Annotated in this window: 47 protein-coding genes, 14 pseudogenes, 1 riboswitch and 1 other annotated feature (2 of these 63 running past the window's edge); of the genes and pseudogenes, 16 read left to right on the top strand and 45 right to left on the bottom strand. The window is 37.1% G+C overall.

What is annotated here, in order from left to right:
• The 4 genes and pseudogenes from motS to JCM19034_RS04650 all read right to left on the bottom strand — a co-directional run.
• A pseudogene (gene motS / locus JCM19034_RS04665) lies at positions 1–159 on the bottom strand (flagellar motor protein MotS) (it extends 622 nt beyond the left edge of the window).
• Positions 146–945, bottom strand: a pseudogene (gene motP / locus JCM19034_RS04660) (flagellar motor protein MotP). Before motP ends, motS begins: the two co-directional pseudogenes overlap by 14 nt.
• A gap of 37 nt (positions 946–982) precedes the next feature.
• Entirely contained in the window at positions 983–1984 is a 1002-nt protein-coding gene (gene ccpA / locus JCM19034_RS04655) for a catabolite control protein A (protein WP_062047700.1), read from the bottom strand.
• A 323-nt stretch (positions 1985–2307) separates the two neighbouring features.
• Positions 2308–3338: pseudogene (locus JCM19034_RS04650) on the bottom strand (bifunctional 3-deoxy-7-phosphoheptulonate synthase/chorismate mutase).
• Positions 3339–3645: 307 nt separating this feature from the next.
• On the opposite strand from JCM19034_RS04650, the gene JCM19034_RS04645 reads away from it, so the two are divergent.
• Both JCM19034_RS04645 and JCM19034_RS24630 read left to right on the top strand, forming a co-directional pair.
• A complete protein-coding gene (locus JCM19034_RS04645; protein WP_370621815.1) occupies positions 3646–5472 on the top strand; it encodes a cell division protein FtsA in 1827 nt (608 codons plus the stop codon).
• Positions 5427–5729 carry a hypothetical protein gene (locus JCM19034_RS24630; protein ID WP_370621814.1) on the top strand — a complete coding sequence of 101 codons (303 nt, stop codon included), beginning with the start codon at positions 5427–5429 and terminating at the stop codon, positions 5727–5729. Before JCM19034_RS04645 ends, JCM19034_RS24630 begins: the two co-directional genes overlap by 46 nt.
• 229 nt (positions 5730–5958) lie before the next feature.
• On the opposite strand, the gene JCM19034_RS04640 is transcribed toward JCM19034_RS24630, so the two are convergent.
• Both JCM19034_RS04640 and JCM19034_RS04635 read right to left on the bottom strand, forming a co-directional pair.
• Positions 5959–6366: a YtxH domain-containing protein gene (locus JCM19034_RS04640; RefSeq protein WP_062047698.1), complete on the bottom strand. Its 408-nt coding sequence runs from the start codon at positions 6364–6366 to the stop codon at positions 5959–5961.
• Positions 6367–6370: 4 nt separating this feature from the next.
• The gene (locus JCM19034_RS04635) at positions 6371–6805 is read right to left on the bottom strand and encodes a DUF948 domain-containing protein (protein WP_062047695.1); all 435 of its coding nucleotides are present in this window, start codon (positions 6803–6805) and stop codon (positions 6371–6373) included.
• Between the two features lie 242 nt (positions 6806–7047).
• Between JCM19034_RS04635 and JCM19034_RS04630 the strand changes: the two genes are divergently transcribed.
• Positions 7048–8163, top strand: coding sequence for an aminopeptidase (locus JCM19034_RS04630; RefSeq protein ID WP_062047693.1), 1116 nt, complete (start codon positions 7048–7050; stop codon positions 8161–8163).
• Between the two features lie 7 nt (positions 8164–8170).
• Here JCM19034_RS04630 and murC read toward each other — a convergent pair whose 3' ends face one another.
• The 10 genes and pseudogenes from murC to JCM19034_RS04585 all read right to left on the bottom strand — a co-directional run bounded on the left by murC (position 8171) and on the right by JCM19034_RS04585 (position 17765).
• On the bottom strand, positions 8171–9472 hold the full coding sequence (gene murC / locus JCM19034_RS04625; RefSeq protein ID WP_062048116.1) for a UDP-N-acetylmuramate--L-alanine ligase: 1302 nt from the start codon (positions 9470–9472) through the stop codon (positions 8171–8173).
• Positions 9473–9620: 148 nt separating this feature from the next.
• Positions 9621–10718: a nicotinate phosphoribosyltransferase gene (locus JCM19034_RS04620; protein ID WP_062047691.1), complete on the bottom strand. Its 1098-nt coding sequence runs from the start codon at positions 10716–10718 to the stop codon at positions 9621–9623.
• Positions 10719–10805: 87 nt separating this feature from the next.
• A pseudogene (locus JCM19034_RS04615) lies at positions 10806–12316 on the bottom strand (DNA translocase FtsK); the annotation flags it as partial.
• A 755-nt stretch (positions 12317–13071) separates the two neighbouring features.
• Positions 13072–13865, bottom strand: a pseudogene (locus JCM19034_RS04610) (DUF1444 domain-containing protein).
• A 231-nt stretch (positions 13866–14096) separates the two neighbouring features.
• Positions 14097–14423, bottom strand: coding sequence for a thioredoxin family protein (locus JCM19034_RS04605; RefSeq protein ID WP_062047689.1), 327 nt, complete (start codon positions 14421–14423; stop codon positions 14097–14099).
• 12 nt (positions 14424–14435) lie between these two features.
• Positions 14436–15454 (bottom strand): annotated as a pseudogene (locus JCM19034_RS04600) (PTS transporter subunit IIC).
• An 11-nt stretch (positions 15455–15465) separates the two neighbouring features.
• Positions 15466–15981, bottom strand: a complete 516-nt coding sequence (locus JCM19034_RS04595) for a hypothetical protein (RefSeq protein ID WP_062047687.1) — start codon at positions 15979–15981, stop codon at positions 15466–15468.
• A gap of 177 nt (positions 15982–16158) precedes the next feature.
• Positions 16159–16431 carry a DUF84 family protein gene (locus tag JCM19034_RS24625; protein ID WP_370621813.1) on the bottom strand — a complete coding sequence of 91 codons (273 nt, stop codon included), beginning with the start codon at positions 16429–16431 and terminating at the stop codon, positions 16159–16161.
• Positions 16421–16672: a DUF84 family protein gene (locus JCM19034_RS24620; RefSeq protein WP_370621812.1), complete on the bottom strand. Its 252-nt coding sequence runs from the start codon at positions 16670–16672 to the stop codon at positions 16421–16423. Before JCM19034_RS24620 ends, JCM19034_RS24625 begins: the two co-directional genes overlap by 11 nt.
• Before the next feature lie 20 nt (positions 16673–16692).
• Positions 16693–17765, bottom strand: a pseudogene (locus JCM19034_RS04585) (M42 family metallopeptidase).
• Between the two features lie 388 nt (positions 17766–18153).
• On the opposite strand from JCM19034_RS04585, the gene JCM19034_RS22850 reads away from it, so the two are divergent.
• Positions 18154–18339, top strand: coding sequence for a PepSY domain-containing protein (locus JCM19034_RS22850; RefSeq protein ID WP_231686807.1), 186 nt, complete (start codon positions 18154–18156; stop codon positions 18337–18339).
• Positions 18340–18403: 64 nt separating this feature from the next.
• Here JCM19034_RS22850 and trmB read toward each other — a convergent pair whose 3' ends face one another.
• Positions 18404–19051, bottom strand: coding sequence for a tRNA (guanosine(46)-N7)-methyltransferase TrmB (gene trmB, locus JCM19034_RS04575; RefSeq protein ID WP_062047685.1), 648 nt, complete (start codon positions 19049–19051; stop codon positions 18404–18406).
• Between the two features lie 95 nt (positions 19052–19146).
• On the opposite strand from trmB, the gene JCM19034_RS04570 reads away from it, so the two are divergent.
• The gene (locus JCM19034_RS04570) at positions 19147–19422 is read left to right on the top strand and encodes a YtzH-like family protein (protein WP_062047683.1); all 276 of its coding nucleotides are present in this window, start codon (positions 19147–19149) and stop codon (positions 19420–19422) included.
• 62 nt (positions 19423–19484) lie between these two features.
• On the opposite strand, the gene JCM19034_RS04565 is transcribed toward JCM19034_RS04570, so the two are convergent.
• Entirely contained in the window at positions 19485–20282 is a 798-nt protein-coding gene (locus tag JCM19034_RS04565) for a phosphotransferase family protein (RefSeq protein WP_062048114.1), read from the bottom strand.
• Positions 20283–20757: 475 nt separating this feature from the next.
• Between JCM19034_RS04565 and purU the strand changes: the two genes are divergently transcribed.
• Positions 20758–21606, top strand: a complete 849-nt coding sequence (gene purU / locus JCM19034_RS04560; RefSeq protein WP_062047681.1) for a formyltetrahydrofolate deformylase — start codon at positions 20758–20760, stop codon at positions 21604–21606.
• A gap of 134 nt (positions 21607–21740) precedes the next feature.
• Here the strand turns inward: purU and JCM19034_RS04555 are convergent, their stop codons facing one another.
• The 4 genes and pseudogenes from JCM19034_RS04555 to JCM19034_RS04540 form a co-directional block, all read right to left on the bottom strand.
• Positions 21741–22034, bottom strand: coding sequence for a hypothetical protein (locus JCM19034_RS04555; protein WP_062047679.1), 294 nt, complete (start codon positions 22032–22034; stop codon positions 21741–21743).
• A 12-nt stretch (positions 22035–22046) separates the two neighbouring features.
• Complete coding sequence (locus tag JCM19034_RS04550; protein ID WP_062047676.1) at positions 22047–22928, bottom strand: nuclease-related domain-containing protein; 882 nt, start codon at positions 22926–22928, stop codon at positions 22047–22049.
• A 37-nt stretch (positions 22929–22965) separates the two neighbouring features.
• A pseudogene (locus JCM19034_RS04545) lies at positions 22966–23654 on the bottom strand (LrgB family protein).
• Positions 23651–24019, bottom strand: a complete 369-nt coding sequence (locus JCM19034_RS04540) for a CidA/LrgA family protein (protein ID WP_062047674.1) — start codon at positions 24017–24019, stop codon at positions 23651–23653. The pseudogene JCM19034_RS04545 and the gene JCM19034_RS04540 overlap by 4 nt, the downstream one beginning before the upstream one ends.
• A gap of 98 nt (positions 24020–24117) precedes the next feature.
• Between JCM19034_RS04540 and cysK the strand changes: the two genes are divergently transcribed.
• Complete coding sequence (gene cysK, locus JCM19034_RS04535; RefSeq protein WP_062047672.1) at positions 24118–25053, top strand: cysteine synthase A; 936 nt, start codon at positions 24118–24120, stop codon at positions 25051–25053.
• Positions 25054–25191: 138 nt separating this feature from the next.
• On the opposite strand, the pseudogene pepV reads toward cysK, so the two are convergent.
• Positions 25192–26608: pseudogene (gene pepV / locus JCM19034_RS04530) on the bottom strand (dipeptidase PepV).
• Between the two features lie 260 nt (positions 26609–26868).
• On the opposite strand from pepV, the gene JCM19034_RS04525 reads away from it, so the two are divergent.
• A complete protein-coding gene (locus JCM19034_RS04525) occupies positions 26869–27087 on the top strand; it encodes a DeoR family transcriptional regulator (protein WP_062047670.1) in 219 nt (72 codons plus the stop codon).
• Between the two features lie 43 nt (positions 27088–27130).
• On the opposite strand, the gene JCM19034_RS04520 is transcribed toward JCM19034_RS04525, so the two are convergent.
• The 5 genes from JCM19034_RS04520 to JCM19034_RS04500 form a co-directional block, all read right to left on the bottom strand.
• Positions 27131–27841, bottom strand: a complete 711-nt coding sequence (locus tag JCM19034_RS04520; RefSeq protein WP_062047668.1) for a pseudouridine synthase — start codon at positions 27839–27841, stop codon at positions 27131–27133.
• Positions 27838–28518, bottom strand: a complete 681-nt coding sequence (locus tag JCM19034_RS04515) for an NAD(P)-binding domain-containing protein (protein WP_062047666.1) — start codon at positions 28516–28518, stop codon at positions 27838–27840. The genes JCM19034_RS04520 and JCM19034_RS04515 overlap by 4 nt, the downstream gene beginning before the upstream one ends.
• Positions 28519–28618: 100 nt before the next feature.
• On the bottom strand, positions 28619–29806 hold the full coding sequence (rodA, locus tag JCM19034_RS04510) for a rod shape-determining protein RodA (protein WP_062047664.1): 1188 nt from the start codon (positions 29804–29806) through the stop codon (positions 28619–28621).
• Positions 29807–29837: 31 nt separating this feature from the next.
• Entirely contained in the window at positions 29838–30992 is a 1155-nt protein-coding gene (gene ftsW, locus JCM19034_RS04505; RefSeq protein WP_062047662.1) for a putative lipid II flippase FtsW, read from the bottom strand.
• Positions 30993–31120: 128 nt separating this feature from the next.
• Positions 31121–32758 carry a polysaccharide biosynthesis protein gene (locus JCM19034_RS04500; protein ID WP_062047660.1) on the bottom strand — a complete coding sequence of 546 codons (1638 nt, stop codon included), beginning with the start codon at positions 32756–32758 and terminating at the stop codon, positions 31121–31123.
• Positions 32759–33097: 339 nt separating this feature from the next.
• Between JCM19034_RS04500 and JCM19034_RS04495 the strand changes: the two genes are divergently transcribed.
• Positions 33098–34363, top strand: coding sequence for an NAD(P)/FAD-dependent oxidoreductase (locus JCM19034_RS04495; protein ID WP_062047658.1), 1266 nt, complete (start codon positions 33098–33100; stop codon positions 34361–34363).
• 58 nt (positions 34364–34421) lie between these two features.
• Here JCM19034_RS04495 and leuS read toward each other — a convergent pair.
• Positions 34422–36845, bottom strand: a pseudogene (gene leuS, locus JCM19034_RS04490) (leucine--tRNA ligase).
• Positions 36846–36921: 76 nt separating this feature from the next.
• Positions 36922–37144, bottom strand: a binding site (T-box leader).
• 180 nt (positions 37145–37324) lie between these two features.
• Here leuS and JCM19034_RS04485 point away from each other — a divergent pair.
• The 3 genes from JCM19034_RS04485 (at position 37325) to JCM19034_RS04475 (ending at position 39480) form a co-directional block, all read left to right on the top strand.
• Complete coding sequence (locus tag JCM19034_RS04485) at positions 37325–38275, top strand: TIGR01212 family radical SAM protein (RefSeq protein ID WP_062047656.1); 951 nt, start codon at positions 37325–37327, stop codon at positions 38273–38275.
• Entirely contained in the window at positions 38272–38841 is a 570-nt protein-coding gene (locus JCM19034_RS04480; RefSeq protein ID WP_062047654.1) for a class I SAM-dependent methyltransferase, read from the top strand. The genes JCM19034_RS04485 and JCM19034_RS04480 overlap by 4 nt, the downstream gene beginning before the upstream one ends.
• Positions 38842–38916: 75 nt before the next feature.
• Positions 38917–39480, top strand: a complete 564-nt coding sequence (locus JCM19034_RS04475; protein ID WP_062047652.1) for a carbonic anhydrase — start codon at positions 38917–38919, stop codon at positions 39478–39480.
• Positions 39481–39588: 108 nt separating this feature from the next.
• Here the strand turns inward: JCM19034_RS04475 and JCM19034_RS04470 are convergent, their stop codons facing one another.
• Together JCM19034_RS04470 and JCM19034_RS04465 are read right to left on the bottom strand one after the other, a co-directional pair.
• On the bottom strand, positions 39589–40578 hold the full coding sequence (locus JCM19034_RS04470) for a tetraprenyl-beta-curcumene synthase family protein (RefSeq protein WP_370621811.1): 990 nt from the start codon (positions 40576–40578) through the stop codon (positions 39589–39591).
• A gap of 95 nt (positions 40579–40673) precedes the next feature.
• Positions 40674–41453, bottom strand: coding sequence for an alpha/beta hydrolase (locus JCM19034_RS04465; protein ID WP_156323877.1), 780 nt, complete (start codon positions 41451–41453; stop codon positions 40674–40676).
• Positions 41454–41560: 107 nt separating this feature from the next.
• Here JCM19034_RS04465 and JCM19034_RS04460 point away from each other — a divergent pair.
• From JCM19034_RS04460 to JCM19034_RS04450, 3 genes and pseudogenes are all read left to right on the top strand, one after another.
• Positions 41561–42081: pseudogene (locus JCM19034_RS04460) on the top strand (gamma carbonic anhydrase family protein).
• Positions 42082–42282: 201 nt separating this feature from the next.
• Positions 42283–42810 (top strand): phosphatase PAP2 family protein, encoded by a 528-nt coding sequence (locus tag JCM19034_RS04455; RefSeq protein ID WP_231686805.1) that lies wholly within the window; start codon positions 42283–42285, stop codon positions 42808–42810.
• A 20-nt stretch (positions 42811–42830) separates the two neighbouring features.
• On the top strand, positions 42831–43964 hold the full coding sequence (locus JCM19034_RS04450) for a glycosyltransferase family 1 protein (protein ID WP_062047648.1): 1134 nt from the start codon (positions 42831–42833) through the stop codon (positions 43962–43964).
• A 117-nt stretch (positions 43965–44081) separates the two neighbouring features.
• On the opposite strand, the gene JCM19034_RS20845 is transcribed toward JCM19034_RS04450, so the two are convergent.
• From JCM19034_RS20845 to JCM19034_RS04415, 10 genes and pseudogenes are all read right to left on the bottom strand, one after another.
• Complete coding sequence (locus tag JCM19034_RS20845) at positions 44082–44231, bottom strand: DUF1540 domain-containing protein (RefSeq protein ID WP_082393743.1); 150 nt, start codon at positions 44229–44231, stop codon at positions 44082–44084.
• Between the two features lie 114 nt (positions 44232–44345).
• Positions 44346–45550: pseudogene (metK, locus tag JCM19034_RS04445) on the bottom strand (methionine adenosyltransferase).
• Positions 45551–45801: 251 nt separating this feature from the next.
• Positions 45802–45913: riboswitch (SAM riboswitch) on the bottom strand.
• A gap of 97 nt (positions 45914–46010) precedes the next feature.
• A complete protein-coding gene (locus JCM19034_RS04440) occupies positions 46011–46781 on the bottom strand; it encodes a S9 family peptidase (protein ID WP_062047646.1) in 771 nt (256 codons plus the stop codon).
• Positions 46782–47252 carry an RNA deprotection pyrophosphohydrolase gene (gene ytkD, locus JCM19034_RS04435; RefSeq protein WP_062047644.1) on the bottom strand — a complete coding sequence of 157 codons (471 nt, stop codon included), beginning with the start codon at positions 47250–47252 and terminating at the stop codon, positions 46782–46784.
• Positions 47253–47491: 239 nt separating this feature from the next.
• A pseudogene (locus tag JCM19034_RS04430) lies at positions 47492–48630 on the bottom strand (MFS transporter).
• 281 nt (positions 48631–48911) lie between these two features.
• Positions 48912–49385 (bottom strand): annotated as a pseudogene (locus JCM19034_RS04425) (YwpF family protein); the annotation flags it as partial.
• Between the two features lie 100 nt (positions 49386–49485).
• The gene (locus JCM19034_RS21555) at positions 49486–49632 is read right to left on the bottom strand and encodes a hypothetical protein (protein WP_156323876.1); all 147 of its coding nucleotides are present in this window, start codon (positions 49630–49632) and stop codon (positions 49486–49488) included.
• 150 nt (positions 49633–49782) lie between these two features.
• Complete coding sequence (locus tag JCM19034_RS04420; protein ID WP_062047640.1) at positions 49783–50955, bottom strand: MalY/PatB family protein; 1173 nt, start codon at positions 50953–50955, stop codon at positions 49783–49785.
• A gap of 263 nt (positions 50956–51218) precedes the next feature.
• Positions 51219–51386, bottom strand: a complete 168-nt coding sequence (locus JCM19034_RS21550; RefSeq protein ID WP_156323875.1) for a hypothetical protein — start codon at positions 51384–51386, stop codon at positions 51219–51221.
• Between the two features lie 83 nt (positions 51387–51469).
• Positions 51470–51841, bottom strand: a complete 372-nt coding sequence (locus JCM19034_RS04415) for a restriction endonuclease (RefSeq protein ID WP_062047637.1) — start codon at positions 51839–51841, stop codon at positions 51470–51472.
• Between the two features lie 52 nt (positions 51842–51893).
• Here JCM19034_RS04415 and JCM19034_RS20840 point away from each other — a divergent pair, with 52 nt between their 5' ends.
• On the top strand, positions 51894–52478 hold the full coding sequence (locus JCM19034_RS20840) for a restriction endonuclease (protein ID WP_082393736.1): 585 nt from the start codon (positions 51894–51896) through the stop codon (positions 52476–52478).
• Between the two features lie 96 nt (positions 52479–52574).
• On the opposite strand, the gene JCM19034_RS04405 is transcribed toward JCM19034_RS20840, so the two are convergent.
• The 4 genes from JCM19034_RS04405 to JCM19034_RS04390 form a co-directional block, all read right to left on the bottom strand.
• Positions 52575–53228 (bottom strand): methyl-accepting chemotaxis protein, encoded by a 654-nt coding sequence (locus JCM19034_RS04405; RefSeq protein WP_370621825.1) that lies wholly within the window; start codon positions 53226–53228, stop codon positions 52575–52577.
• A gap of 223 nt (positions 53229–53451) precedes the next feature.
• Entirely contained in the window at positions 53452–54393 is a 942-nt protein-coding gene (locus JCM19034_RS04400) for a sensor histidine kinase (RefSeq protein ID WP_062047631.1), read from the bottom strand.
• Positions 54394–55144: 751 nt separating this feature from the next.
• A complete protein-coding gene (locus JCM19034_RS04395) occupies positions 55145–56110 on the bottom strand; it encodes a glycosyl hydrolase family 53 (RefSeq protein ID WP_197276341.1) in 966 nt (321 codons plus the stop codon).
• 19 nt (positions 56111–56129) lie between these two features.
• Positions 56130–57671: the 3' portion of an alpha-galactosidase gene (locus JCM19034_RS04390; protein ID WP_062047629.1), read on the bottom strand. 648 nt of this gene lie beyond the right edge of the window; only the last 1542 of its 2190 coding nucleotides appear in the window; the start codon falls outside the window, past its right edge; it ends in the stop codon at positions 56130–56132.

Genomic DNA, 57671 nt, shown 5'->3' with positions numbered 1-57671 from the left:
TTGAAACGATTCAGCAATTGCCCTAAACTTCTGTGCATCAACGACAGACATTGAAAATAACAGTATAAAAAAGACGAGAATCAACGTCATCAAATCAGAAAAAGTCACCATCCACTTCGGAGCACCTTTTTCTTCCTTCTTCCGTCTATGATTCAACATTTTCTTCTCCTACATCTTCTTTTTTATCTTTCTCACTAATAAATGCACTTAACTTTTCTTTTAAAATTTTTGGATTTTGCCCTGATTGTACACCAATGACACCTTCAATAATAATTTGTTTTACAAATACTTCTTCATCCGTTTTATTATTTAATTTATTTGCTAGAGGAATAAAGATTAAATTAGCTAAAACAATCCCGTATAACGTCGTTAATAAAGCGATTGCCATATTAGGCCCTAATGTAGCAGGGTCATCTAAGTTTTGCAACATTAGAACAAGACCTATAACCGTTCCAATCATTCCCCATGTTGGAGCAAATTCCCCTGCCTTCTCAAACAGAGCTCGTCCTTTCTATGACGTTCTTCCATAGCAACGACTTCTGCCATCATAATGTCTTTAATAACTTCTGGTTCAATTCCATCAACTGCGAGCAAAACACCTTTACGAATAAAAGGGTCCTCCACTTCATCAGCACTTGCTTCTAACGATAACAATCCCTCTCTCCTTGCCTTTCCAGAAAGGTCAATAAACGTGTCTATTAAATCATTTAAATCTTGTTTTTGTAATTGAAATGACTCCCTCAACACCTTCGGGATTGACTTTACCTCTTGAAATGAAAATGAAATGATGACTGCTGATATTGTTCCCCCACCAACAATTAGAATGGACGCAATTTGAATGAAGAAAACAATTCCTCCAGCACCTGCATTATTAAAAATGGCTAATAATAGGACCGTAATTCCTAGGAATATGCCTATTACCGGCATTAAATCAAATTTCTTCATATTCCTCTCCCTGTCTCTTTTTACGTACGTATCTGTATTATGATTTAGTCGATTGTCTTAATTCAATACGATGAGGTAATACGACTGTTTGATCACTCACTTCTTCTTTATTCATATACTTCGTTAATAATCGCATTGATACAGCACCAATATCATAAATTGGCTGAACGACCGTTGAAAGTGTAGGTCTAATCATTGTCGCTAATCTCGTATTATCAAAACCAATAATCTCAACATCTTCTGGAATCTTTAGTCCACGGTCTTGAGCACCGTGAATAACACCTAAAGCCATTTCATCGGTTGCAACAAAAATAGCGGTCGGCTTCTGATCCGTGTCTAGGAAATGATTCATTGCCTCAATGCCAGAATCGTACGTATAATCTCCAATTTTCACTAAATTTTCGTTAAATGGTAATCCTGCTTCTTCAATAGCTTTGCGATAACCCATAAACTTTTGATAGCCATTAACTGGGTCTTCTAACGCTCCAGAAACCATGCCAATTTCCTTATGACCATTATCAATTAAATGAGTAATCGCGTCATATGCAGCTTGTTGATAATCAACATTAACTGACGGAATCTCTTTGCCTTGATCAAATGTTGCCGCTAATACAATTGGGACTGGTGAACGTTTAAACTCTGTCACATGCTCATCTGTTATTTGGCTACCCATAAATACAATTCCATCCACTTGTTTTTCAAGTAACGTATTAATTAGATGAATTTCCTTTTCTTTGTTCTGATCTGAATTACATAAAATAATATTGTACTTATACATTGTCGCAATATCCTCAATGCCGCGTGCTAGCTCGGCAAAGAAAATGCTTGAAATATCAGGGATAATAACCCCTACAGTGGTTGTCTTCTTACTAGCAAGACCCCGTGCAACAGCATTAGGGCGATAACCTAATCTTTCAATTGCTTCTAATACCTTTTTTCTTGTTGTTGGTTTTACATTCGGATTACCATTAACAACACGTGATACGGTTGCCATTGATACTCCTGCTTCTCTTGCTACGTCATAAATAGTCGTGTTCACTGTTATCCTCCTTATTTTACAATCCTAATTATAGTTATCATACGACACTAAGTAGACGTTCGCAATGTCTTATACTACTTATATCGACAAAGAATGAAAATATTTTCATGTTATTTTCATTTTTTTCAATAGTATATCTTTCCATACGAGTAACCCACTTATTTTTCCTATAAACTTAGGCGTATGATTAAGCATCCTAAAAATTGAAAGCGACCAGCCTTTTGAAATATGTAATCCATTACAACGAATTCACAATTGGATATGCTCAATTCAAAAAAGCCAAAAAGGACATTTCATCCCTTTTGGCATTATACTTTTAATTATTATCTTTTGTACAATCCTGAAGCTTGCAATTCATCAATAAATGCATTGAATTGATCGATATCCATTTGCTGTGCTGAATCAGAAAGAGCTACAGCTGGATCTGGGTGCACTTCTGCCATAACAGCATCAGCACCAATTGCTAGTGCTGCTTTTGCACATGGTAACAATAAATCGCGGCGTCCAGTAGAATGCGTCACATCTACTAAAACCGGTAAATGTGTTTCTTGCTTTAAAATCGGTACTGCCGAAATATCAAGTGTATTACGTGTCGCAGTTTCATACGTTCTAATACCACGTTCACAAAGCATCACTTGTCCGTTTCCTTTTGAAACAACATATTCAGCTGCATGAATAAATTCTGAAATTGTTCCTGAAAGTCCTCTCTTAAGCAATACTGGCTTATCAACAGTACCAACAGCATTTAACAATTCAAAGTTTTGTGAATTTCGTGCACCTACCTGGATGACATCAACATAATCTAACGCCATTTCAACATGAGCAGGATTAATAATTTCGCTAATTACAACCATCCCTAACTCATCAGCTACTTTTCTTAGAATTTGTAGCCCTTCCTCTCCAAGACCTTGAAAATCATAAGGTGATGTACGAGGTTTGAAGCTCCTCCACGTAATAAGGTAATTCCACGCTCTTTTAACGCCTTTGCAACTGTATAAACTTGCTCGTAGCTTTCAACCGCACAAGGACCCATAATTAAACGTTGCTCTCCATCACCAATTTGTTCACCTTTAAGATTAACAATTGTATTCTCCGGATGTTTTTTACGAGATACAAGCAACGCTTTACTATTATCTTCTTCTTGTAGTTCAAGACTAGCTTTAAAGATTTGTTTGAAAATATGTTGCAAAGTTGACGTCTCAAATGGTCCATTATTATTTGCAGCAATATGATCAAGCATACTGCGTTCTCTCACAGGATCAAATCGATTAACACCTTGTGTTCCCTTTACTTTACCAATTTCTTGTACAAGGCTTGCGCGTTCATTAATTAAATCAAGAAGCTTCAGATTCACCTCATCTAATTCTGCCCTTAACAAATCGACTTTATTGTTACTCACTTTCTCCACTCTCCCTTTATCTTTGGCTTCTTTTAAGAATTTAACGTAATTATATAGGAAATTATCAAGAATGTCACGACTTTTTTCTTTATTAATTAAACGCTTTTAAGCACTAAAGTGTTATTGCAATCTTTTTTCTTACTTTTTTCCCTAAACTCTAGTAAAATATAAGCATAAAGGAGCATTTACTATCAGCGTTTACTAATCACGTTACGCTCCTCTTATGAAATAATGATAAATTCAATTGAAGGTGTGGATCTTCATGACAACGACTCAATTAGCAACTCCTCTCTTTGCTCTAGACATTGGAACGCGATCTGTCGTAGGTTTATTGCTTCAGCAAGAAGGGGAGTATTTTTCTTTATTAGACTCTTATACAAAAGAACATGATGAACGTGCGATGCTTGATGGACAAATTCATGATGTTCCATCTGTAGCAAAGGTTATAGAAGAAATTAAGCAAGCATTAGAAGAAAAACACGGTCCTTTAAAAAAAGTATGTGTGGCAGCTGCTGGACGTTCACTAAAAACGATTAGATCAAAAGTGACTATTGATATTGATACAAAACCGATGCTTACTCGAGATGATGTATTGCACCTTGAATTAAGTGCTGTTCAACAAGCTCAATACAAAATCGCCAATGAACGCACTGATTCAAGCGCTGATTATTATTGTGTTGGCTATTCTGTTCTTAATTATTTACTTGATGATGAACCAATTGGAAGTTTAGTCGATCAAATTGGTAAACAGGCATCAGTCGAGGTAATAGCAACATTTTTACCTAAGGTAGTCGTTGAATCGTTACTCGCAGCTTTAGCACGTACGAATTTAGAACTTGAAGCGTTAACGCTTGAACCGATAGCAGCTATAAACGTCCTAATTCCCCCATCAATGAGAAGACTGAATGTTGCTCTTGTTGATATCGGTGCTGGTACGTCTGATATTGCGATAACAGAAGAAAATACCGTAACCGCATACGGAATGGTTCCCGTAGCAGGTGATGAAATTACCGAAGCCATCAGTGACCATTTCCTCCTTGACTTCCCTGATGCAGAGAAGGTCAAACGTCAATTATTGACAGAAGAATCGATTACAATAACAGACATTCTCGGGATGGAGACTACTTATAGTAAAGCTGACATCATTGAACCGATTGAAGAAGCCATTCAACAATTAGCACACTCGATTAGTGATGAAATCCTTCGCCTTAATGGCCGTTCTCCAAAGGCAGTCATGTTAGTAGGTGGCGGGAGTTTAACGCCTAAACTTCCTGAGTATGTTGCCACTATTCTTCAATTACCAACTAACAGAGTGGCCATACGTGGAGCTGATGCGATTAAACAATTACAAAAAGAAGAACAAAAGCTGTACGGTCCGGAATTGGTAACACCAATAGGAATCGCGATTGCAGCAAAAGAAAATCCAATTGAATACATAAGTGTCACAGTTAACGATCGTACACTACGACTATTTGATGTAAAAACGTTAACAGTCGGTGATGGATTACTTGCTGCTGGTGTAGACTTTGTAAAACTATACGGGAAACCTGGATTAGCGAAAATGATTACCGTACAAGGACGATTGATCTCAATTCCAGGAGAGCACGGTACACCTCCCCTTATCTTAAAGAACGGTCAACCAACTAGCTTGGACGATCCTTTAAAACCAAAAGATTGTTTAACTGTTGAAAAAGGACAAGATGGACAGGAAGCTACGATTACTATTAAAGAATTAATTGAAGATGAGCCTATCATGACTGTATACGTAAATGAAAAGCCTGTATCATTAAAGGCTACTATTAAACGAAATGGCCAAATGGCGTCCTTGTCTGAAAACGTAGAAGATAGAGATTATATTACAATTGAACAAATTGCTACTATGAAGGATCTTCTTCAGCATTGTGGATACTCGCTTGCTATGTTTGAGTCTTTTACACTAAAAGTAAATAATAAGCACATAAGCTTGAATCAACATATTCCACACATTACGGTCAATGGAATAAAGCTAGCTTACAAACAGCCATTAAACAAGATGATCACATCATGCTCGAAATTCCAAATGTATCACAGGATGATTACACCATCATAGATGTCATAAAAATTCATCAACTTGAAGCGATGCAACAAATAACAGTAACATTTAATCAAAACCCTGTTCAATTATCAAAGCCAATATTATCGTTTACACGTGAGGGTAAGAAAGTATCATTAGATGAAAAGCTTAAAAACGGTGACCACCTTCATACAATAACGCATCAATCTGAACCGTTTATTTTGCAAGATATCTTTTCAATCATTGATATCGATGTATCATCCTTATCCGGAAAAACGTTTCTATTTTACTAAATAACGAAAAAGCAACATTTACAAGTGAATTAAAACATGGCGATCAAATTCAGATCAAATAAGAAAAAGTGGGAGTGTTTTTAGTTATTAGTGGCGTGCGATGCTATTGCTATGCGGACGCTCTCCCTTTAATTAACCCATAGCTCCTGTAATTTCTTTTATTTGACTCCTGTAAATATATATAAAAGGATGTACGTTTAAACGTACATCCTTTCTATATTTCATCATTCTAAGCCTTTGCTTCATTACTTTGTTCAACATCTTGTTGAACTTGATCTTGCACTTCTGAATGAGCTGTTTCCACAGTTTCTTTCAATTCCTCTGCTAATTCTTCCCCGGTCGTTTGAGCTTGATTCGCTACTTCTTTTACTTTTCCAACAATTTGGTTTGATTGTTCAGATACAGCTTTAGCAATTGTAGACGATTTATCTTTTGCGTATGTAGCCCATTCACTACCTTTTTCATATGCAGTCGATGTAAACTTGCTTGTCTTTTCCTTTGCTAGCTGTGCCTGTTCCGTTAGGTCATTACGTAACTCTTTCCCCGATTTTGGAGCAAGAAATAGTGCAACCGAGGCTCCCACAATTCCACCAACCAACGTTCCAATTAAAAAGTCTTTCGTGTTCATATCACTCATAATATTAATCCTCCTCTGTTTTAGTTGCATTTTTCTTTTCTTTGTATTTTGAATAAAGATCTAAAGCTGCACTACCCCATTGTACGACTTGAGCAACTTGATCTGATTTCCTGTTAGCTTGACTCGCTATCGTTGTAGACATATGACGAATTGAATGAGTAATTTGGTTAATAGAATCTCCAAGTTCTTTTGCAGAAGCAAAAATTGAATTCATAGATTGCGATTTCTCCTGAATATCCTCAGCTAACTCATTCGTTCGATGAAGTAGTTTTTCTGTCTCATTCGAAATTCCATTGATTTGAACCTTCATCGCTGCCATCGTTTCCTCTAGATGTTTTAACGTGCGGTCTGCTGATTTTGCAGTCTTCACTATATATATTGTCAGTACTGTAAAAGCCACTGCAAAAATTAAAGCACTTATGTACAAAATTATTTCCACTATCGATCACCTCCTCGTTATATTCTTTCATAACCTTAATTGTAACATTCTAAACATTTATTATACTAATTAATTCGTGAAATACCGTAAAACTCCTGTAAATAATTATCCTTTTTTAAAAGTGTACCCTATTTAACTATTTCGAACGTGCTATTAGATCTTCTACTAAAGATTTTGATACAATAGCTAAGATACAATATGATCGATCACATTTTGCAAATAAAATAATAAAGGAGATAATTATGAAAGATCCACGTATTAAACAATTAGCTCATAACTTAGTTACTTATTCAGTGAATGTTCAAAAAGGAGAGCGAATTCTTATTGAAAATTTCGGTCTCCAACGTGAACTTGTCACTGCCCTTGTGAATGAAATTTATGAAGTAGGAGGGCAACCATTCGTATTACTTAAAGATCATCAGGTAGACCGCTCTCTATTGATGAAAGCCTCTGAAGATCAACTTTCATTACAAGCTCAATTCGAAGCGAATGTCATGAGCCACATGGACGGCTATATCGGCATACGAGCTGGAGATAACATCTCGGAACATACTGATGTGCCAAATGAACAAATGTCCTTATACAGTCAAACAGTAGGCACGAAAGTCCATCGTGAAATTCGTGTTCCAAAAACGAAATGGTGTGTCCTGCGCTACCCTAATGCATCAATGGCACAGCTTGCCAATATGAGTACTGAAGCGTTTGAGGATTTTTATTTTAATGTATGTAACTTAGATTATCGAAAAATGAGTCAAGCGATGGATTCACTTGTTCATCTGATGAATCAAACAAAAAATGTTCATATAACTGGCCCAGGCACTGACTTACATTTTTCCATTGAAGGAATTCCTGCGATTAAATGTGCGGGGACGTTTAATATTCCAGATGGGGAAGTTTATACAGCACCAGTCCGTCATTCCGTTAATGGAACGATTTCGTACAACACTGCATCACCTTACCAAGGTTACACATATGAAAATATTTCATTCACTTTTAAAGACGGGAAAATTATCCATGCAGAAGCAAATGATAGTGAGCGGATTAATCAACTACTAGATACAGATGAAGGGGCCAGATATATCGGGGAATTTGCCATCGGTGTAAACCCATATATTCAACATCCAATGAAAGATATCCTTTTTGATGAAAAGATCGATGGAAGCTTGCATTTCACCCCAGGGCAATGCTATGAAGAAGCATCGAATGGAAATCAATCGGCAATTCACTGGGATATTGTCATGATTCAACGTCCAGACTATGGTGGCGGTGAGATTTATTTTGACGGCAATCTCATTCGGAAGGATGGGCGATTTATCCCTCAATCGCTTCAGGCGTTAAATCCTGAAAACTTAAAATAAGGTGGGGTTAGACCCCACCTTTTGTTTCTTCATATGCTTTTTGAAACTTCTGTACATCTCCTGCTCCCATAAACAGTACTACGCTGTTCTCATGCTTGAGCAATACTTCAATTGTCTTGACTGAAAGTAATTGTGCACCAGGGATTAATTGCTGTAAATCCTCAATCGTTAACGTTTGATTCTGTTCTCGTGCTGAGCCAAATATATCACAAAGGTAAACATAATCAGCAGCTTTCAACGAATCAGCAAATTCTTGTAAAAACATCTCTGTCCTTGAAAAAGTGTGCGGTTGGAAAACGGCAACTAATTCTTTGTTAGGGTATTTTTGTCGTGCTGATTCAATCGTTGCTGCAATTTCAGTAGGATGATGAGCATAGTCATCAATCAATACTTGTGTACCGACTTCCTTTTCACTAAAGCGCCTTTTCACACCTTGAAACGTCAAAATATGTTCTGCTATCACTTCTGCTGGAACACCTTCATAATGACAAAGGGCAATAACAGCAAGTGAATTTAATATATGATGGTTTCCGAAGCGGTGAATTGAAAATTTCCCATAAAAGTGGTTACGTATATATACGTCAAAATGAGTTCCTTCTCTATTCGTTTCAATATTTCTTGCTTGGAAATCATTTTCTTCTCCTAAACCATAATACACTACTGGTACATTTGCTTGTATACCTTGCAAATGCCGATCATCGCCACAAGCAACGATCGCCTTTTTTACTTGTTTGGCCATCTCTTCAAAGGCAGAAAATACATCATCTACATCTCGAAAATAATCAGGATGATCAAAGTCAACATTTGTCATAATACAATAATCAGGATGATAATTTAAAAAATGTCTTCTGTATTCACAAGCTTCAAAGACGAAGTACCGTGAATCCTCTTCACCTTTTCCGGTACCATCACCGATTAGAAAAGAAGTTGGATGAGCATTTCCTAACACATGAGATAGTAAGCCCGTTGTCGAAGTTTTCCCGTGCGAACCCGTTACAGCAACACTTATAAAATGCTGAATAAAGTTCCCTAAAAACTCTGGGTATTTTTTTATACTTAGACCAAGCTCTCGGGCTTTTTTCACTTCTTCATGGTCCTCACCATATGCCGCCGAAGCGACAACCTCTTGACCCTCTTGTATATTATTTTCATTAAATGGCAGTAATTCAATCCCTTTCTGCTCTAACGGTCTTTGTGTGAAAAACGTCTTTTCAACATCAGACCCTTGTACATGATATTTCATATCATGAAGCACTTGGGCAAGTGCACTCATCCCTGAACCTTTTATTCCAATAAAATGATATGTCATAGTTGGACCTCCGTCACTCACATGGTAATGTTGCGCCATGGACGCACTACCTTCTTCCGTTCATTCTTTACATCTCTTTCATTTCTTGTACTCATCCATTAGTATATGTGCCAACAGGAAGAAAAGACCCATTTCATCTTGTCTAGTCTTAATCAACTAAAGTAAGCCGTGGATTATCACGAAATCTCCTACCCGCTTTTGCTTCATGTCTCCCATCGATAAGTACGTTATCTCCAGTAAATCCAATAGTGATTTTCAATAAGCTTCCTCCAACTCCGTAAATATCAACAGGCACTCCTGCTTCTTCATACTGACGAATCCGTTCGGCATTGAACCCACCTGTTGCAATAATTTTCACATGCTGAAAGCCTTCTTTATCTAATGCCTCGCGTAAAGCAAATAGTAGTGTTGGATTAGCACCTCTTGGATCAAATGTCCCCATTATTTCCGGGTTACGGCAGAAAAATTGATCGACCATCATTGCCGATGTATCAACACGCACACCTTTTAAATCTTCACCAAATTCTCGTGCGACTTTTAATGAATCAGTAATAACATCATTATTATAATCGACAAGTGCCATTAGATCGTCTTCTGGGTACGTTTCTTTATATGCTCTTGTTGCTTCGACAATATCCCCTTCAAAAAGCTGAATGAGGGCATGAGGCATCGTTCCCATTCCTTTTTTCCCCCACCATTCATTCATCGCATGTGTCGCTTGTGCTTTTGAACCGCCTATGAAGGCAGCATAGCCATCTCCAGCCTGTTGTGTAAAATGGTCGTCCCGATCGCCCATGAAAATAATCGGTTTTTGAACCCCAGATTTCCGAGCCGCTTTCACGACATTATAAACATTTGTTGCAACAGATGTCCTTCTTGCAAAAATGCCATCAATGATACCTTCTAAATAGCCGAAATCCTCGTATTTACCAGTAATCGTAAATATTGTTTCGTAAGGCTTGATTTTATCTCCATCCTCTAACGATCGGAGTTCAAGCTGATCAGGATTATTTGCAAAGGTTTTGATCAAAGCAATCACTTCATCTGTACCACAAAGAACCGCATGTTCTTTTTGAAAAAACTGCATTGTTACTGTACGGCCAGGACGATACTTTTTTACAATATCACGTGTTTTTAAAAAATAAACAGCTGAGAACCAACCATCTTTGACACGCTCGTCAAACTTAAACGTTTCATTTGTTAGTCGTTTAATATCTCCGTTCAACTTTAATGTGATTTCTTTCATAAGACTGAGCTCCTTGTTCATACTCAACTATTCTTCATATCTTTATATCATATAGAACCTTTAACCTGAAAACAAGATTAAAATTAGTTAAACATTGGAGTGATGCAACAATTCTTCTAATTGGATAATATCCACAAGGATATGTCTTGGCTTACTTCCCATAGCTTCTGACACGATCCCAGCATCCTCCATCATATCAATTAGCCTTGCAGCACGATTATAGCCAATACGAAATTTACGTTGCAAACTTGATGCAGAAGCACCTCCTTGTTCAACAACATAATAACAAGCTTCCTCAAATAAATCGTCATCAATTACATCTGCTTTTGCTACTTTTACTAATTGTTCTGTTTCTAATAAATACTCTGGTTCACGCTGCTTCTTCACGAAGGCAACAACTTCTTCAATTTCTTCGTCTGAAACAAACGTGCCTTGTACTCGAACCGATTTAGTCGAACCATTTTCATAAAAGAGCATATCTCCTCGCCCTAACAGCCGTTCTGCTCCACCCGTATCTAATATTGTTCGTGAATCAGTTTGACTAGAGACAGAAAAAGCAATTCGCGTTGGAATATTCGCCTTTATCAAACCAGTAATAACATCAACTGAAGGTCTTTGCGTCGCTAATAATAAATGAATTCCACAAGCTCTAGCCTTTTGTGCGATTCGACAAATGGAATCTTCTACTTCTTGGGGGACACCATCATTAAATCAGCAAGCTCGTCAATAACGACTAACATAAATGGAAGTGCAGGCTTATCGGTAGACTCAGAGTATAAATCGTTATATCTCATAACATCTCGAACACCATATTCACTAAATAGTTCATATCTTCGTTCCATCTCTTCCACAACCCATTTTAATGCAGCTGTTGCTTGCTTTGCATCCGTAATAACAGGTGTAACAAGATGTGGTAAACCATTATAAGGTGCCAACTCAACCATTTTAGGATCAATTAACATTAATTTCACTTCATCTGGAGTAGCTTTATATAATAAACTGATGAGCATCGAATTAATACAAACACTCTTTCCCGATCCTGTTGCTCCAGCTACTAATCCATGAGGCATTTTTTGCAAATCTGTTATGATTGGCTGCCCGGAAATATCTAATCCTAGTGCAACAGTTAAGGGCGAGTATTCACGAATAAATAAATCCCTTCTTAATAATTCTCGCAAGTAAACCGGTGAAGATTGCCGATTTGGAACCTCGATCCCAATTGTGTTCTTACCTGGAATCGGTGCCTCAATACGTATATCTTTTGCAGAAAGGGCTAATTTCATATCATCATTTAAGCCAGTAATTTTCGTAACTTTAACTCCTTTACCCGGCTGAATTTCAAAACGAGTTACAGAAGGCCCTTGTGTTACATGGACAACGCTTGCTTCGACATTAAAACTATGCAACGTTTCCTCGAGAATAGACGCCTGTTGACGTAACCACTCTTGATCATTGGTTTGCTTTTTCTCAGGAAAACGAAGAAGTTGAATTGATGGAAACTCATAAGAAGAATTTGATCTTTTATCATTTAGCCCCTTTTCCTGTTTTAGATGCGTCTTCTTATCTTCAGGTAACATTAACACGTTAAAAGGAATGCGTTGTTTATTTTCACTTTTTTGATTATTCAATTGTGGACGTTTTCTCTCTTTGCGGTTTGATACAAGTTCTTTTTTTTCTTGTTTCTCATGTTGATATAATTGACGATCTTCGTTTTCTATTTTTTGCTGCTTTTTCTCTTCCTCCTCCATTCCCTTCTTTTCTATAGTGTTATGTAATTGTCTATCTTCCACCAGTTTCCTTTCTACTACAGGACGTTCGGTTTCACTTGAAACACGTGGATTTTCTTCTTCAACTAGCTTTTCTTGTTTTCGATAACCGTAAACAGGAGAAGGTGTGATGGTCCATTTGTAATCATTCTTAATACGTTCATTACGTTCTTTTTCAGTTGGTCGTGGTTGCTCTAGTTTATGTTTAGGAACTTCCTCTTCTATATTCGTTTTTTGATCCTCGATTAATGGGAAGCGGAATCTCCCTTTATTAGGATAGTTATAGACAACTCTTGCAGAAGTGTCTGTTGGCTCCGAGGTATACCTCTGTATTTCTCGCTCCTTCGTAACCTGATGTGAAGACGAATGCTGTTCATCGTCAAATAACATTTTTATTTTATCTAACAACTGACGTAACAAGTCCAATTTTGTTCACCACTTTCTTTCAATACGTATAAGAAGAGTTGTTCTTTATTATGAGAACAACTCCGCTTCTTATAGGTTGTCACTTAATTGCATAGATGAGTTTCGTTCATTTTCATTATAGCATGCATCCCCTAAATTGTTGCTCAAATATGGCAAAATCGTTACTTAGGCTTACGATGAGCTAAAATAAACGTTGGTTCTAATTCACCATCTTCGTACATAAAAGGAAGGGCTGTTACGGGGACTCTTCCTTCACCAAAAAATTGCAGAGCAATTTGAGCCAAAACATCATAACCTCTTTCGTTAACTAAATCAGCAAAAATAAGGACATCTTGATGGGGAATAGCTATACCTAGTTGCCCTGTTGCCTGTTTGTTCATTTTATCTAACAATGATTGATCTAATATCCGACTAGCATCATAACCATCCTTCGCCCTTAAAAAGTAAAACTTATTTCCAGCAACCTCATCCTCTTTTAAAGGCTGAGGAAGAGAACGTAGGTTAAAGCTAGCCAATTCTTTAATCCTCGCTTTTGTCCAAGAGCTATTATTAAGTAAGTCCTCATAAATTAAGGTGTATGATTCTCCTAAGTCAATAACATAATAAACTCTCGTCTCAGCTGTATGCTCATCGTATAGCAACGTTTGCCCTTCCTTCGTTTCAGTCGGAAAAGAGGTAGCACGTATAATCGGAAATATATTCCTTTCATTGCCATCTAACACCGGCTTTTTCTCATAGATTCAAGTCCAACTTCAACGTATCGAACAACTTCATCTATTGAGTCAAATTCGTTTCGTTCCCATTTAGCTAGTAAAGGCTTTAAAGACAATGTAACTCCTTTTTTAATTTCTTCATCCTCTATTCGTAACGAAGCTTCTTTATGATCATAAAGAAGCTTCCAACCTTCTCTTTTTATTCTTTGTTCAATCTCTTTACGGAACTCCCTCATTTCCAATGGGATCACTCCTTACCTTTTTGGTAGTCTCTAGAACCCTATTCAACCACTTTTTTCATCAAATCGCAATGAATCTGCTAAGAAATGAGGCTGTTTGATTGAATTCTTTTAATCAAACGTGTAACGAGCGGTACCGACACCTCAATGAATCAGCTTCCATCTACTGCGAGTATTTAGTCCCTATTTCTTCTTAAAAAGAAGGTCACCTCCACCGAGAGTGACCTTCTAAACTTAACCAATATGTGATTCAGCTTTTGTTAAAAATTCAGTAATTTCTTCCTCTGTTTTACGATCTTTACTGACAAAACGCTCGACCTCTTTACCATCAACATATGCTAGAAAACTTGGGATCCCCAATACATCTAATTCCTGACATAAATCAATGTGCTCATCACGATCCACATAATAAAAGGTGAAACTTGGGAAATCGGCCTCGATTCTAGGTAAAATCGGTTCAATTACCTTACAATCAGGACACCAATCAGCTGAAAATACAAACACAGCAGACTCATTTTTAGTAATTTCCTTAAACTCGTTCGTTGATTTTATTGCTTCCATTACTTCCACTCCTTATTGTTCGATTTTCATATCTCCAAAACGTATGAGCTTTTTTTCTCATCCATTCTGATACGAGTAAACTAATAATAGCTGGTCCGACGAAATGAAGCAAACCAATTGCAATTAAAACATTGGTGGACAATCCCATATCAGATATTGTTAATATCGGGCCAACTAAACCACTTGTCCCCATTCCAGCTCCAGCCGGACTATTCGTCATTTGAAATAGTACAGTTCCTATTGGGGCCAAGATAATGCCAGCAACGATGGGAGGAATTAATATAAGTGGTTTTTTAATAATATTTGGGACTTGTAACATTGATGTTCCAATGCCTAGTGCTATAAATCCTGACCAACGATTTTCACGGTAGCTACTTACAGCAAATCCGATCATTTGTGCAGCACAACCTATCGTCGCTGCACCTGCAGCAATTCCATCTAGTTCAAGCATAATTGCCAATGCGGCACTTGAAATCGGTGCAGTTAACGCTAATCCCATTAATGTTGCTACAATCATCCCGAGTAAAATCGGTTGTTGTTCCGTCCCCCATTTAATAAGTTCCCCAAACTGTTAATCCTAATTGAATCCATGGTCCAATAAAAGAAGCAACAAGAAACCCTGATACAATGGTAACAAATGGAGTAACAATAATATCAACTTTTGTTTCCTGCGACACAAGTTTCCCCATTTCAACAGATAAAACTGCAGCTACAAAACTTCCTGCTGGGCCAGCAAGCTCAGCACCTGCTGCTCCGGTAATAACAGCAGCAAATATAACTAACCTCGGTGCTTTTAATCCATAGGCAACAGCAACTCCGATTGCCGGTCCCATTAAGCCCATGGCCAATACACCCATGTCCACTAATAATGAGAAAGCAGGAACATATGGTTCAATTATTTCCCCAGTGGTTTTCATAATGAGTCCGATAATGAGAGAAGCAAATAAGCCTAAAGCCATATAACTAAGTCCGGTAAGTAAATACGTACGCCACGAACATTCAATTCCTTTTCTCTTTAAGAACGCCCTCACCTATGTTCCTCCTACGATGATTCAACCGTGTCGACTACTTGATACGATTGAATTATTCCTGTCATTCGCTCAATATTTTCTACTAAGTCATCATATGTCGTTAATGTCGAAAGCTTAGCTCCTCCAATAACTACTAAAACAAATAATTGTGATTCACCTGATTGTTCCAAACTGTTATCTGATCCATCTTCTTCATCTTCTACATCATATTCATTCACAACTAATAACGAGAGAAAATCATCTTCTTCCACCACTTCAAATATTAGTGCATCCTGTTCTAGTTCTGCATCTCGATTCAAATGAAATTTCGCCGTCTTCGGTTGTGAAGGTTCATGATTTAATAAGTAGACTTGCTCATCTTGATCATCAACAATTAACATATTAAATGGCGAGCTTTCAGAAATAGATAACGTGTCGGGTAAATATAGGGCAACACCTTGTTCCTCGACATTAGGCTCATCTGGTTCTTGTCCTAAAACATCTAAGTATGCTTCATACCCTAGATCGAGCACTTCTTCTTCTGACAATGAACACCCTACTAAAAAAAGTACTAAAAACGATTAAAAGAAAGATTGCAATTCGAGTTAGCCAACCATGTAAATTCAAATAAAGACACTCCTTTAATAAAACGTAAAGATTCCTCCTTTATCATACCTATTTCCTATAAGACTGACAAGGTTTCTTTACAGTTAACATGTCAGCTGTTAGTGTTTTTCACTATATTGATATTGACCGTAAAGAAGCTTAACGATATGTGAAAACATTTCTTTTCTATTAACAAGCCCATGGCTGAACACACCGACAGCCCCTTGCTTACTACGAATATCGGTGTCGCCAACATACTCAGCCATAACGTCACCAAGTTCCTTCCCAGAGCGGAGCTCCTGTGCTATTGTGTCTGGTAAGAGGATCCTTGCTCCACCGGCAACCCACTCTCTACCATCCTCGTGAATTAGCACACCCCAATTACAAATCATTAGCAATTGATGTCTCCACCACTCCACCTTCTAAGCCAAAAGCTAAGTTTAAAGAATTCAATTTTTTAAAGCTATTAAGTGCTCTATTTCTAGCCCCTAAAATTGTCTCCTCATCGGAAAATGGTTGAGATGACACATTAGACTCTGCAGAAACTGTAACAAATTGTAATCTTTCATGAATAAGAGTCGTTTGAACAGCATGCACTTTAGCTGGATTTTTTGAACCAATCGCAACAATCATTTGTCTCCACCTTTCAATTGTTAGCTATTAGATTGAATCGTTTTTAACGTTGTTAAATCTGAAGCCTTTACGAGTTTGATAAGTAGTTCTTTAGCTGCTGCATAATCATCAATATGTATGATTGAAGCCGAAGTATGAATATATCTCGCACATATTCCAATTACAGCCGATGGAACCCCCTCGCCCGTTATATGTACACGACCAGCATCTGTTCCACCTTGAGAAATGAAATATTGATAAGGGATGTTATGAGTTTCTGCTGTATCTAAAATAAATTCTCTCATGCCATAATGTGTCACCATAGAACGGTCAAAAATGCGCAATAGTGCCCCCTTGCCTAATTGTCCAAAAGCATCTTTACCTCCTGTTGCATCGTTAGCCGGACTTGCATCTAATGCATAAAACAAATCTGGTTTAATCATATTCGCTGCCGTCGCCGCTCCCCTTAAGCCAACTTCCTCTTGCACAGTTGCACCAGAATATAATACATTTGGTAGCGAATCGCTTTTTAATTCTTTTAACAATTCGATTGCCAAACCAACACCATAGCGATTATCCCATGCTTTTGCGAGGATTTTTTTTGAATTAGCCATCTGCGTAAATGGGCATACAGGAACAATTTGTTGCCCAGCTTTACACCAATACTTAGTGCATCTTCTTTATCATCTGCACCAATATCGATATACATATTTTTCATAGCCATTGGTTTTTTTCTTTGCGATTCTTCTAATAAATGCGGGGGAGTTGAACCAATTACTCCAATAACAGGACCAGATTCAGTCATAATTTGTACACGTTGGGCAAGTAATACTTGGCTCCACCATCCACCTAACGTCTGAAAACGTACAAGCCCATTTTTACTTATCGATGTCACCATGAAGCCTACTTCATCCATATGACCGGCAACCATAACGCGTGGGCCTTGATTATCTCCGCGCATCACACCAAAAACACTCCCTAATCGGTCTTGAATCACTTCATCAGTATATTTTTCTAATTGTTCACGTACAAATTTCCTAACATCATGTTCAAAGCCAGGAGCACCTTGTAATTCTGTTAAAGTCTTAAATAGTAATAACGTTTCTGCGTTCATCATCATAACTCCTTTCTAAATTATCTATAAGATAAACCTACGAGGCCTTTCTTATCTGACAGTTGTTACATAAAAGTTGGATGAAAATGGATGTAATAAACAGAGAACAGAATTTACCTCCATAACAAAATTGAAAATCTCCGTCCTCTCATTTTAGCTAATTTTTCTATTTCATGCTACTTTGTTCTAAAACTTGGTCATCATTGCTTTTTTTTGTATACTACAACTGAACAACTGCTATTCAAAAATAGAAAGGACGATTCACGATGAGTATAAAACGTTTTCTCGTTGGGGTAAGTATTGGGATTTCAATTGGTTTATGGCTACAAGCTAAAAACAGCCCAAAAAGCGTTACTCCTGAGGTGCATTAAAAAAAGTAAAGGATACAATGGCTGACAGCTATCACATTACAGGTTCTTGGATCCACATGGTTCCTGAATCCATTGAGCGTCAATCAATTAACTATGATGTGTACCGAGGTGGAATTTCAACAAATACGGACGATGGTACAGTTCAGTATGAGTTTTTAGTTGAGAAAGAAAGTGGAGCAATTTTAGAGTTAAATCCATTATAATAACTCGTAAGGCTCTAAAAAAGTGTCAAAGAGGATACGATTAGCCTCTTTGACACCTCCATTATCACTTTTCCTTTTTGAAACAAGCCTCACAACGATAAATTCGCATACCCTTCTTGGAGAACTTCTCCTCATATTCAGTCATTATATTTCCTTCAAACCCACTTTTGTGTAAATCAAGGCTAACATTTTTAATCGTTAAACCAAATCTCGAGAAGCTTTCTAATGAATATTCAAAAAGTCCTTGATTATCAGTTTTCAAATGAATTTCTCCCTCTGAATGAAGAATCGTCTCATATAACGATAAATAATCTTTATATGTTAATCGCCTTTTCTCATGTCGATTTTTCGGCCAAGGATCCGTAAAGTTAATGAACACACGACTAATTTCATTTACCTCAAAAAAGTGCAATAGTTCCATAACATCTTCATTTAAAAATTTTAAATTAGGTAATTCTACGTTTTTAACTCGTTCTAAAGCTGTTAACAAAACAGAATCGTACTTTTCAATCCCGATAAAATTAATGTTTGGGTTCTTTTCAGCCATACCTGTTAGAAACTTCCCTTTTCCTGTTCCTACTTCAATATAAATTGGATTATTATTATCAAAAAGCTCTTGCCACTTTCCTTTATGCAGATTAGGTTCTTGTACGATAATATGAGGAAAGCTTGCCAATTCATCTTTAGCCCAAGGCTTATGACGCAATCTCACATTTAACACCCCTTCAATAGTTCTTATCTATTATAGAATATATTTTCCTTGATCGGATACGCTAAGATTAATTCAATTTGAAAGGAGCCTACAGTATGCCAATTACTTCTCAAACTAAGCTTCAGCTCTTAAAAGATCTCCTGCAAAATCAAGCTAATGAGCATTATATGACAACTCATGAGGCCGCTCAAATTGAACGTTTAGTGACAAGCCTGGCAAACGATTCTTCTTTACAACCAGAATTAAGGGCTACACTTTCTTCAATTCGCCAACTGCACACATTAGATCACCAACATTTCCTAACGAAGAAATTAGTCAATGGATCAATAACCTTAACGCTGATTAATATTGATTCATTCCCATGGAAATAAAAAACAAGCCATTAATTAGAGGGTGCATCAAACAGTTTACGACCATTTGCGGCACCCTCTAATTAAGACGGTAATAAACTATTTAAATAGCCTTTTAATTGCTCTACTTCATCGAACTGTTTACGTTCAAGATGCCAAATTAAAACAGATATCGATTGTGAAACAACATACCAATGCATTCTTTCTCGTAACGAGTGGTCTAATTCAACACCATATTGAGCTAACCAATCCTCCCACTCAGCTTCAGTAATATAGGAATAAAGCAATAAACCTAAGTCAATTGCTGGATCTGCTACTTTAGCACCGTCCCAATCGACTAGAAATAACTGGTCTTCTTCATCAAGCATCCAATTATTATGGTTAATGTCACAATGACAAACAACATAATGATGAAAACGGACCACATCTAACTTATTGACTAAATACTTCATCGCTTTTTCAATAACAAGATCATTAACGACATGATGTGTTTGTAGTTGTAACTTAAGATTCTCAACAATACGATAAGGCGTTAAAGGCTCATTTCCGATCCGTTTAAACATGGCAAGCAATTCACTAGAATTATGAATTTTGGCTAAAAGCGAAGCTACTCGATCTTGTTTCATTTCATACGCCTTTAGCTCACGCCCTTTCAGCAAACGTTGAGCCGTAACGACGTCTCCATTTTCAAGCCTTCTTGTCCATAGTAATTTCGGAACGATCCCTTCAGCCGAAAGAACAGCTAGAAACGGAGATGAGTTCCGTTTTAAGAAAACGGTTTGCTCACCTTGTTGAGCAATATATGCTTCTCCTGTTACCCCTCCAGCTGGCAATACCTTCCAGCCATCACCTAAAAATTGTTCCACTCGATTCACCCTCATTTTCATTCACTGTCTTTCCTTTTAAGAAATCGAAGCCGAACACAAAACGCTCATACCTTACCGTAAAATAAGTTTTTACTCAGAAAAGCATAAGTTCACCTTCATTTGCCACCAAATATCGCCTATAATTTCCATGTGATTTATTTACATTATTTATATTATCGTTCTAGTATAAAAACAGAGAAAGCAGAGCTGCAACCGCCCGGCTCTGCTCAGGAACATACGACACCTAATATAATTTATCCTATCAGAGATGACTATGACCCGTCAATCTTATTGTTACTATTATTTCATTTTACAAATATACTATTCACATATATGAGACAATCATTTAACATACATTGACAAAGTCATGTATGATTTGCTTCAATATGTAAGTTCCCTTTTACTTAAATCCTGTATTTTCGTATAATAAATTAAAGTTGCTTTTATCAATATTTATCAAAAATCAATCGCACAAAGTGGAGGATCAATAATGTCAGAAATTCGTTTATTAATATCTTGTCAAGATAAACCCGGTATCGTAGCAGCAGTTTCAACATTTTTACAAAATAAGGATGCCAATATCATTCAATCGGATCAATATTCTACAGATCCATCTGGTGGAATGTTCTTCATGCGTGTAGAATTTGACTTATATGGTTCTTATCAACTAGATGATCTAAGGCAATCTTTCAAAGAAATAGCTAATCAATTTTCAATGGATTGGCGGATGGAACTCGCAGAAAGAAAAAAGAAAATGGCTATCTTTGTTTCAAAAGAAGATCATTGTCTTTTAGAATTACTTTGGAAATGGAAAGCTGGGGAATTACAAGCTGATATTCCATTAATTATTAGCAACCATAAAGATTTGCAAAAAGAAGTAGAGTCGTATGGAATATCATTTTTCCATATTCCAGTAACGAAGGAAACAAAGGCAGCAGCGGAACAACAAGCTATAGAACTTTTGAAAAAATACGAAGTTGATTTCATCGTCTTAGCACGGTACATGCAAATTTTATCACCAACTTTTGTCGCAGCATTTCCTAAACGGATCATAAATATTCACCATTCATTTCTGCCAGCTTTTATTGGGGCAAATCCTTATGCTAAAGCATTTGAACGAGGTGTTAAATTAATCGGTGCAACAGCACATTATGTTACCGATGATTTAGACGAAGGACCAATTATCGAGCAGGATGTATTACGAGTTAATCACCGCTACACAACAAACAAGCTTAAAATAGCGGGCCGTCAAGTTGAGCGACTCGTACTGGCAAAGGCGGTATCATGGCATTTAAATGACCAAATTATCGTTTATGGAAATAAGACAGTCGTATTCTAAAACAAATTCATCTAACGAAAAGCGTCGAGTGCAGCTGTTACAACGAGTAATGGCTTCATCCGACGCTTTTCCTAAATTAACTCTATACATCTTACAAAATGTCTTTTGAATCGACCCTAATTTTGACACTTATCCTATATCTCCAATTTTTTTAATTCCTCATTAATCCAATCAAATTCTTTCTGTTCCATTTCCTTTTCTATAAAAAAAATTTGTGCTGCAGCTTTTACTTCAGGCAATCGGTTAATGCCATGTTTTCGTATCCACTGGTAAAGTGCCTCTTCTAAACCCTGCTTTGCTTCTTTAACTGTCAGGCCAAACGATACGCAATAATCAAGTTCCGCTATTTCAATCATTATCTCACTTTTACCTGTCCAGCTTTTTACTTTTCGTACAATCCAATGAAAATCACTCGGCCTATACTTCAAGCAAACGTCCCCCTACTCTGTTTCGACTTCCTTATTTTCATCTCTATTTTTATTAACGCAATCACCTAATAACAATGTCGCTATTTGTACTTGACTATGTTTAATTGGCGTTGGATGACTTTGTATTTTCTCGACCCACTTTTGAAAGTCACGTTTATCTACAAATGTCACATTCAATCCATGTAATTTATAATCAATCATCCCATTACGACAAAGAACGATAGATTTTATAGGGAAAGCAATATTCTCTTCTTTTAACCGTTCCTCAATCACAACTCGCATTCTTTTTAATGATATGAGTGGATTTATTCGTTGTCTTCGCGTTTGTTCTACATACTCAAACCAATATCGCCCAGTCCGTGCTTCAAAAATACTATGTTCTTTTCCGTTTAGAACCGTGATACACATGATTTCAGTTGGACTAATTAATACGATGTCTAAATCTACTTCCGCTTTTTTATGAAAGAAAACAGGATGATACATTAAAAAATAGCTATCAGGAATTTGTTGAGTAAAAAATCGTAACCATTCGTCCTTTTCAAAATCTTCGTCTATCTTTCGTTCTCCTTCCTTCATAGAAGTGGCCCATTTGATTTGGATTTGGAATAGTTCATCCGTATACTGTTTTTTTAATTGCTCGAAAGTCCTCTCTTGTTTATGATTATCATTTTGATTCACACGAAATATTTTCATTAATTTATTATATACAGTTTGTAATGAGGTTTTTTCCGCAAGCTCTTGTTTATCTTCATCACTTTGAAATTGCCATTGTTCCCATTCTGTTTTTAAATAATACCATCTTTCTTTTTTATAACGTGTATATTGACTTGGATATCGTTGAATATCATATTGATAACGTGATGTGTAATCTTTCAATTTAATTAAATGAGCCACTTTAGTACCTCCAATTGCTTACTCAATCCTAGTTTCTTCAGTATAATAGAAAAACGAGAAGCGGAGCAATAATTGAAACGAAAATGGCACTAATCGTCATTGCTATAGAACTAATCGCCCCTTCTTCCTCACCATACTCCAATGCTTTTGCCGTTCCAATAGCATGAGAGGCACTTCCTAAGCCAATTCCACGTGCAAGTGGATGTTCAATCTTAAACAATATAAAAACATAGCTTGATAGAACAGAACCGCCAATTCCAGCTACTGCAACGAAAACAGCAGCTAACGCCGGTACTCCACCTAATGATTGAGCGATATCCATGGCTACTGGAGCTGTAACAGATTTAGGAACAATCGACAAATGTAATTCTTTAGCTACATCTACTAAACTCGCTAACAATAATCCTGTACTAATTCCAATAATCGCACCGATACTAACACTGACGATAATCGGCTTGACATACTTCTTCACTAAAGGTAATTGTCGGTATAGCGGAAGCGCTAAAGCAATGACGCTGGGCCCAATAAATAATCTAACCACTTTGCACCGATATAATAAGTTTCATAAGGAATATCAAAAACCGTTAGTAGAATCATAATGCTAGAAGTCGCTGTTAAAATAGGTAGTAAAAATGGCGATGTCCAGCGTTTATAAAGAACCTTTGCCAGTAGATAGGCAGCAAATGTTATACCCAACCCAAATAGTGTTATGATAATAAAGTTCATGCATGCTCATCTCCTTTTTCCTTAACCATCTTTTGAGAAATGAGACTAGAAAAACACATGACCATAGCTGTGCTAAATAGTGCTATCAATAATAAAAGTCCGGCCTTCCCTTTAAATAACGGTAAATATGGTAAAGCCCCGACTGTTACTGGAATAAATAGTAATGGTAAATGGTTTAATAAAAACGAGGCACCTTGGTCGATCCACTGTACTCGGATGAGTCGGAAGGCTAAGGCAACGAATAATAGTAACATGCCAATAATACTACCAGGGATAAATAAAGAAAAGAATTGCTGAATCCAAACACCGATATAATAAATCACGATTAAAATTAATAGTTGTAATGTTATTTGTAAATACTTCATATAACCTCCGACTTTCTAGCAAAAGATGTCTTTATTCCAAAAGTATGATTATGATACACTAATATAAGTTTCTTGACAGGAAGGAAGTGTACGATTTCATGAAAGTAGTTAATAATGTTGCTGAACTTATCGGAAAAACACCATTAGTTCGTCTAAATCGGATAACAGATCCAAATGGAGCTGCTGTCTATTTAAAAATGGAAATGCTAAATCCAAGTGGCAGTGTAAAAGACCGTGCCGCCTATCAAATGATCATCCAAGCTGAAAAAGATGGCTTACTTAATCCTGATTCGACAATTATTGAACCTACTAGTGGCAATACAGGAATCGGTATTGCGATGAACGCAGCAGCCCGTGGCTATAAAGCGATATTAGTTATGCCTGATACGATGTCACAAGAACGGATTAATTTATTAAAAGCATACGGAGCACAAGTTGTTCTAACTGACGGTGATTTAAAAATGCCTGGAGCCATCCAAAAAGCAAATGAGCTAGCGGAATCGATTCCAAACAGCTTTATTCCGATGCAATTTGATAATCAAGCCAATCCTGATGCACACCGTCATACAACAGCATTCGAAATTAAAGAAAGTCTTGATTCAATTGGACAACCCTTATCAGCCTTCGTCGCCGCTTCTGGTACAGGTGGAACAATTACAGGAACGGGCGAAAGCTTGCGAAACATGTATCCTGATGTTAGCATACATGTTGTTGAACCAGCTGGATCCCCCGTTTTATCAGGTGGTAAACCGGGTCCTCATAAATTAGTCGGTACTAGCCCAGGCTTTATCCCGTCTATTTTAAATGAAGATGTTTATGACGAAATTCATAAAATTGAAGATGCAGATGCTTATGAAATCACTCTTCGCTTAGCTCGCGAAGAAGCCATTCTTGTCGGCCCCTCCTCTGGTGCTGCTTGTTTTGCTGCACTTCAAATTGCTAAACGACTAACTCCTTCTGATACAGTAGTCGCAATTGCTTGTGACACTGGAGAACGTTATTTATCAACTGATCTCTTCGACTTTGACAAGTAAAAAAATCGCGACGCCCCTTTTAATTGAGTGCGTCTTTGGCAACCGTTACGAAGGTTTAAGTATTTCTGAAAGTAGAATTCTTTCAGAAATACTAGTAACGACCGAATCATGTCACTGTTCAGTGCCACTCATACCCCATTATTTTGCTAATTCATACATCGCATCAACATAAATTGCCGTCATCCTTACAAAATCTTCTATTAATATTGATTCATTTTTTTGGTGGGCTAAATCTTCCCTTCCAGGGAAAAGCGGGCCAAAGGCAACACCCTTTTTTAAGGCACGTGCATATGTCCCACCACCAATAGCCAACAGCTCAGCCTTCTCACCGGTATGTCGCTCATAAACGCTTTGTAACGTCTGAATAAGCTCATCGTCTTTCTCAACATAGTTAGCTCCATATGATCGATTACTTGATATTCGCCCTTGTACTTTGTTGCAACTGCAGTCAGCTTCTTTGTAATCATTTCTCCGTTCATCGTTACCGGATAACGTATATTCAAGCCTAATTTCGCCTCACCATTTTCGCTACATGTTAAGATGCCAGGATTGATCGATAAACGTCCAGATACATCATCTTCCATCTCTAACCCTAGCTGCTTTGCAAAGAAATCTTCATGTAATAAAGAAGCAAAAGTCAGAAATGTTGTAACATCCTTTTGTAAACGAATATTGTTGTTCAGAAAACACGCTAGTTCAGTTCCAGCATTATTGCCTACCTCAGGTGTTGAACCATGTGCTGCTTTTCCAAAACAGCTTAGCTTTAGTTGCTGATTAATGAGTTGTGTTTCTCCTTTAAGCCCTTTTCTTTCTAAAAAGCGGCTATACAATTCCTTTACTTTCATTAAATCATTCTGTTCTCCTTTTATGTAGACATAAGCTTCGTCTGGTACCATGTTCAACCGTTCGCCTGCAGAAAAATGAGTTAGCTTTAATGCGGATTCGTCCCTTCCATCAACTGACGTTTGCTCATTCCACGTTAACATTACATCCATGATTCCTTTTTCTGCATGGATAATTGGAAAATCTGCATCTGGTGCAAAGCCAATCATCGGCATTTCTTCATGCTTGAAATAGTGCTTAACGCAACGCCAATGGCTTTCCTCATCCGTACCTATAATAAGCTGAATTCTCTTGCTTACATGTAACCCTAACTCCTTAAGTAAAGCTAATGCGAAAAATGCAGCCATTGTCGGTGCTTTATTGTCCATTGCCCCACGAGCAATGATTGCTCCATCCATAATTTCAGCAGCAAACGGTGGTGCGATCCATCCTTTCCCATTAGCAGGAACAACGTCAATATGACATAGGACCCTACACTTTCCTTACTGTCTCCATATTCAATTAATCCAGCATAGCCATCTATATTTTTTGTTTTTAAATTGTATGTTTCCCCTAATTGCAATAAAAAACGAAGTGCCTCATCAATTCCTTTTCCGAATGGGGCAAATTCTGTCGCCGTTTTTTCATCAAGAACACTTTCAATTTTTAAAAAAGATCTAGTCAAATTGACCATTTGATCCTGTCTATCCAATACTTCTTTTTTCCAATCCATCTACTATCACCCTTTACTAAATTTAAACGTTCTTCGCTTTGCTTATTTATCTTGTCTATTGTAAAATGTAGTTAATGGAAGGTGTTATACAAAAGCAAGATCCAAGAAACCACTTAACGATACCTTTCTTAGCTTTAAATTGCAACTGTCCCTCATGTCACTGTTTGTTTGATTCTTCAATTGTAATGAGTGGTATGAAAGATCCCCTTGTTACATAGACTCTACTTAACAAAGTCATGATTAAGAAGAAGGAGTGGTTTTTGAAAACTTCAACTGATCGTATGCTGACTCGAATTAAGTCTATCTACCTTTACATTAAACAAAAGGGGGCCGTCACAACGAATGAACTAGTTGAAGAGTTCGGAACAACTCAACGTACGATCCAACGAGATTTAAATGTGCTCGAATATAACAAGCTCGTTGAGAGCCCAAGCCGTGGAAAGTGGACTGTTACTAATAAGAAAATTCGCGTGTCGTAGCCATTAAAAACCAGAGGAGCGTAATCCTCTGGTTTTTAATGGCTTAGCATTCAAACAAACGTGTCCATTCTTCATCCGTTAGTGGGCGATATTCTCCTAATTTTAAAGCTTCATCTAACGCCAAGTTTGCAATATGTGTTCGTTTTAACTCCAATACCTTCTTACCAATAGCCGCAAACATCCGCTTCACTTGATGATACTTCCCTTCCGTAATCGTTAATCGAATTGTCGATACATCCAATGCATTAATGATCGTAAGTTCGGCAGGCTTTGTCACATACCCATCATCAAGCTTGACACCATTTTCAAGTAATTCCTTATCTTCTTGAGTTACCTTTCCAGTAACTATAGCCTCATACGTTTTCGCTACATGCTTTCTTGGAGACATAAGAGAATGCGAAAATTGACCATCATTTGTTAATAATAATAACCCCTCTGTATCTTTATCCAAACGCCCTACTGGAAACGGCTCGAAACGTTGATGCTCAGGTGATAATAAGTCAATTACTGTTTTCTGAAACTCATCTTCCGTTGCCGAAATAACTCCTTTGGGCTTATTTAGCATTAAATAAATATATGGTTCGTAATGAATCCGCTCATTTTGTACGTTCACTACATCTTTTTTGACATCAACCTGTGTTTTTGCCTCTTTTATTGTCACTCCATTTACTGTAACTGCACCTTGCTTTAATAGCTTCTTCACTTCTTTTCGCGTTCCATAACCAGTATGAGAAAGTAACTTATCAAGCCTCATTGATCATCGTCCACCTTTTTTTGTACTTCATTAACAAACGTTCGGGCAAAGTGACCAAGATTACCAGATAAATAACTATTTAATACTCCAGGTACAACTTGTTTTAGCATTTGTGAAGCGATTGTTTCGGAAATAGCTTTCTTTTTTAACTCGTGTTCAACTGTCATCGCCATTTCAATCGCTGCCTTCGTTGCTAATGTATTCGCCATTAAAACTTCCTCTTCCCTCCCGATTACTACTTGTAAAAGGGGAAATAAGAAATTAATTTGATCATATTTTTCAGCCCATTCCTTTTCAAGAACAAGTATCCCACCTTGCTCTTGTTTTGCCTGCAAAGCATGGCCTGCAAATTTTAACGGAATAATCGTTTGTCCTTGAGTCAGTTCTTTTACATCATTCTTCATTAAAGCCGTTGCCATATGATAAAGGATTGCATCTTTTTTTATAATGCTTGAAGCCTCTTTAAAAAAGGAATGATAACTCGAAGCAGGGATACATAAAAATACATCATCTGCCTCGTTCAACCGCTCGATCGGAACTGCTTGTAAGTGTGAATATCTCTTTAACAACGATTGAACCGTTTCTTCATTTCGTCCATATACTCCAACTGTTTCCGAACGTTCAATACGATCAATAAGCAATGTCGCTAATTTACCAGAACCGATGATGACTTTCATGTAAATCCCCTCCTATTATATATTTCTTACTATCGAATATCGAAAACTCTCATGAAACGATTACACGCTCTTAACTTTACATTTCCTTCTTCCTACTTCTTTAGTCATCGGACTCAAACATATAATGCTTAGTTCTCATTTTAACATTTAATACGATACCTACTGCAATCATATTCGTTAAGAGTGCACTCCCACCATAACTAATAAACGGCAAAGCTAGACCCGTAATTGGCATTAACCCTATCGTCATAGCAATATTTTGAAAGACCTGAAATACTAATAGTCCAATAATCCCTGAAACTAAGTACGTTCCAAATAGATTGTTACACGTCAATGCAATGATAATCATTCGATAAAATAAAAGAAAATACGTCACTATCAAAATAACAGCACCGAAGAAGCCGAACTCTTCACCGATTACGGTAAAAATAAAATCGGTATGAATTTCAGGAACGACACCACTATGGGTTTGCACCCCTTGCATAAATCCTGAGCCATACAATTGACCAGATCCAATACCGCGAATAGCCAAGATAAGTTGATATCCAAAGGAACCTGTATATTCATAAGGGTCTAACCAACCATAAATACGTTCTAGCTGATGTTCAGCGATAAACTTTTCAAACAGTTCAAAATTTGTGTTATGAAGATAAACAAGTCCTAACAAACCAGCAATTGCTGAAAGAGCAAGTGTAAGTAATATTCTCCATGCCACTCCAGATACTAATAGCATTGTTGCTATAACACTTGCAATAACTAGTGCTGTCCCTAAATCAGGCTGACGTAAAATGAGGAAAAACGGTGGTAGCCCGATCGCAAATACTTTTAAGACAATCAATAAATCTTCTTTTAAATCTTTCTTAACACGATTTTGCGTCACTCTATATAACAAATGTGCTAAGGCAATAATAAGAAAGATTTTCATAAATTCCGAAGGCTGTGGTTCGGCAAAGCCTAAATTAAGCCAACGAGTTGCTCCATTACGAAAAACACCTAACGGAGTAAATGATACTAATAGTAAACCAATAAAACTCACGAGATATAACGGAATTGAGACCCACTTTAACAAATCATAATCGAAAAACATAATGACCATGATAATGATTGCCCCAGCAGCATAATACATTAATTGCCGCGTAACTCCCCCTCTTGGTGTTAAAAATTCTGCGTATTGAGGTGATCCAGTAAGTCCACTATAAATCGCTAATAAACTCATACACATTAAAACAAATAGTAAAAATAGGATCGTATAATCTATTTGCTGAAAAGCACTCTTCCGTTCTTCCATAGGCCCCTCCATCTAAAGAGCAGCTTTTCGCTTATGAAGCGGAAAGCTGGACGTCATCATTATTTTCTTTTAATCGGTTTTGTCGTATCGTATAACGAGAAATATTGGCCAATATTGCTAATGAAATCATTGTTACTAATAATGAAGAACCTCCATTACTAACGAGTGGAAGTGGAATTCCCGTAATCGGCAATAACCCTGTTACCGCTCCGACATTAAAGATCACTTGAATGGCTATTTGAAAGACGATCCCAAAAGCCAATAAACTTCCAAACGGATTTTTACACCTCGTTCCAATCATAACACCACGGAACAAAATAAGGGCGTGTGCACCTATTACAAATAAAACGCCAAACAAACCCAGTTCTTCAGAGATAATTGCAAAGATAAAATCAGTATGGGCCTCAGATAAATAAAAGAGCTTTTGAATACTTTGACCGAGCCCGGTTCCGCTCACTCCTCCGTGGGCAATTGCAATATACGATTGAATCAATTGCCAGCCTGAATCGAGAGGATCCGCAAAAGGATCAACAAATGATGTTAGTCGTCTTATTCGGTAATCCTCCGCCATTGAAAAGACAGCAAATAGTGAACTTCCTACAATTCCCAACCCGACTAAATGCCACCATTTTGCTCCAGAAAAGAAAACAATTAATACAGCTACAAGCATAATAGATGTTGCTGTTCCTAAGTCAGGTTGGAGCATAATTAGTCCAAAAATAACTCCGACAAGAACGAGAGGTGGCATAACCCCGCGAATAAATTGATCGATATAGGCCTGTTTTCGAGAATACACTTGTGCTAAGTAAATAATAACTGCTATTTTCACAAATTCAGATGGCTGTAAGACAAATGGTGGAATCCGAATCCAACGCGTCGCTCCCTTTTCAGATAAACCTACACCTGGTACTAATACTAGAGCTAGTGCCATAATTGATAGCACAATAAGAAACGGTGATAGTTTTTTATAAAAGTGATATGGAATATGCATGACAACAAAAAAGATAAACGTAGCCATGCCAAACCATAAAAATTGTCGCTTAAAAAAATAATAAGGGTCGGGTGTTTCCCTAGCGATTCCTAATACGTAGCTTGCACTAAAGACCATTACTAGGCCAAATAAAGCTAGAAGGAATATTGTCACTATTAAAAGCCAATCATTATCTTTTCGAAATGAATAATTCATCGCATCCTCCAACTTTATCCCTAATTCAATCTTCCTTCGTCTTTACTCTTAATTAAGTTATTACCTCATTATAGCAAAGGCAAAAAAAGAGCAAAAGAGGATATAAATAGCAACGAATGTCGAAATAGCTATTCTTCTGCATTTATTTCTTTTTCTCTTTTTAAAAATCGAAAACGATTACCTAATACTTGCCCAGCTAAATGCGAACGATATGCAAAATAGAGGAAAATGACCCCTCCGGCTCCTGTACCTAATAACAAAATGATCCACTCCATAAAACGAGAGGCTTCTTCAAACATAACTCTCATCCCTACATTAATAATCGAAACCCCTATAGCCATCAATAGAGCAAAAATAAAGATAAGCAATGCACGTTTCACTATAAATAGATAATGAAAGTCTCCATATTTCCCTATTGCCCAAATCGTTATAATGAGAGATGTGAAATAACCTAAATATGTTGCTAAAACACCACCTAAAGGTCCAAAAGTGGATAACAATAGTTGTGTTGTTAGCAATTTCATAACTAAACCTGCGGCTAAAGCAATGACCGCCACTTTTTGTTTATTTAAGCCTTGCAAGATCGCAGCCGCCACAGCAAATAACGAGAAGAATAACGTAATAGGAGCATAATACCGCAAAATATAGCCACCAATTTCAATATCCTCTAAGCCATATAACGCCCCAAAAACGGAATATGAAAGAACCGATAATCCAACTGCTGCCGGTATTGTTAAAAATAAAATTATTTGAAATGTTTGCGTGATTTGCATTTGCAACGTTTGTTTATCACCGTTTGTATACGATTTTGTTATCGTTGGAATTAATGTGACAGACAAAGCGGTTGCCAATGCCATCGGAATTAAAATGATTTTATGTGCGGTGCCTGAGAAAATACCAAAGTACGTTTCAGCCTCAACTTGATCCATACCACTAGCGATTAATGTGTTATTAAATGTAAACAGGTCAATCAACTGATAAAGAGGCAACGCTAAACCTACAAACGAAAGAGGTAGGGCATACGCAATTAATTCTTTATACATTTCTTTATAGGAAAGCTTATGATCAACCGTGCTATTATTAATTTGATCATGGATATATCGTCTCCGCTTAATCCAATAAATAATTAAGACTATTAAACCACCAACGGCACCCATAAAGGCACCAAATGTCGCAAATCCAACCGCCGTACCTAATTCCCCATTCATTACTTGTATAATAAAAAATGTCACGACAAGGATAAAGAAAATACGAACAATTTGTTCAATGACTTGTGACACAGCTGTCGGTCCCATTGATTGAAAGCCTTGAAAATAACCACGGATCACAGCCATAATCGGCACAATCACTAGAGCGACACTAACCATTCGTATCGTAAAAATAATATCCTCATGCGTATTACCGTTAAGCTCGGATGAATCGACGATAAGTGGGGCTAATGATGGAGCCAAAGTAAATAATATAAGAAAAGCAATAAAGCCAGTAATTGTTAATACGATCATCCCAGACTTAAACAAGCGATGACCTGTCCGAAAATCTCCTAATGTATGATATTTCGAAACAAATTTTGAAATCGCTAAAGGTACTCCTAATGTCGCTAAGCTAAGCAGTACCATATACGGAAGGTAACCATAATTATATAATGCAATCCCTGTTGAACCAACGATAGCAGTAAAAGGAAAAATATAAATCAAACCTAGTATTTTGGAGATCATCGTCGCAGCTGTTAATAACATCGTGCCACGCAATAATTTCTGATCAGACATCGACATACCTTCTTTCAAGCAACAAAGCTTTCCTATAAGCAAACATGCTTTTCACTATTGTTTTCATATTAATACGGTCTTTACTAGACCCTTTAAGCATTTTACCATAGAGTCAAATTTCATGCTTAATTAAAACATTGCAAAATTCTAACAATGTTTGTAATGCACAGAAATGTCTCTTTATTTCAATTTGTAAATCATTCTGCTTTTATTTTATATGGAATGGATTGTTGAACATAACCTTTACTATCATTTTTTTGTAGGCTAAATTCAGGACTTGCTTTCTAATCCAAAAATTGTTATACTTCTTTATTCTTAATTTGAGACGAGGTGGCACAAATGAAATATGACGTCATCGTGATAGGTGGTGGCCCGTCAGGTTTAATGGCTTCTATTGCAGCTGCACAGCAAGGGGTAAAGGTTTTATTACTCGATAAAGGAAATAAACTTGGCCGGAAATTGGCTATATCAGGTGGTGGGCGTTGTAACGTTACAAATCGAATGGAGACTGAGCAACTAATTGCCCATATCCCTGGAAATGGTCGTTTCATGTACAGTCCATTTTCTGTTTTCAACAACGAAAATATTATTACGTTTTTTGAAAATCTCGGTATTTCTTTAAAAGAAGAGGATCGAGGACGGATGTTCCCAATAAATGACAAGGCAACAACAGTTGTTGCGACGTTACTGAATGAAGTACAGCGACTCGGTGTAACAATCCGTACAAATACTGATGTCGAAACAATTGAGTACGCCACCGGAAAGGTTGATTATGTTCTCTTAAAAAACGGGGAACAACTGCCAACATCAGCAGTAATTATCGCAACAGGAGGAAAATCAGTTCCTCACACTGGCTCAACCGGCGATGGTTATCCTTGGGCAACAAAAGCTGGGCATACAATCACTGATCTCTATCCAACAGAGGTTCCAATCACATCTAATGAACCATTCATTCGGGATAAGACGCTGCAGGGATTATCTTTACGCGATATTCACCTTTCCGTGTTTAATCATAAAGGAAAGAAAATCATTACACATGATGGAGATATGATTTTTACTCATTTTGGTTTATCAGGTCCAGCAGCTTTACGATGTAGTCAATTTGTTGTCAAAGAAATAAAAAAAGGAAAATCGGATACAGTTAAAATGGAAATAGATCTCCTCCCAACCATTTCAGCTGAAACTCTATTTCAAACAATTGTAAAAAAAGTGAAAAACAACCCAAAAAAAGCAGTCAAAAATGTATTAAAAGGGATACTTAGTGAACGCATACTTCACTTTTTACTTGAGCGTGCTGGTATAGACATTCAAGCTGACAGTCAAGCCATTTCTTATGACTTATTTAGAACCTTTGCAGCAATATGTAAACACTTTTCCATTGATGTGAATGGAACACTCTCAATTGAAAAGGCATTTGTCACAGGCGGAGGCGTTTCAATCAAAGAAATTGAGCCGAAAACGTTGCACTCTAAGAAAATGCAAGGATTGTATTTCTGTGGTGAAGTGTTAGACATCCACGGCTACACAGGTGGATATAATATTACAGTAGCCTTTTCAACAGGCTATACAGCAGGAAAAGCCGCTGCAGAACAAGTTTTAAAATGAGTATTAACGAATAAAGACCATTCAACATATGAATCATTAGTTGAATGGTCTTTTTCTACTATCCTACAACAATATTGACAAGCTTTCCTGGTACAGCAATCACTTTCCGAACTGTTTTATCGTTAATTGCTGCTTTTATTTTGTCATCAGCTAATGCTAGCTCTTGCATTTGTTCACGTGATGCATCTGCTGGAATGATAAGCTTAGCTCGCACTTTACCATTAATTTGGGCAACGACCTCAATTTCATTTTCCACTAAATACGCTTCTTCGTATGTTGGCCATTGCTCATAAGAAATAGTCTCTTCATACCCTAGCTTATTCCAAAGCTCTTCAGCTAAATGTGGCGTAATCGGGGAAAGCATCTTCACAAACCCTTCCATTAAATCGCGTGGGAGCACATCTTGCTTATAGCCTTCATTAATAAACACCATCATTTGAGAGATAGCAACATTAAACCGCATTTCGCTCATATCTTCCGTTACTTTCTTAACGGTCTGGTGATAAGCACGAAGAAAGCTCTCGTCTCCCTTTGTCGCTTGAATTTTTTCATTTAGTTTACCTGTTTCTTCATTTACATATAGACGCCAAATTCGCTCTAAGAAACGGCGAGCCCCATCTAAGCCATTCGTTGACCATGCAATCGAACCATCTAATGGTCCCATAAACATTTCATATAAACGAAGTGTATCAGCACCATGACTTTCAACTACGTCATCTGGATTGACGACGTTGCCTTTTGACTTACTCATTTTCTCGTTGTTCTCGCCAAGAATCATGCCTTGGTTAATAACTTTTGGAATGGCTCTTTTGTTGGAACAACACCAATGTCATATAAAAACTTATGCCAAAAACGAGCATATAACAAGTGAAGCACTGCATGCTCTGCTCCTCCGATATAAATATCAACTGGAAGCCATTTTTCTAGCTTTTCTTTATCAGCAAGTGCTCTATCATTGTTCGGATCAATATAACGTAAATAATACCAGCAGCTACCTGCCATTGTGGCATCGTATTCGTTTCACGACGACCTTTTTTACCTGTTTTCGGATCCGTTACTTCAAGCCAACTAGTCTCATTAGCAAGAGGGGATTCACCTGTTCCAGAAGGACGAATCTCTTTCATTTTCGGTAATTCAAGTGGAAGTTCCTCTTCAGGTAACGTCGTCATTGTCCCATCTTCCCAATGAATGACAGGAATCGGTTCACCCCAATAGCGTTGACGACTAAACAACCAATCACGCAAACGATATGTTACTTGCTTCTTCCCATAATTGTTCGTTTCTAGCCATGCAATCATTTGCTTAATCGCTTCCTCTTTACCAAGTCCATTAAGGAATTCAGAATTCACATGCTCCCCATCACCAGTATAAGCTTCCTCTTCAATATTCCCACCAGCAACGACTTCTCGGATCGGCAAATTGAACGTTTTAGCAAATTCATAGTCACGTTCATCATGAGCTGGGACAGCCATAATGGCTCCTGTTCCGTAGCTAGCTAAAACGTAATCAGCGATCCAAATCGGCATTTTCTCTCCGTTAACTGGATTAACAGCAAATGCACCAGTAAATACGCCTGTTTTTTCTTTCGTTAGCTCTGTTCTTTCTAAGTCACTTTTCGTTGCTACTTTTTGCTTATATTTCTCAACAGCGTCCTTTTGATCTTCTGTTGTAATAAAAGATACAAGCTTATGTTCCGGAGCAAGCACCATATAAGTTGCTCCGAATAACGTATCTGGACGAGTCGTAAATACGTTTATTTCTTCATCATCATGTCCATCAACTGTAAACGTAACCTCTGCTCCCTCAGAACGCCCAATCCAATTACGCTGCATATCTTTAATACTTTCTGGCCAATCTAATTCTTCCAAATCTTCTAGTAAACGGTCAGCATAAGCGGTGATTTTTAACATCCATTGCTTCATTGGACGCCGTTCAACAGGATGATCACCACGTTCACTTTTACCATCGATAACCTCTTCATTTGCTAGCACTGTTCCAAGAGCTGGACACCAGTTAACCGCTACCTCATCAATATAAGCTAAGCCCTTCTCATAGAGCTTTGTAAATATCCACTGTGTCCACTTATAATAATTGGGATCCGTCGTGTTTACCTCTCGATCCCAATCATATGAAAATCCTAATGACTTAATTTGTCTTCGGAAATTATCAATGTTCTGTTGCGTAAATTCAGCAGGATCGTTCCCTGTATCGAGGCATATTGCTCTGCAGGCAAGCCGAAAGCATCCCATCCCATTGGATGAAGAACTTGATAGCCTTGCATTCGTTTCATACGCGATAATATATCAGTTGCCGTATAGCCTTCAGGGTGACCAACGTGTAGACCAGCTCCTGATGGATATGGAAACATATCTAGAGCGTAAAACTTCGGTTTGTCCCCTTCTTCATCATTTGTTCGAAACGTTTTATGCCCTTCCCAATACTTTTGCCACTTTTTTTCAATTTCCTTATGCGAAAACGCCATCTTCGTTCCTCCTATATGTAAATATGCTTCTTTTTGTCCATCGTTTTCTTTAAAAAAACCCCCACCCCTAACAAACGTTAGGGACGAGAGTTATAATCCCGCGGTACCACCCACATTAATGAATATATACATTCATTCGCTCAAAACGTATAACGGACGTAACCCGTTTGAATCGGAAATGTTAGCCAATGTCAAAAAAACTCCAAGGTAAGTTCACGTTCATTGTTCGACTGACTCGCACCTCCCGTCAGCTCTCTTCATTCCCAACTCACGCTACTACTCCTTTTCTTCATTCTAACCAATATGAACTTATTAGTATTGTATGAATTACGAGACGTGCTGTCAAGCTAGCATATGCTTACTAATTGTTTGAATTGATTTCCTATTCCACCTTACTATTTTATCATTAAGCTTTTGAAACAGTGATGCTCGTGATAAACTACTAACAGTAATTTTATATTGGTTAGAAGGAGATAAGAATGAACTTCGATCATTTTGGAAATAAACGGTTTTATTCATGGAATGCCTACTTACGGCAACAGTTTGGTGAGAAGGTTTTTAAAATACCTTTAGATGCTGGATTTGATTGTCCAAATCGAGATGGACAAGTTGCTTTTGGTGGCTGTACGTTCTGCAGTGAACGCGGCTCTGGGGATTTTGCCGGGGACCGGCGTGATGATTTAGTCACACAATTTCATACGATAAAAGAAAAGATGCATAAAAAGTGGAAGTCAGGCAAATATCTTGGCTACTTTCAAGCCTATACAAATACTTATGCACCCGTTGAGACACTCAAAGCTTATTATGAAACGATTCTCGGACAGGAAGGTGTCGTCGGGCTATCCATTGCCACAAGACCTGATTGTCTTCCTGATGACGTTGTTGACTATTTAGCAGAATTAAATGAACGAACGTTTTTATGGGTGGAGCTAGGCTTACAAACAGTTCACGAAAAAACAGCTTCTCTTATTAATCGTGCTCATGATTACCAATGTTATAAAGAGGGAGTCGAGAAACTACGTAAGCATGGGATTCGCGTATGTAGTCATATCATTAACGGTCTTCCACTTGAAACAGAGGAGATGATGCTCGAAACAGCTAAGGAAGTAGCTAAATTAGACGTTCAAGGAATTAAAATTCATTTACTTCATTTATTAAAACGAACTCCTATGATTAAGCAATATGAAAAAGGGCTCGTTAATTTAATGGATTTTGAAACCTACATTCGTTTAGTTGTAAATCAATTAGAACTGTTGCCTCCTTCAATGGTCATACATCGCCTAACCGGTGATGGCCCAGCCGACTTAATGATCGGTCCGATGTGGAGTTTAAACAAGTGGAACGTATTAAATGCGATTGAAGCAGAATTAAAGAAGAGAAATAGCTGGCAAGGTAAATATTATCAAAAAGAAAGAGTGGAGCTATCATGAATGTGCTTGGAATCCTGCCTTTCGCACGGTCATTATTAGAAAATGCATTACAAAATGGTGATTTCGCGGTCGATTGTACAATTGGTAATGGTCATGATACCGTCTTTTTAGCCAAGCTCGTAGGGAACACTGGACATATATACGGATTTGACATTCAAGAAGACGCTATATTACAAACGCAACAACGTTTAGAAAAAGAACAACTTAATCATGTCTCTCTCTTCCATTGTGGCCACGAACAGATCGCTACTAAACTGCGAGCAGAATCATTGCAAAAAGTAAAAGCCGCCATCTTTAATTTAGGTTATTTGCCAGGAGGAGACAAAAGCATCGTAACTCGTGGCGAAACGACGATTTTAGCAATCGAAGCGTTACTAGAATATATGCCAAAAGGTGGAACAATTGTTTTAGTGATTTACCATGGCCATTGTGAAGGTAAAGAGGAAAAGAAAATAATAGAATCATACGTCACACAAATAGAACAAAGAAAAGCACATGTTCTCAAATACCAATTCATTAACCAGGTAAATGACCCACCGTACATTATCGGCATTGAAAAAAGATAACCTTGACAAAGTACTATCTTATCAAAAATAATAGGAGAAGCAGATTTTTCTGTTTCTAAAAAAGGAGTGAGTAGTTTGACATTATTAAAAACCATTTTAGAACATAATGAACAATTTGTAGCTTCAGAACAATACAAACAATATGAAACAACGAAATTCCCTGATAAAAAAGTAGTCATCCTTACATGTATGGATACAAGGTTACATGATTTATTACCTGCTGCTATGAATATTAAGCAAGGGGATGCCAAAGTAATTAAAAATGCAGGAGCGGTGATTTCTCACCCATTTGGAAGTGTAATGCGTAGTATTTTAGTTGCCCTCTATGCTCTTAAAGCAGACGAAGTGATGATTGTCGGACACCATCATTGTGGGATGTCCGGATTAGAATCATCAAATATATTAGAAGCAGCACAATCACGTGGTGTCAATATGGAGAGCATTAAGGATTTAGAATTTATTGGTGTAGACATAGAGAAGTTTCTTACCGGTTTCCAAAGTGTTGAGGAAAGTGTTGAGCATAGTGTACAAATGGTTCGTAAACACCCATTAATGCCAGACGATGTGCCAGTTCACGGGCTTGTCATCCATCCTGAAACAGGTAAATTAGACTTAGTCAGCAGTGGGTATAAGCTATAAAACGTATGAAGATGTTCCTGATAATTTCTAGAACATCCTTTTTCGTTTGATTATCTCCTCATCATCCAATTGTTTATATAGAAGATAAAAGAAGGCCACCCACCCATTTTAATCATTTGTTTCGATTGAACCTTTTAATTTTTTATTAGTTTGCACTTTTTCATCAGCAAGATAGATCGCAATAACTCCTTTCAAAATCATGCGATGAAATGCACCATCTGGTAACAATTTCACTGTTTTTTCTGCTTGCTCAACAAAATACTGAAACCTCTCAATCATTTTTTGTTCATTTTCATAATAAAATAAAAAATTTAGCTCATCATCAGCAATGTCTTCTTCTTGATCAATATAATAGTCCAATAATAAATGCACACCTTGAACCCATGGAAAGTAACCATTTTTTAATTCCTTCGCAAATTGATCGGTTAACCCGTCTCTCGTTGCATATGCAGCAAGAGTATAAATGCCAAGCGTTGAACCAGTACAGGCTGAAAATTCAAACCAAGTCATCGGTGGAACCGTTTGTTGATGCTCTGCAAACCACGCCTCAAGCCTTGGCACACGTTCCTCTTTCACTACATGCTTATGTACTTGCAGGTCACCATATAATCTACTTAAGGTCAGCATATAAGGCTGAGCTATTTCAAATGAAGGAAATGATTCCAACAACCGTTGGCATGTTCCCACTAATTCTTTTAAATACCCACCATCATCTTTCTCCTGGTGATAAGCATAATAATCACACTCTTTCGCACCTGGTGTTAAACCATCTAATAGTGCTTGGTGTAACTGCCTAAAGTCATTCGGATCAAGTGCAGGACTTTGATCACATAAGTTATCAAGATAATCACACATAAGTTGGTAAGAAATCATAAACTGAATGAATTCCTCAAACTGATCTGCCAGAAGGCCGAAAACGCCTCCTCCTTCACAATGAAATCCTTTTCGGTTTAATGCATCGAGGGCTTGAGCTTTTAATTCATCATTTGGAATCTCTTTAGCCCGCTCCTTCCACCGATCATAATACGTATGAACAGTGGGCAAAACGCGACGATAAATTTTATATAGTAATGGAATTGGTTTTGTTGGAACATTCAAAAACTATTTCTCCCCTTCTTAACTAACATTAATTAAATCAAACAACATGGTTCTAACATTAGCATACAGAATGTTTTGTCTCAAACATTTCCCCCTTAAGGAATTAAAAGATTTACAAAACCGATAGCATGGCGAAATACACTATTGCGTTCAGGTTCATTAAATAACTCATGATACAAACCTTCCCATTCTTTATAATATTTCTCTTGAACAGGTAAGAGATCAAACCATGCTCTTACTTCTTCCTTATCGACAACAAAATCGGCACCTGATTGCATAACCATAAGAGGAATATCTGGGAACTTCTCCGGGTAACGATGAGCTATTTTAATAGCTTTCTGTAATTCTTGATACCATCGAACAGTCACTTTAGTCACTCGTAGTTCATCCTTTGAATATGCCTCACGTATCTCTTCATTTCGCGTTAAATGTTCCGTTTTCAGGCCTGAATCAGCACTAAAGGTTGGCATGACTCTGTGCAATAATTTAGAACTAATTTCTTTAACCTTCGGAGGTGGTTCTGTCAAACCTAAACACGGTGATGATAGAATCGCACCTTTAATTAACCCTATTTTTCTTTCCATTAACGTACGAATAACGATTAACCCACCCATACTATGCCCAACGAGAATAACAGGCAATTGCGAAGTACGTGCTTCATTAATCCATTCCTCAGCTGTATCTAAATAATAATCAAAAGATGGTACATGTCCTCTCCTTCCACGAGTTCTGCCTTGGCCAGGCAAATCACCCATAATAACATCAAAACCGTGTTCGTTCCATCTATTTGCTAACCATTCATAACGTGCATGATGTTCTCCTGCCCCATGTACAATGACAACCGTACCTCTAGCTCCTCCACTTCCCACTTCCACATGATGTTGCCTCCTTTGTCTGTCTTTAGAAAGTTAAACAGATAACATGACTTTGCGTTACAATAAGTATAGCGATTTTTTCTATAAACGAAAAGGAGTTGATACGATTGATATATGAATTTAACGGAATCGTTCCGGAAATTGACGAAAGCGTATATTTAGCTGAAGGAGCAGTTGTCACAGGGGACGTGAAAATCGGTGCTGAAACAAGTATTTGGTTTCATACAGTCATAAGGGGAGACGTTGCCCTACAATCATTGGCAAGCGTGTGAATATTCAAGACCAATCGATGCTTCATCAAAGTCCAACTTTCCCTTTACTAATTGAGGATGATGTAACAATTGGCCATCAATGCATGCTACATAGCTGTGTCATTCGAAAATATGCATTAGTTGGTATGGGGTCGATCATATTAGACGGTGCTGAAATAGGTGAGGGTGCCTTTATCGGAGCAGGAAGTCTGGTTCCCCAAGGAAAAGTCATCCCTCCCAATACACTTGCTTTTGGCAGACCCGCAAAGGTCATTCGTGATTTAAATGATAAAGATATCGTAGACATGCAACGTATTCGGCGTGAATACGTGGAAAAAGCACAAAAGTATAAGCAAATGCAATCTTCAAACAACTAACTTCTATATGACGAGAAGGTGTCAAAAATAACGACTCCTTCTCAAATACTCCTAATTCACTCACTTTTTAAGTAAACTTTACTTCTAATGAACAAATCTATAAATAACTTTTACAAAGTATTGACCTTCTCTCAATAATCAACCTATAAACTTAGAATAAGTGACATAAAGAAAATCTAGATTTCCAAGGGAGGAGTCATTTTGTATCGCCAAAGACTATATGAAACAGATTGTTCCTTTTTCCACTTTTTTAATCAACAAAATCATTTAGCGTCGATTATGAAATATTTCACTCATTTCGGAGGAGCGACCTTTACAATTGTGTTTACATTAAGTTTAAGTATCTTTGCATCAGGGTCTCTTCAACGTGCAGGGTGGATTGCTTTATTTTCATTAACGATAAGCCATTTAATTGTAACAGTTATTAAGAAAATCATACCAAGAAACCGACCATACCTCGTGCTTCAAAATGTGACGGTCGTTGATAACCCTTTTAAGGATCATTCTTTTCCTTCAGGACATACAACAGCTATCTTTTCCATCCTAGTACCATTAATGATTACCTATCCATTCCTGATTCTTCCACTATTAATTGTGGCTGTCATCGTTGGTTTATCAAGAATTGTGCTTGGCCTTCATTACCCATCTGATGTATTAGCTGGTGCCACACTAGGAGGAATATCTGCAATTTTAAGTTATGTTTTATTCATTCAATTACCATTTATGTAAAGTAATTAAGGAGGAATTTGATGCGATTATCATTATTTACAGATACGTATGTCCCTCAAGTAAATGGAGTTGCTCGAACATTACGTCGTTTTGTCTCTCACCTTGATCGAAGAAGCATTCCTTATCAACTATTCGTTCCTGATTCGATTGAAAAGGAAAACCCATTTGCCAGTAATATTCATGCCTTTACTAGTTTTCCTTTTTTTCTCTATCCTGAGTGTAGAATGGCTGTCCCAAATATTATCAAGCTTAAACAAAGGCTTGAAGCATTTAAACCCGATCTCATTCATATCACGACACCGTTTAATATTGGCTTAACTGGTCTTTATTACGGTAAAAAATATAACATTCCAATGGTTGGGTCATATCACACACATTTTGACCATTATTTACGCTACTATAAGCTTTTATTTATGTCTGATATGCTTTGGAAATACGTTAAGTGGTTTTATTCTAGCTTCGAGAAAACCTTTGTTCCTTCGCTTGAAACGAAAGAGCATTTGTTAAACAAAGGATTCACCTCAGTAGATTTATGGAAAAGAGGAGTAGATTGTTCTTTATACAATCCAAACAAAAAAGCAGCACCGTCTAATGATAAGTTCAAATTACTTTATGTCGGAAGAATTGCACCCGAAAAAGATATAACAACATTACGAAAAGTTATTAAACAGTTGCCATCTGAATTGAAACGACATGTTGAATGGGTAATTGTAGGAGACGGTCCGTTACTAAATGAAATGAAAGAAGAATTCCATAGTGAACCAATTACTTTTACTGGCTATTTACAAGGAGAAGAGCTTGCTTCTGTTTATGCTAGTGCAGATTTATTTGTTTTCCCTTCCACGACAGAAACGTTTGGTAACGTTGTGTTAGAGTCTCTAGCATCAGGTACACCTGCAATCGTCTCGAACAAAGGTGGCGTCTGTGAGATTGTCGAACATGATAAAACTGGTATTGTTTGTGAAGCAAAAAATACGAGTAGCTTTATAAACGCTATTTCCGAATTATTACAGAATCCAAATAAACGCCAGCAATTCGAGCAGCGTGCCCGTTCGTATGCCCTTACTCAATCATGGGAAGCCATTTTTGACCATTTATTAGAGCAATATGAATTAGTAGCCTATACTGAAAAAAAGAGAAAACATCTCGCTTAATTAAACATTTCTGCATAAAGTTGATTATTATTATCAATAATAACCATATATCTGTATGATTAGATAAACCCACAGAAGCTTTCGTCTAAATGGGTTTATCTAATCAATTCCTATTAATTAATGTGGTTTGAACGTTTTACAGTCTGTCTCTTCCGTACGCTCGGCATGCTCACGGTGACTTACAACGTAAATGCGTTCAGCCTCACATTTATTTCCTTCAGCCCAATAAACACAATTATCCACTTCGCAAAGTACATCTTCAGCCATTTTACTCACCTCCTAAATGCTAGTGTACCCTTATCACGTTATTGACATTCGTTAGCAACGAACCTATCGTTCAAATTAAAAAGCTAACATTCATCAAGAACGTTAGCTTTTAGTTTATATACCTGCATTTTCTTTTAACAACTCAGCCTTATCAGTTAGCTCCCATGGTAATTCAACATCAGTTCGTCCAAAATGCCCGTACGCTGCTGTTTGTCTATAAATTGGACGGCGTAGATTAAGCATTTTTATAATACCAGCAGGACGTAAATCAAAATGATCTCGTACGAGTGATACAAGTGTTTCTTCACTCACTTTCCCTGTACCAAATGTATTAATCGAAATAGATACAGGTTGTGCCACACCAATTGCGTAGGCTAATTGAACTTCACACTTATCAGCAAGTCCAGCTGCAACGATATTCTTCGCGACGTAACGTGCAGCATATGCACCTGAACGATCAACCTTCGTTGCATCTTTTCCAGAGAAAGCTCCACCACCATGTCGTGCATATCCACCGTACGTATCAACTATGATTTTACGACCTGTTAACCCAGCATCACCTTGAGGTCCCCCAATGACAAATCGGCCGGTAGGATTAATAAAATATTTCGTATTTTCATCAATCAAATCGGCGGGAACAACATGATTAATGACGTACTCTTTCAGATTACGTTGAATTTGCTCTAATGTTACTTCAGGATGATGTTGGGTTGAAATAACAATCGTATCAACTCGTACTGGATGATCATTTTCATCATATTCTACCGTTACTTGAGTTTTACCGTCTGGACGTAAATAAGGGAGAATCTCCTCTTTACGAACTTCTGTTAAGCGACGTGCAAGCTTATGACTTAATGAAATCGGTAAAGGCATTAATTCCTTCGTTTCATTGTTTGCATAACCGAACATTAAACCTTGGTCACCAGCACCAATGGCCTCAATTTCTTCATCTGTCATCTGTCCTTCACGAGCCTCTAACGCTTCGTCAACTCCTTGAGCAATATCAGCAGATTGCTCATCGATTGAAGTTAATACAGCACACGTTTCTGCATCAAATCCGTACTTTGCTCGTGTATAACCGATTTCTTTAATCGTGTCGCGAACAACCTTTGGAATATCAACATATGTACTCGTTGTAATTTCACCTGCTACTAAACTAGTCCAGTCGTTACAGACGTTTCACAAGCTACTCTTGCATTTGGATCACTTTTCAAAATCTCATCTAGAATTGCATCAGAAATTTGATCACAAATCTTATCCGGGTGTCCTTCCGTTACTGATTCTGATGTAAATAATCGACGGCTACTAAATTCTGTCATCTTTTTTCTTCCTCCTTCGCACAGCTTCTTCATATAGCATGTGCTTTTTTTGCGACGGCACTCATTCCGATTAAAAATTTGGGAATTTCCTTCTTAAGGGTTTTACACGAAACGATAAGAATTCCATCATATTACTTGATGGCGAACTTGCTAGCATTCCCTCACAAAGGCTTTATTTTAATCCTAAGATCTAAATAAAAAACCCTTTCATCCTCAAAGAGGAAAAAGGGTTTGATTGTTTACCTTTTTGCCTCTTATCGTTCAAGCATACGCCTTGCAGGTTAGCACCTTTTCACTCTTGGCTATTAAGTGATGGTTGCTGGGCTTCTTTGGGCCTGTCCCTCCGCCAACTCGGGATAAGAGTATCCGTTCGACGCATATCATATCGCATATTATCATATAATGTCAACCTTATTCAAAAAAATCGCTAAATAACATTTAAAGTTTATAAGAGTTTGTTTTAAGTCTGTTTCATCCAGGTTGCTGCATTTGTAAGAACTCTTTTTTGAGCAACATCCGGAAATTGATGTTCAAAAGTCGGATAAAGCCAAAATTCAGCATGTTTATTCCATATATCACATTGTTTTTTTAAGCGAAAAGAATGTTCAACCGATACATGCTTATCCAAGAAACCGTGGATAATTAATAGTTTCGATTGTAACCGATTTATTTCATGCAGTGGTGTTCTCCATTCGTATCGTTCAGGGTACTTATTTGGTGTGCCACCGATCACACGCTTCATCATTCTTCTTAGATCAATTCGTTCTTCATATGTGAGCTTCATGTCTGAAACACCGTTCCAACAAGTAACAGTTTTTGCATGATGGCGTTCAAGGGCTGTTAACAATGCCATTGTTCCACCACGTGAAAATCCAACAATATGAATGGAATTTTCATCAACAAGATCGAGTGATGCAAGCACATCAAACGCTGTTATAGCATCGAAGCGATCCTCTCCACAGAAATCCTCTCGACCTTCACCGCCTTCATTTCCACGGTAAAAAGGGGCAAGTACAATCATTCCCTCTGATGCCCATTGTATTACCCGTTCAATTCTAACCATGCCTACTTTTTTTATCCCACCTCGTAAATATAGTAATCCAGGTAATTTATGAGCTTTTTTAGGGATAGCCATATATGCTTTCACATGTAACTGTTGGCTTAAGTATGTAATTTCTGATAAATGAATGGCAGGGTTTAGCGAATGCAAATAGACTTGACTTACAATCATCTATATATAACCTTTCTCTTTTAACCAATTGATTGTTGCTGGTAAAACGTCATCCTTCATAATAAAGCTGTATCGCTCATCTTCTTGAATATTCTCAGGTAAATTTGATAGCAAAACTGGACCTGTTGTTTCCTCCAAATGTGCTTTCATCTGAATCTCTTCAATTTCAGCAAAATAAATCGCCTTTAGAAACTGATTGCTTTCTTCACTTACAATGTAATATCCACAATACGTAAGGCTAGAGCACGTTGCACCTGTTTCTTCCCATACTTCACGAGCAGCTGCAGCTAAAAGCGTTTCCCCTTGCTCCTTTTTCCCCCCCGGAAACTCCAATCCTCTTAAACGATGGTTGGTGAGCAACCATTTATCCTTAAATCGACAGAAGATCAAAACATGTCCAGGTTCAACTAGATATGCTTCACCAAGTCTAACTTTTACAAGACTCCCTATTTGATCTAAGTACGGAATCATTTTTTTGTTACCACCTTCCATAAGAAAGACGTAGAGCTAGTTATGAAAAGCATGCAGCTAGCCCGTTACATAGCATTGTTATGAACAGGGCTCTTGTGCTCTTCCTTTTAGATAATCTACATCTCCCTTAGTTCTCCCTTTATACTCCTTTGATCTCTAATCTATTTACGACAAACTATTTTCATCGAATTTTACCATGTCTTACATAGAAAAAAACTACTATTCATTTTTGTTTTCAATTAATCCCATGTTACCTTTATCTTTTGTTCTGGTTTAATCATCAATAACGTAACGACTAAAGCGATGATACACAAACCTGTATTTAACAAAAAAGTGAAAACATGAGTCGTTTTCATTAAAAGCGAAAATACCGGAGGGCCTAAGGCAACTCCTAAGAATCTCATACTGCTGTAAAGAGAAGTAATTGAACCTCGTTGTGCCATTTCAACCCCTTCTGTAACAAAAGCGTCTAAGCTCGGTAAGGCAATTCCAATCCCTATACCACTTACCAATAATGCTGTTAATAATAAATAAATATCTTTAGAAAACGACATTGAAAACAGGGCAACAATTATTAAACTGATACCAAATGTTGTCATTCTCTTCATTTTTTTCTTATCCTGACCAATTACCTTCCCAGTTGCAAAGGAGGCACAACAAAGGGCTGCCAATGGTATAGCAAGTATAATTCCTTTTTTTATCCCATCAATTTGATGGGTCTTCTCTAATAAATCGGATAAATAAAACAACACCCCAAATAAAACGAACATACAAATTCCACCAATAATAAAGACAGCATATAACCATCTGCCTTCACGTTTAAATATGACAATCACACTCTTAATAAATGCTTTAAACTTTAAAGGTTTCTCCTTCATTTTAGGTTCCTTTACGAGCAAGCATAGGGCGATAATGGAGATTAGACAAAATATTGGTATAGCCACAAAAGGCATATACCATACAATTAATGCAAGTGATGCTCCTAAAATCGGGCTAAGCACTTTTCCCAATGTATTTGCTGTTTCAATCATTCCTAAACCTTTACTCACTTCTTTTTCTTCTTTAAACATATCCCTACAAGTGGCATGACAATCGGTGATGCCCCTGCTGCACCAATTCCTTGTAATAGTCTTCCAAACACAAGTACAGAGTAAGGATCATTTATTTTCCAACTAGCAAATGCTGAAATTGCTCCTCCAATTGCAGTGATGATTAAGCTCGGGATAATGACCTTTTTTCTTCCCACTGTATCGGAAATATACCCAGCTACTGGTATACATAAAATTGCAACGATTGAATAAACCGTTATGAGCATACTTACTTGAAAAGATGAAATACCTAACTCTTTTTCAATTTGTGGGAGTACTGGAATAAGCATTGAATTCCCTAATGTCATTACAAGTGGTATCGATGAAATCGATATAATGTCCCACGTTTTTTTCTCTTCCATATGAGCTCCTCCATCCTCTAAGAAAAACGCTAGCACTTCTCACATGCTCCGTGCGTTACTTAGGATTAGCTTAGCTGAAAATGTATGCTATTCAGTCAAGCGTGTAACGAGAGCAGCCGACGCTCTGCTTCGAATCAGCTTATCTCTAATGATTCATTAAAGCGTTTTTACCTTCTTATTATGAGGAGGTTCACATATTCTATTCACCATTATTCTAACGTGTATCGCCCATTTTTTCGGAGAGAATCATACAATTCATCAAGTGTTCGTTGAGAATATTCAATTAAGTTTTGTCTTCTGCTGCTGAACTCTTTTAATAAATCTTGTCCTGTAAAACCTTCATTGACAATATCTTCTAAAACATCAGCTAACAAATCATCTTTCTTAACAGCTAGCTCTCCTTTAAGGAGAATACTCACTTCCTTTGATAACGGAGTGACCGATTCGACATTTGTAATCATCGCTGCAGGATGATTATCTTTGCTTGTTATAACAACATCAATTAAGATGTTCCCGTCTTTTTCATATACTTCTTGGAAGTATTTAGCTTGCCTCTTATCAACAATTGCCTCAATGTACCATGCATACGGATTTTCCATATTTATAATTAAACCGCTTGTGATCGGTACTTCTTTCTGTTCAACTCGACCGTTTTTTCCATCAAGTACGTGTAAAGAAATTAGTTTAAACGTTTTTCATTTTTTTCTCCTTTCTTTCTTATCATTTGAAAAAGGGTTGCTAACCACTCAATTTCTCGAATGTACCAACCCTTTATCAAATCTCCTATGAACTTTTCATACTCCGATATAACGCTTCATACTCCTTAGCCTCTGCCCATTTCAGCAATGCCTTTTCTTCATTTGTCAAACCCCGACCTAACGATTTTTCGCAGTCGTCTACCATCTTTACATACAAACTTTTCATAGTCATAGAGTATACCCTCTTTTCTTAATGAATGGTTTTGTATTAAAGTGCTAATGTGATGAGCACGTGTTGGAGAAATTACTCGTTACTTTAGAAATTATTTAATCATTGCAGCGATCTTATGCATTGAGATTCATAAGCTTCCATTCAACCTTACTAGAGTTTATCATACGCATTTTTCCATTTTTCAAGTGCTTTTTTAATAGTTATTCTAGGACATGCTATGTTCATTCTCTCAAAATTATTACCTTCCTTACCAAATATCGACCCTGGATTTAATGCTAATCCAACTTCATCAATTAACCACTTTTTCCTTTCAGTTGGACTAAAAGGTAATTGAGAACAATCAATCCAGAGTAAGTAAGTCCCTTCAGATGGAAGAACTCGCATTTTAGGCATTTGTTCAGCTATATATTGCTTTACGTATTGATAATTGGCCTCTACATATTCCATTAGCGATTCTAACCAAGGCTCTCCATACCGATAAGCTGCTTCAGTTGCGACTCCAGCAAATGAATTAGTCATATTTGCAAATGAAGTGGCTAAATGTTGAGAAAGCTTATTACGTAGCTCTCTATTATCTATTACTACATAAGACGTTTGAATACCTGCTAAGTTAAATGTTTTACTAGGTGCTAAGCATGAAAATGTCCGTTTACTCGTATCTTCGTTTAGTGAAGCAAATGGAATATGCGTCTGACCTTTAAACAATAAATCAGCATGAATTTCATCAGATACTACGTACAGGTCATATTTTTTGCAAATAGCGGCTAATGCCTCTAACTCATCTCTCTTCCAAACTCGTCCAACCGGATTATGTGGATGGCATAAAACGATCATTTTTGTTCGCTCCGTAATAACCGATTCTAGATGTGCTAAATCCATTGTATACGTATTACCATCAAAAGATAATGGGTTTTCCACTAATTGTCTTTTGTTCTTTTTCACAACATCATAAAATGGATAATACACGGGCGTTTGAATGATGATTTCATCTTCTGGCTCTGTAAAAGCTTGAATAATGTAACTAATTGTTGGTACGATTCCAGATGTATAAATAATTGATTCCTTATGAATGTCCCATTTGTAACGACGATTTAACCAATCAACAACAGCCTCGTCCACTTTTTCCGAATGAGCTGGATAACCAAATATCCCATGCTCTACTTTTTTATGTAGTGCATCTAACACTTCTTGCGGTGCTCGAAAATCCATATCAGCTACCCATAGCGGTAACAGTTCTTCTTTCCCGAACCGTTGCTTTGTCATATCCCATTTGAGCGAATCTGTTCCTCGGCGTTCAATGACTTCATCAAATTGATAATCCATTCATACACTTCCTTCCAAAAAATAAAACAACTTATCTTCATTTAATGATTTTTAACCGCTTAGGTCAATAGTTTTGAACTAATGATTTTACGTTGACTACGATTAAGCAGTCAACGCCTATAATATAACCTCGGCATGCAAATAGGATGGTACTCATTTAACAAAGACCCACCTACAAAGAACAGGAGCTGCCAATCTATTGCTTTAAGCATATAACATCCCCTCCTACTATACCTTATGTGAGAAGATGCTTGCTTGATATCTTATTTTAGCTTTAAGTAGTAATTTCCTGCTTGAATCACGTTTTTTTTTTGTTCTAATAGTTCAATGCTATCTTCTTGATTGTACTGCACATCTTCATAAGCTTCGTCAATAATCGCTTGAAGTGCTACAATCTTCCCTCTTTTTGCGTCACTCACAAATTTTTTCAACTGTTCTCTCTTAATTATTTTCACCCCGGTTGCACACGCTAGCTTTTTACAAGGCCTTGAAACCGAATCCGTATTTGTTATAATTAATGCCTCTTCAGCGTCATAGTACGTTTTTGCTGCAAATTTCTTGGACTGCATCTAACCCTAATTGATTTGCTAACCTTTTTGCTTGAACAACTACTTTTTTCACCGTTTAAATTTGTAAATATTAGATCTGCCCCAAAATCACGACTGCTTTTAGTTAGTAATGTGTTTTCAAATCCTACACTTGCAAGCAATACATATAGATAATGCTCAAATTCATATCCTTCCATTAAGTCAATATCCTCGATTGTGATTTTCCGTACATCGTACCTTCTCTTTTTTCTACGATAAATGAATACAATACAAATAATTAAAATAGACAAACTAAGTAAAGCTAATAAAAAATAATCATCAAGAAATAATAATTCCATGTATTCCTCCTAGCATAAGAATAATTTTTTGTTTTTTGGGGACTCTCTCTAAATAAGGAGGGATGAGCAAAAATGGCAAAGCGAACCGTTCAAAGAAGACCTTACAGTCCCATTATCTTTTTCTAGCTACATACTCACTAATCCAACTATATCATGTTCAGACTCAACTTTTTATATTACGATATCATTTTGCCTGCTGTTAATTGGTGCCATACTATCGAAACGCCTTTATCAAAAGAAAAAAGAAGAGACTCAGTATTTAAGTAAGGAAGACTTCAAACAATTATTAACCTTTCTTTTTAAAAGACAGGGATATTCTGTTAACTCTGTGAAGAAACAAACGCCTATTGCTGATCTTATATTACGGAAAAAAGGGAGTAAAGTAGTTGTTCATATTATGACAAGCCATAAATCTATCTCAGCAGATAAAATCACAGAAGTTAAAGATAATAGACATAAATTAAAAGCACAAAAAACGATTATTGTCTCGAACAACAACTTTACAGAAGAAGCAAAAAAGGTGGCAAAAGCTTACAGGCTTACATTAATGGATTATGAAACAGTAGAAGCAATGATTGACGCGATCAAGGCACCAAAAGGAAGCACCGCTTTATTGTACGCGTTCGCTCCCTTTTAACGAAACCTGAACTATAAGAATTCGAATGATACTAAGATGTAGCCGTTACAACCTGCTATTGCAATAGGAAATGTAACGAGCTACACGATTAATAATTTACAACTTAAATTTATTTATTTGTTCCTCTAGATGACTCATCGTTTCAGCTAAATCTTGTGCTAAATGTCCTAATTGAGTAGCGGCAGCTGCTTGTTCCTCTGTAGTAGCTGTAACCTCTTCTGTTGTTGACGATGAAACTTCGGCGACTTTCACCATTTCTTCAATTGCGTGACCTACTTTATCTTTTGTTCCATTTATATTACGTATTGATTTTTCTATATCTTGTATTTCTGAAATAATTGTACCAGTGTCTTCAATAATTTTATTAAAGGATTCTCTCGTTTCGCCAATCGCGGTCGTTTGTTCATTAAATAAGACAATTGATTGATTAACGAGTCCCACCGATTCCTCCGTTACACCTAAAATGTTTGAAATGACTTTTTCTATTTGTAGTGTTGATTGCTTAGATTTCTCTGCAAGTTTCCGAATTTCAGCAGCAACAACCGCAAACCCTTGTCCTGCTGATCCACCTGCACGTGCCGCTTCAATGCTAGCATTCAACGATAGTAAATTGGTTTGATCACTAATATTTCTAATTAATTCAATAATTTGACGTATTTCCGCAACATCCCCACTTAGTTTCACGATCGTAGCTTCAACACTTTTAATATTTTCACCGACAGCTTCATTCTTGTCAGTCAATCCTTGCATGGACTGTAACGATTCTCGGCTTAATTCCTGGGTTTTTACTGTTGCATTAGTGACATTTTGTACGTATTTAGTAACTCCCTCAATTTCATCGGATAATACATTCATCTCTTTGTTCGTATTTTCTGAATAGTTAACCTGCTCGACGGCACCTTTAGCTAACTCTTCTATCGCTACTGCGACCTGCTCAGCCGTTTCAGATGATTCAGATGAAATTTTATTTAAGTTATTTGCACTTTCCACAGCACTCTTTGAAACCTTTTTTATTTTCATTTATAATTGCTTTAAAGTTTGCGACCATTTTGTTAAAGCTTCGCCCTAATTGACCAATTTCATTAGAATACAAATAATCAGATTTCACTTTTAGATCACCATTCTCAGCTACCTTCATTAAATGAACAAGGTTGTTTAATGGCTTTGTAATCGTTAGTGTTAAGAATAAGCCAACTCCAATCGAAATAATTGCAAATAGAGCAATCACGCCCAGAACAAGATAAAGAAGAGCATTCATTTCCCTCAATAAAAATTCTTCAGGTGTTGTAACTATGATCGACCAACCTGTTGAACCTTCATTTACTGAAACTAATTGTCCATTTGTATCAACATTTCCTTCATAACTTCCCCCAACAATCTCTCTCTTATTGCTTGACACAATTTGTCCGTTTGTATCAACAACATAGATATTTTGTCCTGAGGATGGGTCAAATTGGTCAAAAATCCCATTAAAAGCAGATAGATTTACGGTTAATACTAAAACACCTAATTCATTTCCAGATTGTCCAGTCAATCGACGCATTACATACAAATGTCCATAGTTATCTTGGTAACCAGTAAACCATACTGCTCGATTCGACGTTTGGCCTAATAGCTGGGGTAAATCATTTTCAACAAATAATTCCGTATCAAATTCTGTATTTCGAGAACCCATCAACGTTCCATCACTAGTAATAAAAAAGAAATTACTAAAATAGGTATACGAAAAGATTAAGGACGACAGAGATGAAGATACATCTGTTTGTGCTCGCATTTGTTCAAACTGGTCCTCATAATCTTGATTCAAAATATCCATTAAATCAGTATTCGAAAAAGGCATCATTGTTACCTTTTCCGCTTCTTCAATAACAGTATCGATACTATATGTAACTTGTGCGGCAATTTCCTCACTCATTGCCGATGTTTTATTAAAAATCGTGTCCTTAGATATGTAATATACGAAACTACCAACTATAGTACTTGGAACAACACTTAGTAGAATAAAAAAACAATTAGCTTCTTTTTTAAAGTCATTTTCTTTTGAATTGATCCATCTTTTAGCCCTTCTAATTCGGGAGGTTGCTGATGCTTCAAAAATGATAAACGTTTATTTTTTGAACGCCATAGCTTACTATTCTCCCTTAATCTATGATACAACTGTGTTATTTTTAATGGTTTGTTATTGTTTTTTTAAAACGGTTAATTAGCTTACGCATAAGCTCTCCTCCTAAAAACGTGTTATATAAAATGTTTATATTAGTGACTTTTTAAAACAAATCTTCACTCATATTTATGCCAACGCTTACATTTAATAATGAGACATATTCCTTAAAACTTTTTACCTATTTAAACTATAACTCAGCAGGAAAATACAGTCAATAAGAACTTGTTTTCTATCACTATTTTCCTTATATTATAAATAATCATATAAAAAGACTTACCCAAAAGGTAGCTTAACCTATTTCGATAAGCTCTTTAATTATCATGAAACACAATCATTTCATTCACGCAAAGGTACTGCTACAGATTCTTTCATCAATCAACTCTTAATAAGTAGCTTCTCAGCAGAAAATTGACTATGTTTCCTTCTAATGTTCATTATAAAAGACATAAAAGGTGCCCTAAAAGATATATCAAATCTTTTAAAGCACCTTTTATTAGACTACTCAAACTTCCTTACTGTACCATTGCTTTAGTACAACTTCTGCCTTTTTCCCATAAATGTCGAAACCAACATCCTCCTTCGCCTTCTCAAGCGGATAAAGTTCCGTCTTCCAATCCCACCAGAAGAAGCCCGAGAACCAAGGTACATCCCAAAATACTTTAAGCACAGAACTATAAAACTTCGCTTGCTCTTCCTCATCAAACGGAAGCTCTGTATGTTCGAAATCCCATGGCATTGTCGCACAGCTTTTTGCACTTCTACACCCAATTTCTACAAAGACGATAGGCTTTTGAAATTTCTCGTGAATTCTTTGCAAACGATCCCTAACCTTTTCCCAATTTTTGATCATATTTTCTTCTGAATCATCTGGCACTTCTGCAACTGGATAATAAGCACTAGTTCCAATTAAATCAACTTCGTCAAACCAGGCAACCCCTTCTTCCTTCCCATGATTGGCATTGTATATGAGTAACCCGTCATAATTTGCTTTAACTTCTTTTATTACTTTCTTCCATTGTTCTGTTCTCGATTCAGTATTGACCATCTCACAACCAATACACAGCATCTCACACTTAAGCTCTTGGGCCAGTTCAGCATAGTGAACTAAGAAATTTGTATATGATCTGAACCACTTATTCCAGTATTCATCCGCCTCTTGTGGAAATCCAATGCGAGCTCTCCATAATCCATCACGTGAATTTACAACTGGTTTTAAACATACTTTTAATCCAAATTCTTTTGCTTGCTTTACCGCAAACTCAATATCTCTGTCAGTCATTGTAAAACCATAATCAAATACAATATCTGTTGACGAAAAGCTAGATTGAAATGTATAAAAGGAAAGTGCAATCCATTCGCTCCCTGTATCCTTCAATTTCTTCATCGATTCTACCGCTTCTTGAGTACGATATGCACCACGTGTCGAATTCCAGCCATACGTCATACCTTTAATAAAAATTTCTTTCATACTAATCTACACCCCTTCACTATTCATCGGTCGCTTCTAATGTCCACATCACACTTCGAAAATCACCATGTAATTCAGGAATATTAATGCCAGCGTACATAAGTTCTTGTCCTAAATAAACTTGATCTAATTCTTTTATATGATATTGTATATCTGGATCTAGCCCTCTTAATTTCACCTTTTCGAAAGGGGCATTCGCTTCAGCTAACGTACTAAAATAAGCTACTACAGCTTTTGTACGATTTTCCGAAACGAACATCCACGAAGCATGGGGTTGTATAAATGGATTTTTCAACCTGTAAAAATCACCAAATTGGATAATTGGTCTCACTTGTTTATACCATTTTATTTGTTTTGTAACTTGTGCTCTTTCTAGTTCTGAAAGTTTCGTCACATCCAGCTCATAGCCAAAGTTTCCAGACATCGCTACATGCCCGCGAATGTCAAGTGATGTTATTCGATTCACTTGATGGTTCGGAACATCCGAAACATGGGCGCCAATCGAGCTAATCGGATATACTAAACTAGTACCATATTGTATTTTCAATCGAGAAATGGCATCTGTATTATCACTAGTCCACGTTTGTGGCATATAATAGAGAATACCTGGATCAAATCGTCCACCACCACCAGAGCAACTCTCAAAAAGTATGTCAGGAAATGCGGTTGTTATACGCTCCATCACGTCATATACACCGAGAATATAACGATGAGCCGTTTCGCGTTGACGCTCTGCAGGTAACTTGGTAGAGCCAACTTCAGTCATATGACGATTCATATCCCATTTAACATAGCTAATATTAGCACTCTTTAGAACATCAGATAGCCGCTTAACAATTTCATCACGTACCTCTTTTCTACTACAATCTAGGATAAGTTGATTGCGCCCTTCTGATCGTCCACGATCCGGTACATGAATACACCAATCAGGATGCTCGCGATATAAGTCACTATTAACGGAAATCATTTCTGGCTCAAACCATAACCCAAACTGCATATCGTTGCTTACAATCTCCTCTGCTAAACTTTCAATTCCATTAGGCAGTTTCTCTCGATCGACAAACCAGTCCCCTAATGAACCGTTATCACTATTGCGTTTACCAAACCAACCATCATCGAGGACAAATAGTTCCATCCCTAGCTCTTTTCCGTTTTTAGCTATATCTACTATTTTATTTTCATTAAATTGAAAATAAGTAGCTTCCCAGTTATTAATTAAAATCGGTCGTTCGCGATCACGGTAGGTACCTCGACATAATCGCTCTCTATATAACTTGTGAAACGTATGAGACATTCCACCCAATCCTTGGTCGGAATAAACCATTACAACCTCTGGTGTTTGAAATTGCTCATTTTCCTTGAGCAACCAAGTGAAGTCAAACGGGTTAATACCAATCGTCACCCGCGAGTAATAAAACTGATCAACTTCTACAGAAGCTTGAAAATTACCGCTATAAACGAGACTAAACCCATATACCTCCCCAGCAGTTTCAGTCGTATCAGGTCTCACTAGTGCTATAAACGGATTAAATTGATGACTGCTCGCTCCGCGCCTACTTTC

The sequence above is a fragment of the Bacillus sp. JCM 19034 genome, assembly GCF_001310635.1.
Classification (GTDB): domain Bacteria; phylum Bacillota; class Bacilli; order Bacillales; family Bacillaceae_D; genus Halalkalibacter.
Note: the sequence above shows the minus strand (reverse complement) of the source record. Positions and strands in the feature narration are given on the sequence as shown.

Bases quoted from the DNA above. Each gene is read 5' to 3' on its own strand.
- JCM19034_RS04645 (WP_370621815.1), top strand. From the start codon at position 3,646: ATGACAACGACTCAATTAGCAACTCCTCTCTTTGCTCTAGACATTGGA.
- JCM19034_RS24630 (WP_370621814.1), top strand. From the start codon at position 5,427: ATGCTCGAAATTCCAAATGTATCACAGGATGATTACACCATCATAGAT.
- JCM19034_RS04640 (WP_062047698.1), bottom strand. From the start codon at position 6,366: ATGAGTGATATGAACACGAAAGACTTTTTAATTGGAACGTTGGTTGGT.
- JCM19034_RS04630 (WP_062047693.1), top strand. From the start codon at position 7,048: ATGAAAGATCCACGTATTAAACAATTAGCTCATAACTTAGTTACTTAT.
- murC (WP_062048116.1), bottom strand. From the start codon at position 9,472: ATGACATATCATTTTATTGGAATAAAAGGTTCAGGGATGAGTGCACTT.
- JCM19034_RS04620 (WP_062047691.1), bottom strand. From the start codon at position 10,718: ATGAAAGAAATCACATTAAAGTTGAACGGAGATATTAAACGACTAACA.
- JCM19034_RS04605 (WP_062047689.1), bottom strand. From the start codon at position 14,423: ATGGAAGCAATAAAATCAACGAACGAGTTTAAGGAAATTACTAAAAAT.
- JCM19034_RS24625 (WP_370621813.1), bottom strand. From the start codon at position 16,431: ATGATTTGTAATTGGGGTGTGCTAATTCACGAGGATGGTAGAGAGTGG.
- JCM19034_RS24620 (WP_370621812.1), bottom strand. From the start codon at position 16,672: ATGATTGTTGCGATTGGTTCAAAAAATCCAGCTAAAGTGCATGCTGTT.
- JCM19034_RS22850 (WP_231686807.1), top strand. From the start codon at position 18,154: ATGGCTGACAGCTATCACATTACAGGTTCTTGGATCCACATGGTTCCT.
- JCM19034_RS04570 (WP_062047683.1), top strand. From the start codon at position 19,147: ATGCCAATTACTTCTCAAACTAAGCTTCAGCTCTTAAAAGATCTCCTG.
- JCM19034_RS04565 (WP_062048114.1), bottom strand. From the start codon at position 20,282: ATGAGGGTGAATCGAGTGGAACAATTTTTAGGTGATGGCTGGAAGGTA.
- purU (WP_062047681.1), top strand. From the start codon at position 20,758: ATGTCAGAAATTCGTTTATTAATATCTTGTCAAGATAAACCCGGTATC.
- JCM19034_RS04540 (WP_062047674.1), bottom strand. From the start codon at position 24,019: ATGAAGTATTTACAAATAACATTACAACTATTAATTTTAATCGTGATT.
- cysK (WP_062047672.1), top strand. From the start codon at position 24,118: ATGAAAGTAGTTAATAATGTTGCTGAACTTATCGGAAAAACACCATTA.
- JCM19034_RS04520 (WP_062047668.1), bottom strand. From the start codon at position 27,841: ATGAGGCTTGATAAGTTACTTTCTCATACTGGTTATGGAACGCGAAAA.
- JCM19034_RS04515 (WP_062047666.1), bottom strand. From the start codon at position 28,518: ATGAAAGTCATCATCGGTTCTGGTAAATTAGCGACATTGCTTATTGAT.
- rodA (WP_062047664.1), bottom strand. From the start codon at position 29,806: ATGGAAGAACGGAAGAGTGCTTTTCAGCAAATAGATTATACGATCCTA.
- ftsW (WP_062047662.1), bottom strand. From the start codon at position 30,992: ATGAATTATTCATTTCGAAAAGATAATGATTGGCTTTTAATAGTGACA.
- JCM19034_RS04500 (WP_062047660.1), bottom strand. From the start codon at position 32,758: ATGTCTGATCAGAAATTATTGCGTGGCACGATGTTATTAACAGCTGCG.
- JCM19034_RS04495 (WP_062047658.1), top strand. From the start codon at position 33,098: ATGAAATATGACGTCATCGTGATAGGTGGTGGCCCGTCAGGTTTAATG.
- JCM19034_RS04485 (WP_062047656.1), top strand. From the start codon at position 37,325: ATGAACTTCGATCATTTTGGAAATAAACGGTTTTATTCATGGAATGCC.
- JCM19034_RS04480 (WP_062047654.1), top strand. From the start codon at position 38,272: ATGAATGTGCTTGGAATCCTGCCTTTCGCACGGTCATTATTAGAAAAT.
- JCM19034_RS04450 (WP_062047648.1), top strand. From the start codon at position 42,831: ATGCGATTATCATTATTTACAGATACGTATGTCCCTCAAGTAAATGGA.
- JCM19034_RS20845 (WP_082393743.1), bottom strand. From the start codon at position 44,231: ATGGCTGAAGATGTACTTTGCGAAGTGGATAATTGTGTTTATTGGGCT.
- JCM19034_RS04440 (WP_062047646.1), bottom strand. From the start codon at position 46,781: ATGATTGTAAGTCAAGTCTATTTGCATTCGCTAAACCCTGCCATTCAT.
- ytkD (WP_062047644.1), bottom strand. From the start codon at position 47,252: ATGATTCCGTACTTAGATCAAATAGGGAGTCTTGTAAAAGTTAGACTT.
- JCM19034_RS21555 (WP_156323876.1), bottom strand. From the start codon at position 49,632: ATGACTATGAAAAGTTTGTATGTAAAGATGGTAGACGACTGCGAAAAA.
- JCM19034_RS04420 (WP_062047640.1), bottom strand. From the start codon at position 50,955: ATGGATTATCAATTTGATGAAGTCATTGAACGCCGAGGAACAGATTCG.
- JCM19034_RS04415 (WP_062047637.1), bottom strand. From the start codon at position 51,841: ATGGAATTATTATTTCTTGATGATTATTTTTTATTAGCTTTACTTAGT.
- JCM19034_RS04405 (WP_370621825.1), bottom strand. From the start codon at position 53,228: ATGCAAGGATTGACTGACAAGAATGAAGCTGTCGGTGAAAATATTAAA.
- JCM19034_RS04400 (WP_062047631.1), bottom strand. From the start codon at position 54,393: ATGAGTGAGGAAATTGCCGCACAAGTTACATATAGTATCGATACTGTT.
- JCM19034_RS04395 (WP_197276341.1), bottom strand. From the start codon at position 56,110: ATGAAAGAAATTTTTATTAAAGGTATGACGTATGGCTGGAATTCGACA.